This is a genomic window from Aliiroseovarius sp., assembly GCF_030148435.1.
GTDB lineage: Bacteria > Pseudomonadota > Alphaproteobacteria > Rhodobacterales > Rhodobacteraceae > JASBTN01.
Window position 1 is genome coordinate 1 of the sequence record NZ_JASBTN010000038.1, and the last position, 54,575, is coordinate 54,575.

Annotated in this window: 56 protein-coding genes and 1 pseudogene (1 of these 57 running past the window's edge); 29 read left to right on the forward strand and 28 right to left on the reverse strand. The window is 64.9% G+C overall.

Features of this window, described 5'->3' with window-relative positions:
* A pseudogene (locus Q1V43_RS06360) lies at window positions 1-486 on the forward strand (penicillin-binding protein 1C); the annotation flags it as partial.
* A gap of 207 nt (window positions 487-693) precedes the next feature.
* Here the strand turns inward: Q1V43_RS06360 and Q1V43_RS06365 are convergent.
* The gene (locus Q1V43_RS06365; protein WP_300515412.1) at window positions 694-1,446 is read right to left on the reverse strand and encodes a DUF1013 domain-containing protein; all 753 of its coding nucleotides are present in this window, start codon (window positions 1,444-1,446) and stop codon (window positions 694-696) included.
* 138 nt (window positions 1,447-1,584) lie between these two features.
* Here Q1V43_RS06365 and Q1V43_RS06370 point away from each other — a divergent pair, with 138 nt between their 5' ends.
* The 4 genes from Q1V43_RS06370 to Q1V43_RS06385 all read left to right on the forward strand — a co-directional run bounded on the left by Q1V43_RS06370 (window position 1,585) and on the right by Q1V43_RS06385 (window position 6,299).
* Window positions 1,585-2,214, forward strand: coding sequence for a ribonuclease T2 (locus tag Q1V43_RS06370; RefSeq protein WP_300515414.1), 630 nt, complete (start codon window positions 1,585-1,587; stop codon window positions 2,212-2,214).
* 77 nt (window positions 2,215-2,291) lie between these two features.
* A complete protein-coding gene (gene gpmI, locus Q1V43_RS06375) occupies window positions 2,292-3,812 on the forward strand; it encodes a 2,3-bisphosphoglycerate-independent phosphoglycerate mutase (protein WP_300515416.1) in 1,521 nt (506 codons plus the stop codon).
* A gap of 38 nt (window positions 3,813-3,850) precedes the next feature.
* Window positions 3,851-4,957, forward strand: a complete 1,107-nt coding sequence (locus tag Q1V43_RS06380; protein WP_300515419.1) for a peptidase M23 — start codon at window positions 3,851-3,853, stop codon at window positions 4,955-4,957.
* A 7-nt stretch (window positions 4,958-4,964) separates the two neighbouring features.
* Entirely contained in the window at window positions 4,965-6,299 is a 1,335-nt protein-coding gene (locus Q1V43_RS06385) for a S41 family peptidase (protein WP_300515422.1), read from the forward strand.
* 110 nt (window positions 6,300-6,409) lie between these two features.
* Here Q1V43_RS06385 and gph read toward each other — a convergent pair whose 3' ends face one another.
* The 6 genes from gph to Q1V43_RS06415 form a co-directional block, all read right to left on the reverse strand.
* Complete coding sequence (gene gph / locus Q1V43_RS06390) at window positions 6,410-7,048, reverse strand: phosphoglycolate phosphatase (RefSeq protein ID WP_300515641.1); 639 nt, start codon at window positions 7,046-7,048, stop codon at window positions 6,410-6,412.
* Complete coding sequence (locus Q1V43_RS06395) at window positions 7,045-7,599, reverse strand: thioredoxin family protein (protein WP_300515425.1); 555 nt, start codon at window positions 7,597-7,599, stop codon at window positions 7,045-7,047. The genes gph and Q1V43_RS06395 overlap by 4 nt, the downstream gene beginning before the upstream one ends.
* Entirely contained in the window at window positions 7,599-8,546 is a 948-nt protein-coding gene (locus Q1V43_RS06400) for an MBL fold metallo-hydrolase (protein WP_300515428.1), read from the reverse strand. Before Q1V43_RS06400 ends, Q1V43_RS06395 begins: the two co-directional genes overlap by 1 nt.
* Before the next feature lie 76 nt (window positions 8,547-8,622).
* Complete coding sequence (gene rpe, locus Q1V43_RS06405) at window positions 8,623-9,315, reverse strand: ribulose-phosphate 3-epimerase (RefSeq protein WP_300515431.1); 693 nt, start codon at window positions 9,313-9,315, stop codon at window positions 8,623-8,625.
* A 305-nt stretch (window positions 9,316-9,620) separates the two neighbouring features.
* The gene (locus Q1V43_RS06410; protein WP_300515434.1) at window positions 9,621-12,536 is read right to left on the reverse strand and encodes an error-prone DNA polymerase; all 2,916 of its coding nucleotides are present in this window, start codon (window positions 12,534-12,536) and stop codon (window positions 9,621-9,623) included.
* A 54-nt stretch (window positions 12,537-12,590) separates the two neighbouring features.
* The gene (locus tag Q1V43_RS06415; RefSeq protein WP_300515437.1) at window positions 12,591-13,085 is read right to left on the reverse strand and encodes an RNA pyrophosphohydrolase; all 495 of its coding nucleotides are present in this window, start codon (window positions 13,083-13,085) and stop codon (window positions 12,591-12,593) included.
* A gap of 222 nt (window positions 13,086-13,307) precedes the next feature.
* Here Q1V43_RS06415 and Q1V43_RS06420 point away from each other — a divergent pair, with 222 nt between their 5' ends.
* Window positions 13,308-13,715 carry a rhodanese-like domain-containing protein gene (locus Q1V43_RS06420; protein ID WP_300515439.1) on the forward strand — a complete coding sequence of 136 codons (408 nt, stop codon included), beginning with the start codon at window positions 13,308-13,310 and terminating at the stop codon, window positions 13,713-13,715.
* 19 nt (window positions 13,716-13,734) lie between these two features.
* On the opposite strand, the gene Q1V43_RS06425 is transcribed toward Q1V43_RS06420, so the two are convergent.
* Genes Q1V43_RS06425 through dapE form a run of 4 tightly spaced genes read right to left on the reverse strand, consistent with a single transcriptional unit; the run spans window position 13,735 to window position 18,934 of the window.
* Complete coding sequence (locus Q1V43_RS06425; protein WP_300515442.1) at window positions 13,735-14,874, reverse strand: lytic murein transglycosylase; 1,140 nt, start codon at window positions 14,872-14,874, stop codon at window positions 13,735-13,737.
* A 44-nt stretch (window positions 14,875-14,918) separates the two neighbouring features.
* Complete coding sequence (gene rnr / locus Q1V43_RS06430) at window positions 14,919-17,174, reverse strand: ribonuclease R (protein ID WP_300515445.1); 2,256 nt, start codon at window positions 17,172-17,174, stop codon at window positions 14,919-14,921.
* A gap of 31 nt (window positions 17,175-17,205) precedes the next feature.
* Entirely contained in the window at window positions 17,206-17,802 is a 597-nt protein-coding gene (locus tag Q1V43_RS06435; protein WP_300515448.1) for a TIGR04282 family arsenosugar biosynthesis glycosyltransferase, read from the reverse strand.
* Window positions 17,795-18,934 carry a succinyl-diaminopimelate desuccinylase gene (gene dapE, locus Q1V43_RS06440; RefSeq protein WP_300515451.1) on the reverse strand — a complete coding sequence of 380 codons (1,140 nt, stop codon included), beginning with the start codon at window positions 18,932-18,934 and terminating at the stop codon, window positions 17,795-17,797. The genes Q1V43_RS06435 and dapE overlap by 8 nt, the downstream gene beginning before the upstream one ends.
* A gap of 284 nt (window positions 18,935-19,218) precedes the next feature.
* On the opposite strand from dapE, the gene Q1V43_RS06445 reads away from it, so the two are divergent.
* The 3 genes from Q1V43_RS06445 (at window position 19,219) to Q1V43_RS06455 (ending at window position 22,716) form a co-directional block, all read left to right on the forward strand.
* Window positions 19,219-20,802, forward strand: coding sequence for a Hint domain-containing protein (locus Q1V43_RS06445; protein ID WP_300515454.1), 1,584 nt, complete (start codon window positions 19,219-19,221; stop codon window positions 20,800-20,802).
* A gap of 24 nt (window positions 20,803-20,826) precedes the next feature.
* A complete protein-coding gene (locus Q1V43_RS06450; protein WP_300515457.1) occupies window positions 20,827-21,924 on the forward strand; it encodes a Hint domain-containing protein in 1,098 nt (365 codons plus the stop codon).
* A 189-nt stretch (window positions 21,925-22,113) separates the two neighbouring features.
* Window positions 22,114-22,716: a hypothetical protein gene (locus Q1V43_RS06455; protein ID WP_300515460.1), complete on the forward strand. Its 603-nt coding sequence runs from the start codon at window positions 22,114-22,116 to the stop codon at window positions 22,714-22,716.
* Window positions 22,717-22,719: 3 nt separating this feature from the next.
* Here Q1V43_RS06455 and Q1V43_RS06460 read toward each other — a convergent pair whose 3' ends face one another.
* From Q1V43_RS06460 to dapB, 4 genes are all read right to left on the reverse strand, one after another.
* Window positions 22,720-23,352, reverse strand: coding sequence for an HAD hydrolase-like protein (locus Q1V43_RS06460; protein ID WP_300515462.1), 633 nt, complete (start codon window positions 23,350-23,352; stop codon window positions 22,720-22,722).
* Window positions 23,349-23,693, reverse strand: coding sequence for a hypothetical protein (locus tag Q1V43_RS06465; protein WP_300515465.1), 345 nt, complete (start codon window positions 23,691-23,693; stop codon window positions 23,349-23,351). Before Q1V43_RS06465 ends, Q1V43_RS06460 begins: the two co-directional genes overlap by 4 nt.
* Window positions 23,694-23,724: 31 nt before the next feature.
* Window positions 23,725-23,865: a hypothetical protein gene (locus Q1V43_RS06470; RefSeq protein WP_300515466.1), complete on the reverse strand. Its 141-nt coding sequence runs from the start codon at window positions 23,863-23,865 to the stop codon at window positions 23,725-23,727.
* A gap of 67 nt (window positions 23,866-23,932) precedes the next feature.
* Complete coding sequence (dapB, locus tag Q1V43_RS06475; protein WP_300515467.1) at window positions 23,933-24,742, reverse strand: 4-hydroxy-tetrahydrodipicolinate reductase; 810 nt, start codon at window positions 24,740-24,742, stop codon at window positions 23,933-23,935.
* Between the two features lie 95 nt (window positions 24,743-24,837).
* Between dapB and rbfA the strand changes: the two genes are divergently transcribed.
* The 3 genes from rbfA to truB all read left to right on the forward strand — a co-directional run bounded on the left by rbfA (window position 24,838) and on the right by truB (window position 26,946).
* A complete protein-coding gene (gene rbfA / locus Q1V43_RS06480) occupies window positions 24,838-25,266 on the forward strand; it encodes a 30S ribosome-binding factor RbfA (protein WP_300515468.1) in 429 nt (142 codons plus the stop codon).
* Window positions 25,263-25,976, forward strand: a complete 714-nt coding sequence (locus tag Q1V43_RS06485; protein WP_300515470.1) for a phosphodiester glycosidase family protein — start codon at window positions 25,263-25,265, stop codon at window positions 25,974-25,976. The genes rbfA and Q1V43_RS06485 overlap by 4 nt, the downstream gene beginning before the upstream one ends.
* 64 nt (window positions 25,977-26,040) lie before the next feature.
* Window positions 26,041-26,946 carry a tRNA pseudouridine(55) synthase TruB gene (gene truB / locus Q1V43_RS06490; protein WP_300515472.1) on the forward strand — a complete coding sequence of 302 codons (906 nt, stop codon included), beginning with the start codon at window positions 26,041-26,043 and terminating at the stop codon, window positions 26,944-26,946.
* Window positions 26,947-26,949: 3 nt separating this feature from the next.
* On the opposite strand, the gene deoA is transcribed toward truB, so the two are convergent.
* Entirely contained in the window at window positions 26,950-28,257 is a 1,308-nt protein-coding gene (deoA, locus tag Q1V43_RS06495; protein ID WP_300515473.1) for a thymidine phosphorylase, read from the reverse strand.
* Between the two features lie 92 nt (window positions 28,258-28,349).
* Between deoA and Q1V43_RS06500 the strand changes: the two genes are divergently transcribed.
* Window positions 28,350-28,856, forward strand: coding sequence for a DUF1643 domain-containing protein (locus Q1V43_RS06500; RefSeq protein WP_300515474.1), 507 nt, complete (start codon window positions 28,350-28,352; stop codon window positions 28,854-28,856).
* 108 nt (window positions 28,857-28,964) lie between these two features.
* Here Q1V43_RS06500 and Q1V43_RS06505 read toward each other — a convergent pair whose 3' ends face one another.
* The gene (locus Q1V43_RS06505) at window positions 28,965-30,401 is read right to left on the reverse strand and encodes a hypothetical protein (RefSeq protein WP_300515476.1); all 1,437 of its coding nucleotides are present in this window, start codon (window positions 30,399-30,401) and stop codon (window positions 28,965-28,967) included.
* Window positions 30,402-30,530: 129 nt separating this feature from the next.
* Here Q1V43_RS06505 and Q1V43_RS06510 point away from each other — a divergent pair, with 129 nt between their 5' ends.
* On the forward strand, window positions 30,531-30,830 hold the full coding sequence (locus tag Q1V43_RS06510; protein WP_300515479.1) for a DUF5665 domain-containing protein: 300 nt from the start codon (window positions 30,531-30,533) through the stop codon (window positions 30,828-30,830).
* On the opposite strand, the gene Q1V43_RS06515 is transcribed toward Q1V43_RS06510, so the two are convergent.
* Window positions 30,803-30,976 carry a hypothetical protein gene (locus Q1V43_RS06515; protein ID WP_300515482.1) on the reverse strand — a complete coding sequence of 58 codons (174 nt, stop codon included), beginning with the start codon at window positions 30,974-30,976 and terminating at the stop codon, window positions 30,803-30,805. The genes Q1V43_RS06510 and Q1V43_RS06515 overlap by 28 nt on opposite strands.
* Before the next feature lie 809 nt (window positions 30,977-31,785).
* On the opposite strand from Q1V43_RS06515, the gene rpsO reads away from it, so the two are divergent.
* Complete coding sequence (gene rpsO, locus Q1V43_RS06520; protein ID WP_300515485.1) at window positions 31,786-32,055, forward strand: 30S ribosomal protein S15; 270 nt, start codon at window positions 31,786-31,788, stop codon at window positions 32,053-32,055.
* A gap of 126 nt (window positions 32,056-32,181) precedes the next feature.
* On the opposite strand, the gene Q1V43_RS06525 is transcribed toward rpsO, so the two are convergent.
* Entirely contained in the window at window positions 32,182-32,733 is a 552-nt protein-coding gene (locus Q1V43_RS06525; RefSeq protein ID WP_300515488.1) for a YceI family protein, read from the reverse strand.
* 275 nt (window positions 32,734-33,008) lie between these two features.
* Between Q1V43_RS06525 and pnp the strand changes: the two genes are divergently transcribed.
* Window positions 33,009-35,156 carry a polyribonucleotide nucleotidyltransferase gene (pnp, locus tag Q1V43_RS06530; RefSeq protein WP_300515491.1) on the forward strand — a complete coding sequence of 716 codons (2,148 nt, stop codon included), beginning with the start codon at window positions 33,009-33,011 and terminating at the stop codon, window positions 35,154-35,156.
* A gap of 182 nt (window positions 35,157-35,338) precedes the next feature.
* Here pnp and Q1V43_RS06535 read toward each other — a convergent pair whose 3' ends face one another.
* Entirely contained in the window at window positions 35,339-36,076 is a 738-nt protein-coding gene (locus tag Q1V43_RS06535; protein WP_300515494.1) for a metallophosphoesterase, read from the reverse strand.
* 169 nt (window positions 36,077-36,245) lie between these two features.
* Window positions 36,246-37,196: an SDR family oxidoreductase gene (locus tag Q1V43_RS06540; RefSeq protein ID WP_300515497.1), complete on the reverse strand. Its 951-nt coding sequence runs from the start codon at window positions 37,194-37,196 to the stop codon at window positions 36,246-36,248.
* Window positions 37,197-37,355: 159 nt separating this feature from the next.
* Between Q1V43_RS06540 and Q1V43_RS06545 the strand changes: the two genes are divergently transcribed.
* Entirely contained in the window at window positions 37,356-38,246 is an 891-nt protein-coding gene (locus Q1V43_RS06545; protein ID WP_300515500.1) for an AraC family transcriptional regulator, read from the forward strand.
* A 190-nt stretch (window positions 38,247-38,436) separates the two neighbouring features.
* Here the strand turns inward: Q1V43_RS06545 and serA are convergent, their stop codons facing one another.
* From serA to Q1V43_RS06560, 3 genes are all read right to left on the reverse strand, one after another.
* Window positions 38,437-40,029 (reverse strand): phosphoglycerate dehydrogenase, encoded by a 1,593-nt coding sequence (gene serA, locus Q1V43_RS06550; RefSeq protein WP_300515503.1) that lies wholly within the window; start codon window positions 40,027-40,029, stop codon window positions 38,437-38,439.
* Window positions 40,030-40,127: 98 nt separating this feature from the next.
* Window positions 40,128-41,285, reverse strand: a complete 1,158-nt coding sequence (locus Q1V43_RS06555; protein WP_300515506.1) for a phosphoserine transaminase — start codon at window positions 41,283-41,285, stop codon at window positions 40,128-40,130.
* Between the two features lie 347 nt (window positions 41,286-41,632).
* Window positions 41,633-42,457: a hypothetical protein gene (locus Q1V43_RS06560; protein WP_300515509.1), complete on the reverse strand. Its 825-nt coding sequence runs from the start codon at window positions 42,455-42,457 to the stop codon at window positions 41,633-41,635.
* 142 nt (window positions 42,458-42,599) lie between these two features.
* Between Q1V43_RS06560 and serB the strand changes: the two genes are divergently transcribed.
* The 4 genes from serB (at window position 42,600) to Q1V43_RS06580 (ending at window position 44,951) form a co-directional block, all read left to right on the forward strand.
* Window positions 42,600-43,478 carry a phosphoserine phosphatase SerB gene (gene serB / locus Q1V43_RS06565; RefSeq protein WP_300515512.1) on the forward strand — a complete coding sequence of 293 codons (879 nt, stop codon included), beginning with the start codon at window positions 42,600-42,602 and terminating at the stop codon, window positions 43,476-43,478.
* Window positions 43,479-43,862: 384 nt separating this feature from the next.
* The gene (locus tag Q1V43_RS06570; RefSeq protein ID WP_300515515.1) at window positions 43,863-44,192 is read left to right on the forward strand and encodes a metalloregulator ArsR/SmtB family transcription factor; all 330 of its coding nucleotides are present in this window, start codon (window positions 43,863-43,865) and stop codon (window positions 44,190-44,192) included.
* Entirely contained in the window at window positions 44,185-44,616 is a 432-nt protein-coding gene (locus Q1V43_RS06575; protein ID WP_300515518.1) for an SRPBCC domain-containing protein, read from the forward strand. The genes Q1V43_RS06570 and Q1V43_RS06575 overlap by 8 nt, the downstream gene beginning before the upstream one ends.
* Window positions 44,617-44,639: 23 nt before the next feature.
* Window positions 44,640-44,951, forward strand: a complete 312-nt coding sequence (locus Q1V43_RS06580) for a hypothetical protein (protein ID WP_300515521.1) — start codon at window positions 44,640-44,642, stop codon at window positions 44,949-44,951.
* Window positions 44,952-44,960: 9 nt separating this feature from the next.
* Here the strand turns inward: Q1V43_RS06580 and Q1V43_RS06585 are convergent, their stop codons facing one another.
* Entirely contained in the window at window positions 44,961-45,959 is a 999-nt protein-coding gene (locus tag Q1V43_RS06585) for an asparaginase (protein WP_300515524.1), read from the reverse strand.
* Between the two features lie 183 nt (window positions 45,960-46,142).
* Between Q1V43_RS06585 and Q1V43_RS06590 the strand changes: the two genes are divergently transcribed.
* The 4 genes from Q1V43_RS06590 to Q1V43_RS06605 all read left to right on the forward strand — a co-directional run bounded on the left by Q1V43_RS06590 (window position 46,143) and on the right by Q1V43_RS06605 (window position 48,511).
* A complete protein-coding gene (locus tag Q1V43_RS06590; RefSeq protein ID WP_300515527.1) occupies window positions 46,143-46,661 on the forward strand; it encodes an invasion associated locus B family protein in 519 nt (172 codons plus the stop codon).
* 119 nt (window positions 46,662-46,780) lie between these two features.
* Entirely contained in the window at window positions 46,781-47,962 is a 1,182-nt protein-coding gene (gene rlmN / locus Q1V43_RS06595) for a 23S rRNA (adenine(2503)-C(2))-methyltransferase RlmN (RefSeq protein WP_300515530.1), read from the forward strand.
* Between the two features lie 66 nt (window positions 47,963-48,028).
* On the forward strand, window positions 48,029-48,181 hold the full coding sequence (locus Q1V43_RS06600; RefSeq protein WP_300515533.1) for a hypothetical protein: 153 nt from the start codon (window positions 48,029-48,031) through the stop codon (window positions 48,179-48,181).
* Between the two features lie 135 nt (window positions 48,182-48,316).
* A complete protein-coding gene (locus Q1V43_RS06605) occupies window positions 48,317-48,511 on the forward strand; it encodes a hypothetical protein (protein WP_300515535.1) in 195 nt (64 codons plus the stop codon).
* A 67-nt stretch (window positions 48,512-48,578) separates the two neighbouring features.
* Here the strand turns inward: Q1V43_RS06605 and Q1V43_RS06610 are convergent, their stop codons facing one another.
* On the reverse strand, window positions 48,579-49,424 hold the full coding sequence (locus tag Q1V43_RS06610; protein WP_300515537.1) for a TIGR00730 family Rossman fold protein: 846 nt from the start codon (window positions 49,422-49,424) through the stop codon (window positions 48,579-48,581).
* A gap of 164 nt (window positions 49,425-49,588) precedes the next feature.
* Here Q1V43_RS06610 and Q1V43_RS06615 point away from each other — a divergent pair, with 164 nt between their 5' ends.
* Window positions 49,589-50,188 carry a GntR family transcriptional regulator gene (locus Q1V43_RS06615; RefSeq protein WP_300515643.1) on the forward strand — a complete coding sequence of 200 codons (600 nt, stop codon included), beginning with the start codon at window positions 49,589-49,591 and terminating at the stop codon, window positions 50,186-50,188.
* Window positions 50,189-50,297: 109 nt separating this feature from the next.
* A complete protein-coding gene (gene dapD, locus Q1V43_RS06620; RefSeq protein ID WP_300515540.1) occupies window positions 50,298-51,125 on the forward strand; it encodes a 2,3,4,5-tetrahydropyridine-2,6-dicarboxylate N-succinyltransferase in 828 nt (275 codons plus the stop codon).
* A 65-nt stretch (window positions 51,126-51,190) separates the two neighbouring features.
* Here the strand turns inward: dapD and Q1V43_RS06625 are convergent, their stop codons facing one another.
* Both Q1V43_RS06625 and Q1V43_RS06630 read right to left on the reverse strand, forming a co-directional pair.
* Window positions 51,191-51,811, reverse strand: a complete 621-nt coding sequence (locus Q1V43_RS06625) for a hypothetical protein (protein WP_300515543.1) — start codon at window positions 51,809-51,811, stop codon at window positions 51,191-51,193.
* A gap of 104 nt (window positions 51,812-51,915) precedes the next feature.
* Window positions 51,916-52,104 carry a DUF1674 domain-containing protein gene (locus tag Q1V43_RS06630; protein ID WP_300515546.1) on the reverse strand — a complete coding sequence of 63 codons (189 nt, stop codon included), beginning with the start codon at window positions 52,102-52,104 and terminating at the stop codon, window positions 51,916-51,918.
* Between the two features lie 68 nt (window positions 52,105-52,172).
* Here Q1V43_RS06630 and Q1V43_RS06635 point away from each other — a divergent pair, with 68 nt between their 5' ends.
* Together Q1V43_RS06635 and Q1V43_RS06640 are read left to right on the forward strand one after the other, a co-directional pair.
* Window positions 52,173-53,417, forward strand: a complete 1,245-nt coding sequence (locus Q1V43_RS06635; RefSeq protein WP_300515549.1) for an RsmB/NOP family class I SAM-dependent RNA methyltransferase — start codon at window positions 52,173-52,175, stop codon at window positions 53,415-53,417.
* Between the two features lie 106 nt (window positions 53,418-53,523).
* A protein-coding gene (locus Q1V43_RS06640) for a heparinase II/III family protein (RefSeq protein ID WP_300515552.1) crosses the window boundary here: on the forward strand, window positions 53,524-54,575 show its 5' portion. 700 nt of this gene lie beyond the right edge of the window; only the first 1,052 of its 1,752 coding nucleotides appear in the window; its start codon is at window positions 53,524-53,526; its stop codon lies beyond the right edge, outside the window.

Genomic DNA, 54,575 nt, shown 5'->3' on the forward strand with positions numbered 1-54,575 from the left:
GCGGTGGGCTTTGACGGGCGCCATGTGGTTACGGTCTGGATGGGGCGCCCGGACGGTACACCGGTGCCCGGCGCCTTCGGGGCGGATGTGGCCGCGCCGGTGTTGTTCGAAGTTTTCTCGCGGGTAAAGCCGGAGCTGACACCGCTGCCTGCGCCGCCCGCTGCGGTGTTGCTGTTGTCCAATGCCGCCCTGCCCCTGCCTTTGCGTGAATTCCGCCCGCGTGGCGCGATTTTTGCCACCCCTGACGGCGGACCCGAACTGGTTTTCCCGCCCGACGGCGCGGTGGTGGCGACCGGCGGCGCCCCGCTCGTTGCCCGTGTGGCCGAGGGCGTGCCACCTTTTACCTGGTTGGCCAATGGCGAGCCGGTGCTGGTCAACTCGTCCAGCGGTCAGGCCGAGTTGGAGCTGCCGGGACCGGGATATGTGGAACTGACGGTCATCGACTCCGAAGGGCGCGCGGCGCGGGCGCAGGTGAAGCTGGAGTAGATTGCTTGCGGCTTGTGCCTGCTGCGGACCTGCGCCACGCGGATTTCTGAATCCGGACAATCCCGCCATCTCTTTTAAATTGCTTATATCTTGCTTTTGAAAGAATTAACTCTTTAAGAAAGATGAAAATCTCCGGCACCCCCTGTCAGAAAAAGAAAACCCCGGCACCAGGGCCGGGGTCGTCTTGGGGTCCAGGTGACGCGGAGATCAGTCCTCGTCGTCATCCCCATCGTCCGGCAGGTTGAAAAAGCTGTCGGCGTCGATGATCTCTTCTTTCTTGTCTTCCTCGGGACGCGGATCATCGGACAGGCTGAAGGTTTCCAGCCCTTCGATCGCAGTCGGCATCTTCGGCTCGGCGACCATGCCCAGCGAGGTTTCGGTCGATACGAGCTTGCGGCGCTCGTCATCCGACATGGCGCTGCCCTCGCGCGCGGCTTTCTCGTTCGCCTTCTGCACCGCCAGGTCCAGTTCGGTCTGTTTGCACAGGCCCAGGGCGACCGGGTCGATCGGCTCCATGTTCGAGATGTTCCAGTGGGTGCGCTCACGGATCGACTGGATCGTCGGCTTTGTGGTGCCTACCAGCTTGGCGATCTGAGCGTCCGACAGTTCCGGGTGGAACTTGACCAGCCAGAGAATCGAGTTCGGACGGTCCTGACGCTTGGACAGCGGGGTGTAGCGCGGGCCACGGCGTTTCTCTTCGCCAACGGCGGCCGCGTAGAACTTCAGCTTCAGCTTGTGCAGCGGGTTCGCCTCGGCCTTGTCGATCTCTTCCTGGGTCAGCTGGTTGTTGGCAACCGGGTCGAACCCCTTCACGCCGGCGGCCACGTCGCCATCGGCAATGCCCTGCACTTCCAGCTCGTGCAGCCCGCAGAAATCCGCCACCTGCTTGAAGGTAATGGTCGTATTGTCCACCAGCCAGACGGCGGTGGCTTTTGCCATGATCGGTTTGTTGTCAGCCATGGGCCCAACTCCTTAATGCATACATCTTCCCCACGCCCCGGCTGGGGCGGCCCCGGCCATCTGGCCTGTCGGGCGGGTTTCCGTTGTCGGGGAACTTGAGGTCTATATAGTGCCGGTCGGTAAAAAGGGGAAGAGCAAATGCGTTGGCTGCTTGTTCTGTTGATGAGTGCAACCTTGGCGCGGGCCGAAGGGGACCGCGCGGGGGAGTTCGACTACTACGTGCTCGCGCTCAGTTGGTCGCCCAACTGGTGTGCCATCGAAGGTGACGCGCGGGGGGCGGAGCAATGTGCGGGCGACAGGGACTTCGGCTGGGTGCTGCACGGGCTATGGCCACAGTACGAACGGGGTTGGCCCAGCTATTGCCGCTCCGGGTTCGGGGCCCCGTCACGGGCCCGGAGCGGCGCGATGGCCGACATCATGGGTTCGGGTGGCTCGGCCTGGTATCAGTGGAAGAAACACGGCACCTGTTCGGGCCTGTCGCCCGAGGATTACTATGCGCTCGCCCGGCTGGCTTACGAAGGTGTGACCCGCCCGCCGGTGCTGCGCAAGCTGACGGACCCTGTGCGCCTGCCGGCTTCGGTCATCGAAGAGGCCTTCCTTCAATCCAACCCCGGGCTTGCCCGCGACATGATCACCGTGACCTGCCGTGACGGGCGCATCCAGGAGGCGCGTCTCTGCCTGACACGCGACCTGGAGCCGCGTCGCTGCGGGGCGGATGTGATCCGCGATTGCACCATGGAGCGCGCTTTGCTGGACCCGGTGCGCTAGGCGACATGATGCCACCAAGGTTGCACCCCAGCGCTGCCGCCAATAGATAAAGACCCAAGCATTGCAAGGATCCCCCGATGACCACTCCAAAACCCGTTGTTCTGTGCATTCTCGACGGCTGGGGCCTGCGTGAAGAAACCGCTTTCAACGCTCCCGCACTGGCCGACACGCCGAACTTCGACCGCCTGATGGAAACCTGCCCGAACGCGACCCTGATCACCCATGGGCCTGACGTCGGGCTGCCGTCAGGGCAGATGGGCAACTCCGAGGTCGGGCATACCAATATCGGTGCCGGTCGCGTGGTGGCGATGGACCTGGGGCAGATCGACCTGGCGATCGAGGACGGTTCCTTTGCGGCAAACGAAGCGCTGGGGGAGTTCATCACGAAGATGAAAGCCTCGGGCGGTACGGCGCACCTGGCGGGCTTGACCAGCCCGGGCGGGGTGCACAGCCACCAGAACCACATCGTCGCGGCGGCCAGGGTCATCGCGGGGGCAGGCATCCCGGTCGCCATCCATGCCATCACCGACGGGCGCGATGTGCCGCCGCAATCGGCGCGTGAGCAAGTGGCGGAGTTCACCGGCGCCCTGCCGGAGGGCGCACAGCTCGTCTCAGTCTCGGGTCGCTATTTCGCGATGGACCGCGACAACAGGTGGGAGCGCGTCTCGCTGGCCTATGAGGCCATCGTGCATGGCATTGGCACCGCCTTCACCTCGGCCGACGCGGCCATCTCGGCGGCCTACAACAACGGGACGACGGATGAGTTCCTCCGCCCCGCCACGGTGGGTGATTATGCGGGGATGCAGGATGGCGACGGGCTGTTCTTCATCAACTTCCGAGCCGACCGTGCCCGCGAGATCCTGCGCGCCATCGGCGAACCGGGTTTTGCCGAGTTCGACACCGGCGATCGGCCCAATTTCGCCGCTCTCCTGGGCATGGTCGAGTATTCGGACGCCCACAACGGCTACATGACCACCTGTTTTCCGAAACAGGACATCGTCAACACCCTGGCCGAATGGGTGTCCAAGCAGGGCAGAACCCAGTTCCATACCGCCGAGACCGAGAAATACCCCCATGTCACCTTCTTCCTGAACGGCGGCAAGGAAGACCCGGTGGAGGGCGAGACACGCTATATGGCGGCTTCGCCCAAGGTGGCGACCTATGACCTGCAGCCGGAAATGTCCGCGCCAGACGTGACCGCGCATTTCGTCGGTGCCATCAAGGACGGGTTCGACCTGATCGTTACCAACTATGCCAACCCGGACATGGTCGGCCATACCGGTGATCTGGAGGCTGCCAAGGCCGCTTGCGCCGCCGTGGACGAGGGCCTGGGCAAGGTGCTTGCCGCTTTGGAAGAGGCCGGGGGTGCGATGATCGTCACCGCCGACCACGGCAATTGCGAAACCATGTGGGACGAGACGACCAACGGCCCGCACACGGCCCATACCACCAATCTTGTGCCGGTGATCCTGTATGGCGGGCCGGAGGGGGCAGGCCTTGGCGACGGACGACTGGCCGACCTTGCGCCCACGCTTCTGGAGCTGATGGACCTGCCCAAACCCGCCGAGATGACCGGCGAAAGCCTGATCCGCCGGTGAGGGTTGCGGCGCTCTTTCTGGCCGGGGTTTTCTGGGCTTTGCAAGCTTCCGCCCCGGCGGTGGCGCAAAGCGATCCGGCCCTGAACGCGCGCCTGGCGATGGAGGCGCTGGACGCGGCTGCCATCAAGCTGCGCGAGGCCGAGAGATCCCGGGACCGTGTGGCCGCCCTGACCGAGACCGTGCAGGCCTACGAGGTCGGCCTGGCTGCCATGCGCGAGGGGCTGCGCCGCGCCACCATCCGCGAGGCCAGCATTCGCGGGGTGTTTGAAGCCGAAAGCGATCGGTTGGCGCAACTGTTGGCGGTCCTGCAACGGATCGAGGCCGCCCCGGAGCCGTCCCTGCTTTTGCATCCCGATGGCCCGACCGGCACTGCGCGGTCAGGCATGATACTCTCGGAAGTGGCCCCTGTGCTGCAGAAAGAGGCCCTTGCGCTGAAATCCGCCCTGCAGGAGGTCGCCGTGCTGCGGGCGCTGCAGGAAAGTGCGGTGGACGTGCTGGAGGACGGGCTGAAGGGTGCGCAGGAGGCACGTACCCGGCTGTCCCAGGCAATTTCCGACCGTTCCGACCTGCCGCGCCGCTTTACCGCCAACCCCGAAGCGATGCAGACGCTGATCACGTCGTCCGAGACACTGGAAGCCTTCGCCAGCGGCCTCATGACGGTCGAACTCGACGGGGTGGAGGGGGGTGTCACCGCGCTCGATTTCACCACCGCACGCGGCAGTCTGGAAATGCCGGTTCTGGGCACGGTGCTGCGCCGCTTTGGCCAATCGGATGCAGCAGGCATTCGCCGCCCCGGCTGGGTCATTGCGACCGGTCCCAAGGCGATCGTCACCACGCCGTGGCCCGCCACAATCCGCTACCTCGGTCCGCTCCTGGACTATGGCAATGTCGTGGTGCTGGAACCCGGTGAGGGCTATTTGATGGTTCTGGCCGGGCTGGATCAGCTTTATGGCCGGCTGGGCGAAGTCCTGCCGAAAGGGGCCGCAGTGGGGCTTATGGGCGGTGCTGAACTGGATTCTCAAGCGATTTTGATATCTTCTGCGCAAGCATCTGGCGCAGAACGGTCGGAAACGCTTTATATGGAACTGAGATGGAACTCGGAGGCCGTGGACCCGAAGGGCTGGTTCGCGGCAGGCAAGGAATGAGATCGAGATGAAGAAATTCGTGATGGCCGCCCTGGGCGGCACCCTGGCTGGCGCTGTTCTGACCACGCAGGTGGCCGGGCCGCTGGTGGCACAGAGCGCCGAGCGCAACACCTCGGTCTATGAACAACTGGACCTGTTCGGCGACGTGTTCGAACGTGTCCGTGCGCAATATGTGTCGGAGGTGGACGAAGCCGACCTGATCGAAGCGGCTATCAACGGCATGCTGTCCTCGCTGGATCCGCATTCCAGCTACCTGGCGCCGGACGATGCCGCCGACATGCGCGTACAGACCCGAGGCAGTTTCGGCGGGTTGGGGATCGAGGTCACTCAGGAAGAAGGTTTCGTCAAGGTGGTCTCGCCGATGGATGGCACGCCTGCGGACGAGGCCGGGGTCGAGGCCGGTGACTTCATCACCCATGTGGATGGCGAAAGCCTGCTGGGCATGACCCTGGACCAGGCGGTGGACCTGATGCGCGGTCCGGTCGGGTCGGAAATCATCATCACCGTGGTGCGCGAGGGCGAAGAAGAGCCCTTCGACATCTCGATCATCCGCGACACGATCAAGCTGACGGCCGCCACCGCGCGTGCGGTGGGCAACACCGTGGTGCTGCGCGTGACCACTTTCAACGATCAGACCTACCCGAACATGTCCGAGGGCCTGGCCCGCGTGGTCGAGGAACTGGGCGGCATGGAAAACGTCGAAGGTTTCGTGCTGGACCTGCGCAACAACCCCGGCGGGCTGTTGAACCAGGCCATTTCGGTGTCGGATGCCTTCCTGGAAGAGGGCGAGATCGTTTCGACCCGTGGTCGCAACCCTGCCGAAAGCGACCGGGCCAACGCGCGCCCGGGCGATCTGGCCGAGGGCAAGCCGATGGTGGTGCTGATCAATGGCGGCTCGGCCTCGGCCTCGGAGATCGTCGCCGGTGCCTTGCAGGATCACCGCCGCGCCATCGTCGTGGGCACCAAGAGCTTTGGCAAGGGATCGGTCCAGACCGTGATGCCGCTGCGAGGGGACGGGGCCATGCGCCTGACCACCGCGCGGTACTACACGCCTTCGGGGCGCTCGATCCAGGCCCTGGGTGTCAGCCCGGATATCGTCGTGGAACAACCCCGCCGCGCGCCGGATGCCGAAGACGAGAATGCCGAGGCGCCCCGCCGCCGCACCGAGGCCGATCTGCGCGGCAGCCTGAACAATGACAGCCTGACCGAGGACGAGATCCGTCAGATCGAAGAGGAGCGCGAGGCCGCCGCAGAGGCCGCCCAACTGCGTGAGGACGACTTCCAGCTCTCCTATGCCGTCGATCTGCTGAAGGGCCTGTCCACTATCGCCTCGGCCGAATAGGCTCATCGCCTGCGGGGTGGACCGCCGCCCCGCAGGTTTTCATTTTCAGGGATTGCCCCTGACCGGAACGGCTTCGCCCGGCCAGCGCCGCAAGAGGCAGGCGAACAGCCCTAGCCGATCAAACCACGCAACTCGCGGAAGTGCGAGAAGGTGTGCTTGTGCGGCAGGGCCTCGATCGGGCTCTTGCGGTAGCCTTCGGTAAAGAGCACGAAATCCACCCCCGCGCGCAGGGCGGTTTCCGCGTCCACCTCGCTGTCGCCCACGTACAGTGCAGGACCGTCGCCCAGAGCCACCAGCGTGTGCAGCAGGGGTTCGGGGTCCGGCTTCTTCACCGGTAGGCTGTCGCCGCCGATCACCACATTGAAGTATTGGCCGAGGCCGAAATGGTCCAACACCTCCACCGTCGGATCATAGGGCTTGTTGGTGCAGAGCCCCAGCCGGTGTCCACCGGCCTTGAGCCGCGCCAGTGCCTCCTCGACCCCGGGATAGACCCGTGTGCGGGCGGTGGGTTCGGCCTTGTAGGCGTCCAATGTGACCTGAGTCAGCCGCGCGTGGTCATTCGGGTGGAGCCCCACATGGGCCATGGCCCGCTCCACCAGTTTTGGCAGCCCGTTGCCCACGAATCCGGTCACGGTGGCGGAGTCCAGCGGGCCCAGGCCTTCGCCCGCCAGCATCACGTTCACCGCGGACGACAGATCCGGAACGCTGTCCACCAGCGTGCCATCCAGATCGAAAACGATACGCATCAGGGTTTCCATTTGATCGAGCAGCCGATAGAGGCGACCTGCTCACGCGGGCCCGTGCCGGTCTCGGCCACCTGTTTCATCGCTTCGAACAGGTCGCGGCGCAGGTCCGAAGGGCCGGCGGCATTGCGCGAGGCATCCAGCCGCCCCCGATACTGCAACCCCCCATCGGCGTTGTAGCCGAAGAAATCCGGTGTGCAGACGGCGCCATAGGCCCGCGCCACCTTCTGGCTTTCGTCGTAAAGATAGGGGAACGGGAAGCCGCGCGCCTCGGCCATTTCCGCCATCTTGCCGGGCCCGTCCTGCGGATAGGCCACGGCATCATTCGCGCTGATCGCCACCACGCCGATGCCCAACGCTTGCAGGTCGCGCGCGTCCCGGATGATCCGGTCCAGCACAGCCAGCACGTAGGGGCAGTGGTTGCAGATGAACATGACCAGGGTGCCCCTGTCGCCGCGTACATCCGCCAAAGTATAACGGCGCCCATCCGTGCCCGGCAGATCAAAATCCACTATCGGCGTATCGAAGTCACAGACAGGGGGCACCAGGGCGGGCATTATTCGAACTCCATCTCCGCATAGACCTGGCCCGCGTTCTTTGTGGCCAGTTCGTCAAAGGTATCCAGGTAGCGATAGCGCTCCTGATCGACATAGTAAGCGTCGTCCAGAGTGCCGCCATTGTCCAGATGTTCCCCCACGACGCTGCGCAGATGTTTCAGATACCCGATCGTGTCCTTTTCCACCTGTGCCATGTTGGTCGGGTTGCCATGCCCGGGAATGACATAGGTGGCATTCAGCGGGGCAAAGGCGGTTTCCCAGGTTTCGATCCAGCAGGAGGTGCAGGTCTCGACGAAAATCGGCGTCATGCGGTTGTTGAAGGCGATGTCGCCGGCGATCACCATGCCCAGTTCCGGTAGCCAGACCTGGGTGTCGCCGGGACCGTGGGCGGGACCGGAGTGCAGCACTTCGACATGCATGTCGCCCATTTCGATCACCTCCTTGTCGGTGAAGGTGCGGCTGGGCTGAACCAGGGTGGTGCCTTCCCAGTTCTCCCGGGCGTAGCGTTTCATGCCTTCCAGAATCTGGGGGCCGTATTCCTCGAATTCATGCGCGGCGTCCTCGTGGGCAAGGATTTCGACCCCCTGTTCGGCCCAGTAGGAGTTGCCCAGCATGGCGTGGCCCTGGCCGTTTTCGTTGATCACCAGTTTCACCGGCTGATCGGTGATCGCCCTGATCTCGCCATGCAGGGCTTCGGCCAGCTTGTAGTTGGCACCGCCGTTGATGACGATCACCCCGTCGCCGGTGATCAGGAAGCTGAGGTTGTTATTGTGCCCCGCGTTCTCATATGTCGGCGGCGCGGTGGCGCCGATCGCCGACCAGACATTCGGGATTACTTCGTAGGGTTTCGAATAGAGCACCGACTGAGGGTACATGTCGGCGATTTCTTCGAAGGCCAAAGCCGGGGTGGCCAGCAGGGTTGCAGCCAGCAGGGTGGTGCGGATCATGGGGTCCTCCTCAGGTCATCTGGCAATACATAAACGCATTCGCATATGTATTGCCAGTGAGTCGTGAGGCGGAGGATTACGCCTGTGAGGTGGCGGCTGCGTCGCGCAGGGCGCGGATGTTTTCGCCGTAGACCTCGGGCGTGTCGACCGAGCCGCCCCTGAACACGGCCGAGCCCGCGACGAAACAGTCGGCGCCTGCCGCAACCAGCGGGCCGATGGTGGCCGGGTCCACCCCGCCATCCACCTGGATGTGGATGTCACGATCGCCGATCATCTCGCGCACCTGGCGTACCTTATCGACACTGGAGGGGATGAACTTCTGCCCGCCGAAGCCGGGGTTCACACTCATCACCAGCACCATGTCGCAGAGGTCCAGCAGGTGTTCGATCACGCTGGCAGGCGTGCCGGGGTTCAGGCTGATACCCGCCTTGGCGCCGGTTGCCCTAATCGCCTGCAGCGTGCGGTGCGGGTGCGGGCCGGCTTCGTAATGGGCGACGATCATGTCGGCGCCGGCATCGGCATAGGCCTGGATGTACGGGTCCACCGGCGCGATCATCAGGTGCACGTCCATGAAGGTTTTGACATGCGGGCGGAAGGCTTTCACGGCGGGCGGGCCGAAGGTCAGGTTCGGCACGAAATGGCCGTCCATCACGTCCACGTGGACCCAGTCGGCGCCCTGGTCCTCGATGGCGCGGATTTCCTGGCCGAAGTTGGCGAAGTCGGCGGAAAGGATCGACGGGGCGATCTTGATAGAACGATCGAAGGTCATGTCAGGGCTCCGGGAGTGGCTGTTCGCGCGCCTCTTATCACGGGGCGGCAGGGATGCGAAGGGGCGGGTTCATCCTGCTTTTTGTTTTCGGCTCATTCGCCAGGCGGGTGGGGTTGAGGGGCCAGCCCCTCAAACTCCCCGGGATATTTATGGAAGATGAAAGGGTCAGGGGGTGGCCAGGGTGCCGAGGTTGGCCCAGGTGATGTGGCGGGAGAGGGCTTTCCGGACCAAGATATTGTCGTCATATGCCGGGCGATGGCCGGGTTGTCTTCGGGGGAGGCGGCGCGGATCTTCATGTCCCCGGCCTAGCCTGCCCGTTTGTGCGGGGCAAGCGGGGTGAGCCTGGGACGCAGGAGCGCCATCGGGTGGGCGCGCAGGGAAAGACGCAGGGCGATGTAATCCTCGACCACCTCTTCGCCCAGGCTCATCCCGGGCAGGGTGACGGGGGCTTCGTATATGGCCTCGCCATCCATGTCGCCAGCAAAGAGCGGCAGGGGCTTGTCCGCGGTGATCGCCTTGGCCGCCCAGAGCGCCTGGCGGCGGGGAAGGCCGAGGGCGGCAAAAGCATCCGCCTCGGCCAGTTTCACGATCAGCTTGGGCGGTGTGCCCGCGCGGCGCCAGATGTCCTCGACCGCGCGGTAGCCATTGCCGCGCGCGGCGGTGAGCCAGCCGGCCTCCTCCTCGCCGAAGCCCTTGATCTGGCGAAAACCCAGGCGCAGGGCCAGCCCGCCCTGGCCGTCGGGTTCCATCGTATTGTCCCAGAAGCTCGCGTTCACGCAGACCGGGCGCACCTCGACCCCATGTTCACGCGCATCGCGCACGATCTGGGCGGGGGCGTAGAAGCCCATCGGCTGTGAGTTCAGAAGCGCACAGGCGAAGATGCCCGGGTGGTGGCGTTTCAGCCAGGAGGAGGCATAGACCAGAAGCGCGAAAGACGCCGCGTGGCTTTCGGGAAAGCCGTAGCTGCCGAAGCCTTCGATCTGCGAGAAGCAACGCTCGGCAAAATCGCGGTCGTAGCCATTGTCCAGCATGCCCTTGACAAAACGGCTGTGAAAATCGCTGACGGACCCATGTTTCTTGAAGGTGGCCAGAGAGCGGCGCAGGCGATCCGCCTCGTCGGGCGTAAAGCCCGCGCCGATGATGGCAATCTGCATCGCCTGTTCCTGAAACAGCGGCACGCCCAGGGTCTTGCCCAGCACTTCGCCCAGCGCGTCCGAGGGGAAGGTGACGGCCTCTTCGCCGTTTCGCCGCCGGATGAAGGGATGCACCATGTCGCCCTGGATCGGGCCGGGGCGGATGATCGCAACCTGAATCACCAGGTCATAGAAGCTGCGCGGTTTCATGCGCGGCAGGAAGTTCATCTGCGCGCGGCTTTCGACCTGGAAGACCCCCAGGCTGTCGGCGCGGCAGAGCATGTCATAGACGCGGGGGTCTTCGGCGGGAATGGACGCCAGCGTATGGTCAATCTGCAGGTGTTGGTCCAGAAGCCCCAGCGCCTTGCGGATACAGGTCAGCATGCCCAGGGCCAGCACATCGACCTTGAGGATGCCGAGCGCGTCAATGTCATCCTTGTCCCAGCAGATGACCGTGCGGTCCTCCATCGTGGCGTTCTCGACCGGCACCAGTTCATCGAGCCGCCCCTCGGTCATGATGAAGCCGCCGACATGTTGGGACAGGTGGCGGGGGAAGCCCTGAATCTCGTCGCAGAGTTCCAGCACCTGGGCCAGGCGGCGGTCGCGCGGGTCGAGCCCGATCTCGCGCAGCCGCTCGTCGCGCAACCCGCCACCACCCCAGCCCCAGACCTGGCTGGACATGGCGGATATGGTATCCTCGGACAGACCCATGGCGTGGCCGACCTCGCGGATGGCGCGTTTGCCGCGATAATGGATCACCGTGGCGCAGAGGCCCGCGCGGTGGCGGCCGTAGCGATCATAGATATGCTGGATCACCTCCTCGCGTCGCTCATGTTCGAAATCGACGTCGATGTCGGGCGGTTCATCGCGCGCCTCGGATACGAAACGTTCAAAGACCATCGTGCCGATCTCCGGGCTGACCGAGGTCACGCCAAGCGCGTAGCAGGTCACTGAATTGGCCGCCGAGCCGCGCCCCTGGCAGAGGATGCCCTGGTCCCGCGCGAAGGCGACCACATCGCGCACGGTCAGGAAATAGGGCTCGTATTTCAGCTTGGCGATGAGGGTGAGTTCGTGCGCCATGAGGCGGGAGACGCGGGGCGGGATGCCCTCGGGGTAACGGTCCGCCAGCCCTTCGTGGGCGAGGCGTGACAGCCGGTCGGTGGGGCTTTCGCCCTCGGCGATCTCGGACGGGTATTCATAGCGCAGTTCGTCGAGGGAGAAGGCGCAGCGCGTAGCGATCTCTCCGGTGCGGTCGAGCGCCCCTTCGTGCCCGGTAAAAAGGCGGCGCATCTCGGGTTCCGAGCGCAGGCGCTGTTCGGCATTGGGTTGGGCGCGACGGCCAAGGGCATCGACGCGCACGCCCTCGCGGATGGCGGTCAGCACATCCAGCATACGGCGGCGTCTGGAGTGGTGCATGAGCGGTGCGGCGCTGGCCACGGTAGGGAGGTTCAGGCGACGGGCCAGCGCTGTGAGTGTGTCGAAGCGCGCACCGTCCTGGCCGTCGTAGCGCGGGGCAAGGACAAGGTGGACCTGCGAGGGGAAGCGGCGCGTCAGCCGCCCCGCCTGCGTCACCCACCCCTCCGCGCCGCCATCCGGCCCTGGCGTTCCGGGCGCCGGGTGCAGGAGCAGTTCGCAGCCCGTGCCCCATTCCAGCAGATCTTCCATGCGCAACAGGCAGTCACCCTTGGGCGCGCGCCGCCGCCCCAACGTCAGCAGGCGACAAAGCCGCCCCCAGGCTGCCCGGTCGCGGGGCAGCAGGGTCACGGAAAACCCGTCCGCCAGCACGATGCGCGCACCGGGGACCAGGCGCGGCACGGTAAAGATATCGGCCGAGGGCGGGGGGGGAATATGCGCGGGGCGGGGCGGGCCGATCAGCCCGTGTTCGGCGTCGAACGCCTGCCGCAGCCGCACCTGCCGCGCCACCTCGCGGCATTCCACATGGGCGCGCACGATGCCCGCGACCGAGTTCACATCGGCGATCGCCAGCGCCTGCATGCCCATGGTGGCGGCCCGGCGCACGTAGTCTTCCGGGTGGGAGCCGCCGGTGAGAAAGGTAAAGTTCGATGTGATCGACAGTTCGGCAAACATTCCCCAGTATATTCACGTTTTGTTCTTGTTGTGGAGTCTCGCGAACCGATCCGATCACAGCCGGTCGCGGAAGGCCTCGACCACCTGGGCATAGATCTCGCGTTTGAAGGGCACGATATTGGCGACCAGCCGGTCGGGTTCCAGCCAGCGCCACTCGGAGAATTCCGGGTGGTGGGTGGCGATGTTCACATCCGCATCCGTGCCCTTGAAGCGCAGCAGGAACCAAAGCTGTTTCTGACCGCGAAATCGCCCCTTCCAGATCTTCGGCACGATGTCATGGGGCAGGTCATAGGGCAGCCAGTCCTCGGTCTGTGCCTCGACCTCGACAAGGTCGGCGGGTACGCCGGTTTCTTCCCAGAGCTCGCGCAGGGCCGCCTCGCGCGGGTCTTCACCCTCGTCCACCCCGCCCTGGGGCATCTGCCAGGCCGCCGCCGTGCCCAGTTTCGGCGCGTCGATGCGCTGGCCGACAAAGACCCGCCCGTCCGCATGGGCCAGCATGATGCCCACGCAGGGGCGATAGGGGAGCTTGGCAATCTCGTCAGGTGTCATTTGGGCCTCCGTCATGTCGCCAATTTACGGATTCTGCGCGGCAGCACCAGAGGCGAGTTCGGCTGAATGACCACCCTGCGCCGGACATCCGCGCCTTCAGGATCAGCGCCGTGGCGGTCGCGCTCTGCCTGCTCCCCGCACCGGGGGGGTCATTTGCCGCATGCCGGGGCTTGCAGGTGGCTTCCGAATGACCGACCCTGCCGCTGCAGAGGGAGGAGCATCATGCAAAAACTGAAAACATCCGCCGCCGATCTGGTTGCCGCCTCGCGCGGGCGCATCGAAGAGATCGAGACCCGCGACCTGATCAACATGATGCATGACCCCGACGTGGTCATCGTCGACCTGCGGGACATTCGCGAGCGTCAGCGCTCCGGCTTCATCCCGGGGGCCTTTCACTGTCCGCGCGGCATGGTCGAGTTCTGGATCGACCCGGAAAGCCCCTATTTCAAGGAGGTCTTCGGCCAGGAGGGCAAGCGCTATGTCTTTCACTGTGCGTCCGGCTGGCGTTCGGCCATCACCGTGGCGCAGCTCAACGACATGGGCTTTCCCTGTGCCCACCTGCGCGAGGGGTTCTCGACCTGGGAGGCCCAGGGGGGACCGGTGGAGCGTTCGGACCTGGACTGGGAGTAAATCCTAGGCCTGCCGGCGTTCAGCCCCCCTGTGCGATCTCCCGCAGGCGGTCCAGTACGCAGATGCCGGGGAAGCCGTCGGCAAAGGCGCCCTGGGACTTCTGAAAGGCCCGGATGGCGCTGGCCGTGTTCGGCCCCATCAGCCCGTCGATGCCCCGGGTGTCCAGACCCATGTTGGTCAGGCGCATCTGCACCTCGCGCAGCTCCTCGCGGCTCAGCACGCGCTGGCCTTCCGGAAAGCCGCGCAGGAAAGGTTTCCCACCGGCAAACCGGTCCGCAAGGTGGCCTATTGCCATGGCGTAGGTCTCGGCCCGGTTGTAGCGCAGGATGACGTGGAAATTGCGGAACACCATCAGCGCCGCGCCGCGCGCGCCGGCGGGCAGCAGGATCGAGGCCGCGCCATATTCCGCGATCGGCATCTGGCGCGCATGGGTCACTCCCAACGCGGTCCACTCCGCCACGCTCTTGTTGCGCCCCAGTCCGGTCAGGGAATGATCGAACCCGTCGGGCAGGGTGACTTCGACCCCCCAGGGCTGGCCCAGACGCCAACCGTGCTTCGAGACATAATGCGCGATCGAGGCCAGCGCGTCGCTGGGATCCTCGCCCCAGATGTCGCGCCGCCCGTCGCCATCGAAATCCACGGCGAAATCCTGGAAACTCGTTGGCAGGAACTGCCCGTGCCCCATCGCACCCGCCCAGGAGCCGACCATATGATCGGGCTGCGCCTCGCCCATCTGCACGATACGCAACGCGGCAATCAGCTCTTCCTCGAAGAAGGCGCGCCGCCGCCCGCCATGGGCCAGCGTGGCCAGGGCAGGGATCACCGCGAAAGCGCCCAGATTGGCACCAAACCCGGTTTCGAGCCCCCAAAAGGACATGACCACCACGGCCTCGACGCCAAATTCGGCCTCTATCCCATTCAGCAGCGTACGGTTCTGACGCATCTTCAGGCGGCCGTTGCGAATGCGTTCCTCGGATACGGTGATGTCCAGGTAGTCGCGTACCGATAGCCGGAACTCCGGCTGCCGCACCTGCTTCTCGATCACGTCGGGCAGCGGCTGCACCGCGCTCATCACCCTGTCAAACACGCTTCCACGAATCTGACGCTCCAGCGCGCGTTCCCGCAGCCCTGTCAGCCAGGTATCGAAATCGTCATTCACCTTTGTCCCCGTTGGCCTGTTTTCGACGTTTGGGCAAACTTACCCTAACGGCGGGTGCGGGACACCTTTTTCTTTACCTTGGCCGCCTTGTGCCGGGCGCGCTGGGCTTTTCGCTGGGCGGATCGTCCCGGTTTTCCGCGCCCCGGCTGGGGTAGGGCGCGCCCCTCAACCTCCAGCAATTCCAACATCAATCCGCCTGTCACGGGGATCGCTTCGGACAGGCGAACAGTCACCCGCTGGCCGATCCCCAGAACCAGGCGGGACTTTTCCCCGGTCAGGGTCTGTTCGTCGCGATCATAGAGATAATACTCTGCGCCGATGGAACTGACGGGAATCAGACCATCCGCGCCCGTATCGTCCAGCTTGACGAAAGCGCCAAAGCGCTGGATGCCGTTGATCCGTCCGGTGAACTCGTTGCCGACCCGTTCGGACAGGTAGGCGGCCAGGTAGCGGTCCGTGGTGTCGCGTTCGGCCATCATCGAGCGACGCTCGGTGTCCGAGATATGCTGCGCCGTTGCCTCCAGCCGGTCGATATCGGCGGGGGACAGGCCATCGTCGCCCCAGCCGTGGCCAGAGATCAGTGCGCGGTGCACGACAAGGTCCGAATAGCGCCGGATCGGGCTGGTGAAATGGGCGTAGTTCCTCAGCGCCAGACCGAAGTGGCCGAAGTTTTTCGGCGTGTAATAGGCCTGGGTCATGGACCTGAGCGTGGTGATATTCATCAGTTCGTCGAACTCGGTGCCTTCGGCCTGGCCCAGCAGGCTGTTCAGGTGGCGGGTCTGCAGCACCTGCCCCTTGGCCAGCGTGAACCCCGAGGCCTGTGCCACCTCGCGCAGCGCGTCCAGCTTCTCGGGGCTGGGTTCCTCGTGCACGCGGTACAGAAGCGGGCGGCCAAGGCGGTTCAGCTCCTCGGCGGCGGCGACATTGGCGATGATCATGAATTCCTCGATTACCTTGTGGGCGTCGTGGCGCTCATAGAAGTTCACCGATGCGACCTTGCCGTCCTCGCCCAGCACGATCTTGCGTTCCGGCAGGTCCAGTTCCAGCGGCTGGCGCTGCCTGCGGGCAAACTGAGTCGCTTCCCAGGCGGCAAACAGCGGTTTGATCACCTCGTCGAGCAGCGGCGCACATTTGGCATTGGGCTTGCCGTCCTGCGCCTCCTGCACCTCGGTGTAGTTCAGCGAGGCATGGGATTTCATCAGTCCGCGGGTAAAGCGGTGGCCGATCTTCTCGCCACGTGCATTCAAGACCAGCCGTACCGCCATACAGGCACGCGGCACGCCCTCGTGCAGCGAACACAGGTCGCCCGACAGCCGGTCGGGCAGCATCGGCACAACCCGGTCGGGGAAATAGCTCGAATTGCCCCGGTTGCGCGCCTCGCGGTCCAGCGCCGAGTCCGGCGTGACATAGTGCGCCACATCGGCAATCGCCACCCAGACGACGAAGCCGCCGGGGTTCTTCGGGTTGTCGTCCGGCCGGGCATGGACCGCGTCGTCATGGTCGCGCGCATCCGCCGGGTCGATCGTGACCAGGGGCAGGTGGCGCAGATCCTCGCGCGCGCCCAGGGGGGCGGGTTTGGCGGCGTCGGCCTCGGCGATGACCTCGTCGGGGAAGGCGTCGGGAATGCCGTGCTGGTGGATCGCGATCAGGCTTACCGCCCTGGGCGCGGCCGGGTCTCCCAGTCGCGCGACAATCCGGGCGCGGGGCAGGCCCATGCGGCCTTTCGGCCCGGCGCGCTGCGCCTCGACCAACTCGCCATCCTTGGCGCCGTTCACATCCGCCGTGCCGACGATCCATTCCTTGTCCGCGCCCTTGTCCACGGGCACGATGCGCCCGCCTTCCGCCCCCTTGCGGAACACGCCCAGTACGCGCTGGGGATTGGTGCCGATGCGGCGGATCAGGCGGCCTTCGTACTGGTGATCCTCATCCTTCACTTCGGTCAGGCGGGCAAGGATGCGGTCATCCTGTTTCAGCGCCGGGTCGCCGGATTTCTGGACCAGGAGGATGCGGGGTTCCTCGCCCTCCCCCTGCCATTCCAGCGGGCGGGCAAACAGGTCGCCGTCCGCGTCCGGAGCCAGCACCTGAGCCACCGCGACAGGGGGCAGCTTGTCCGGGTCGCGATAGGTTTTCTTGCGCTTCTGCAGGTGGCCATCGGCCTCCAGCTCGCGCAGGACGCGTTTCAGGTCGATGCGATCGCCGCCTCTGATTCCGAAGGCGCGCGCGATGTCGCGTTTCGAGGTCTGGGTCGGGTTGTCGGAAATCCACTGCAGGATTTCGTCCTTGGAAGGAATGCGTGTCATGGATGTTGCCTAGCATGTGAAACCGGAGGGGTCACGGGCGAAGCCTGTTCAGGTCTTCGGCGGTGTCCACATCCTCCAGCGTGTCGATGAATGCGTGGTTGAGGCCCGGAATGCCGGCGATCGTATCGGCCAGTGCATGTTCGCTGGACCAGCGCACGTTGTCGAACAGGGACTTGGGTACGGCGTGGGTGCGTTTCAAGCCGATCAGCCAATATCCTCCGTCCGGGGCCGGGCCGAACACCGCGTCATGGTCGCCGAGCGCGTTGAACGCCCGCGCAACATGGGCCCGGGTCACGCCCGGGATATCCGCACCGATGATGACGACCGGTCCCGGCGGCAGAGTGCGAAACAGCCGCCCCATCCGGTCTCCCAGGTCCCCCGGCCCCTGCGCCGCGCGGGGCAGGTCTTCGGGCCAGACGCGTGAGGCCAGACCCTCGTGATCCGGCGCGACCGCCAGCACAACGTCCCAGCGCGGATCACGGATGCGGCGCAGCAGGGCGCGGGTCTGGTGGCGAAACCACCATGCCGCGCGCACAATGCCGATCCCCCCAGAGCTTTCCCGGCCCAGCCGCGACTTGACACGGCCCGGGCGGGGCTCTTTCACCATGACGACAAGCTGTTTACGCAAAGAAGTCTCGCATGATCCGGGTATAGATCGCCTTGAGCTGCGGGATCTGTGCGACCTCCACCCTTTCGTCCACCGAATGCATCGTCTTGCCGACCAGGCCAAACTCGACCACCGGGCAGTGGTGCTTCACGAACCGCGCATCCGAGGTGCCGCCGGTGGTGGAGAGCTCGGGGCTGACACCGGTTTCGGCCTCGACGGATTTTGCAACCAGTGCCGAAAGCTCCCCCGGGGGGGTGATGAAGCTTTCGCCCGAGACCTTGACCGTCATCTCGAACTTGATCCCCGTATCCGCTTGCACCCGGGCCATCTCGGCCTTCAGCCAGTTGGTCAGACCCGCCGAATCATGCGCATCGTTGAAGCGGATGTTCACCGTGGCGCGGCAGTCTGCGGGGATCACATTGGTCGCCGCGTTGCCGGTGTCGATCGTGGTGACGGCCAGGGTGGAGGCATCGAAATGCTCCGTGCCTTCGTCAAGCACATGGGCGTCCAGATCGGCCATGAGCCGCGCCAGGGCGGGCACCGGGTTTCTGGCGCGGTGCGGATAGGCGGAATGCCCCTGCACGCCGCGCGCGGTAATGAAGGCGGTCATCGAGCCGCGCCGGCCGATCTTCATCATCTCGCCCATGGTGTCGGGACAGGTTGGCTCGCCGACCACGCAGGCGGTCATCGCCTCGCCGTTCCCGGCCATCCAGTCGAGGATCGCCGTGGTCCCGTCCACCGCATCGCCTTCCTCGTCCCCGGTAATGGTAATGACCAGCGAGGCGTCCTCGGGCGCATCCTGCACGAAATCCACCGCTGCTGCGACCCAGGCGGCGACACCGGATTTCATGTCGGTCGCACCGCGTCCATACATGAACCCGTCCTTCACCTCGGCGCCGAAGGGCGGCATGGTCCAGGCGGCCTCGTCGCCCAGGGGCACCACATCCGTATGGCCGTTGAAGCCCAGCGTTCGCGCGTTCTTCGATCCCCAGCGGGCAAAGAGGTTCGACACTTCGCCCCGGTCCACGCGGGTGCAGACAAAACCGGCCCCGGTCAGGATTTCCTCCAGCAGCTCCAGTGCGCCACCCTCGGCGGGCGTGACAGAGGGGCACTGGATCAGGCGGCGGGTCAGATCGACGGGATCGGTGGTCATGAGGCTCTCCTTTCGCCCCTGTTAGCGCAGAGCGCGCGGGCCCGCAAATGTGTCGCCCATGGCACAGACGAGGGCCGCCCCGGCAAATGCGTTATCAACGGGTTAACAATGCGGCAGTTCTACGGCATAGTCGGGCTCAATGAACGACCCGAGGCAGGGCAACGGACCATCAAAAGGCGCAAGAAGCGCAGGTCCGACGAGCAGTTGACCATGAACAGGCGGCCACCGGCCGTCGCGTATGTCGCTGTGTTCTGTCTCACCATGGGGCAGGAGGCAGGCAAAACATGGTTCAGGCAAGCGAGCTGAACATCGATACCGGTGCGTCCGCCACGGAAATGGCGGAAGAGATCTTTGGTGAAGGCGTGCAGGTCGTGGGTGCGACCTACACGGGCGACAACAGAAGCTCCGGCATCTACACTGGCGGCGAGACGACCTCTCCGGGGGTCACGCCGTCCGATACCGGGGTGATGTTTTCGACCGGGCGGCTGAGCGGGTTTACCAACAGCTCGGGCAACGCAAACCAGGACAACAACCAGACCACCAGTTCCCGCGGCGAGAACGGCAACGACTGGTTCGACGATCTGGCCGGAATACGCACCTATGACGCATCCTACCTGGATGTGGACATCATTCCCGATGGCGACGTCCTAACACTGCAATTCACCTTCGCGTCCGAAGAATACCCGGAATATGCCGGCTCGATCTACAACGACATTGTCGGCATCTGGGTAGACGGCGAATATGTCGAACTGTCCATCGGCGGCGATACGTCGGTCGGCAATGTGAGCGATGCGTCGAACGAAAACCTCTACGTGTCCAATACCGGGTCGGAGTACAACACCGAAATGGATGGCTTTACCGCGACCATGACGGTGAACATCCCGGTGACGTCGGGCGAGGTGAACTCGATCCGGATCGGCATCGCCGACGTGGCGGATTCGCAGTACGATTCCACCCTGATCATCGCGGGCGATTCCGGGCAGACCGCTCTGATTGCGGGCAATGACGTTGTCAACGTCCACCCGGACCAGAGCGCAACCCTTGATGTGACAGCCAATGATATCGGGCCGATCGGCGGCACGGTCGTCGTGACCCACATCAACGGTATAGCAGTCAGTTCCGGCGACAGCGTGACCCTGACCACCGGGCAGGTGATCACGTTGAATGCGGATGGCACGCTGACCGTGACCGGGGACGGGGACGAGGAAACCGTCAACTTCAGCTACACGGTCGAAACCTCAGGCAGCACCGGTCCGATCACCGACACCGCCTTTGTCACGATCAACTCGATCCCCTGTTTTGTCGCGGGCACCCTGATTGCCACGCCGCACGGCGACAAGCGGGTCGAAACCCTCTCGCCCGGGGACATGGTGCTGACCCATGACAATGGCCCGCAACCCCTGCGCTGGATCGGGCGGCGGGTGGTGCCCGCCCTGGAAAGCTTCGCCCCGATCCGCATTGTGGCGGACACTTTCGGGCAGCACGGCGAGCTGCTTCTGTCCCCGCAACATCGCGTTCTGATCCGCGACGCGCTGGCCGAGCTGCTGTTCGGCGAAACCGAAGTTCTGGTCGCCGCCAAGGATCTGGTGAACGACCGCTCGGTGCGGCGCAACGAAGGGGGCGAGGTGGAATATGTGCACCTGCTGTTCGACCGGCACGAGGTGATCTATTCCGAAGGGCTGGCGACCGAAAGCTACCTGCCTGGCCCGCAGACCACGCGCAGTTTCGAAGCGGATCTGGTGCGCGAGATCTGCACTCTGTTCCCGGAAATCGATCCCGACACGGGCCTGGGATATTCATCTGCCGCACGCCGGACGCTACGGACCCACGAGGCCCGGGTGCTTATGGCGTCGGGGCAGGCGGCCTGACGCCGGGCGAAGAAGGAGGCACGCATGGCTTGGATCGGCATGGGCACGCTGGACCGCGCAGAGTTCGACCTGCGCGGGTTGAGCACGCAGGGTTTCCCGCCCGGGCCGCCGCCGGCGCTTTGCCCCGATGCGATCCTGCCGGTGGGCAGCCTTGTCTTCGAGGCACAGGTCGCGGCCCGGTCGGGCGGGGTCCAGCGCCTGATCCGTCTGCATCGGGACCGGGGCTGGACGCGCCAGTTTCTGGTCACTCTCGGGGATGACGGTCGGGTGTGCGTGAGCCTGCGTCAGGGAAACTCGCGCCGCGAAGCCAGCCTGACCCTCCCCGTGCCGGCCCGCGAAGCGCGTCTGCGTGTGACCTATGCCTGGAATGGTCCGGAACGCCATGCCGTGGTTTCGGTCGAGAATCTGGACCAGGAAACCCTGCATCAGGTCGAGATGCATGCACCGTTCCCGCTGCTGATGGACGATCTGGCACAGCTCATCCGGGGCGGACGTGGGGTGCAGCTGGATACCGGGGTGCGCTGGATCGCACTGTCTGACCGGGTCGAGCCGGTCGGGCTTCCGCTTGGTGTGGCCGAGGGCACACCGATCGATACGCCTGAGGGGCCGTGCCCGATCGACCAATTGCGACCAGGCGACCTGGTGACAACGCCGGAAGGGCCGCGTGCAATCCGTTGGATCACCCGCCGTGAGGTTCCGGCGCTGGGCGCCTACCGTCCGATCCAGCTGCGCGCGCCCTATCACGGGCTGACGAGCGACATCCTTGTGGCGCCGGATCACCGGTTGCTCGTCTCCGGGGGGGAAACCGAATACCTGTTTGCCGAGGATGCCGTTTTGGTCGAGGCCTGTCATCTCGTGGACGGACGCACCACCCACCGGGCCTTTGGCGGGGGGCTGATGCGCTACCATCACATCCTTCTGGACGAACACGCCTGCCTGTCCTTCGCCGGGCTGCAGGGGGAAAGCCTGTTTGTCGGGGCCATGGGGCGTGACGAGGCCTTGATTGCAACGACCGCGCTGGCGGCCATGCCGGCGCGGGCGATCCCGCGTCATCGCGCCTTTGCCCGCCTGCCCCTGTCCAGCTACGAAGCGCGCATCCTGGCGGCCTCGCTCGTGGCCTGAAGGCACCGGTTGCCCCCTGGATGGGCACTCCCCCGACCCTGCGGGACGGGGCAGGACAGATCCCCTGTACAAGCGCCAGCTTGGTGCTGTCCCTTGCCGGGTTTCGGTCGGGCAGGTCAGGTTTGCCGGGCTGGACGCGCATTGCTGGCGGGCGTACCCTCCCGCGAGAGCAACTCCGAGGACATGCCTATGCGCAAAATTCTAGCCACCCTTTTCCTGCTGCCCCTTGCGGCCTGTTTCGATGCCGACATTTCCATCAGTTTCCTGGACAATGAAAACGCCGAGATGAACGCGGTCATGACCATGGGGCCCGAGTTTTACGCCATGATGGCCCAGTCCGGCGAAGACCCCTGCGAGGAAGGCGTGGGCGAAGCGCAGGCCGATGGATCCTTCGTCTGCACGATTTCCGAACAGGACACGATCGACAACCTGATTGCCCAGGTGAACGCCCCCGCGGACCCCACGGATGCAGACTCGCCCACCACCGGCATGGTCCAGGGCTATGCGATCGAACGCATCGACGCCGACACCGTGCGCGTATCCTTCGACCTGTCCGAGATGTTCAGCGATACCAAGCCCGAGGAAGGCCTCGGCGAGATGGAAGAAATGCTGCGCGCCTCGTTCCAGGGGCATGCGATCACCATGAATGTCTCGGGGGCCGAAATCGTCGAGACCAACGGCACCGTTTCCGGCGATGGCAAGACCGCCAGCTTCGTGATCCCGCTGGAGACGTTGCTGGATGACGACCCGGGCCTGCCTTCAAGCTTCGACGTCACCGTCAATACGCAGTAGGCCTTACCCGAGAAGATCCCGCACGACGCCCGGCAGTTCGCCGGGCGTTTCGCATGTCACGGTGGCGCGGGCATGTTCTCCGGGCGTGCCATACCCCCAGGTCACGGCGATCGACCGCATGCCGACCCTGGCGGCGGCCGTGAAGTCATGGTGCCGGTCGCCGACCATGACGCAAGCCGCCGGGTCGTCGCCGGTCTGCTCCAATGCAAAGGCCAGCAGGTCGCCCTTGTCATTGCGCGTGCCGTCCATTTCCGGTCCGAACTCATGCGTCAGAAAGCACGCCAGGTTGAAATGCCGGGTGATGCGGCGGGCGTAGACATGGGGCTTGGCGGTGGCCAGGTGCAGGGCATGGCCCGCGTCGCGCAGCCCTGTCAGTGCCTCGGGAATGCCGTCATAGACCCTGTTGTCGAACAGCCCTCCGGTGGAATAGACCGCGCGATAGGCGTCCAGTGCGGCCTTGGGATCAGGGGCGCCGAGCTTGGCAAACGTGTCGATCAGCGCCGGGCCGATTGCCCATGTCAGGTCGTCTGCCGGCGGGCAATCGAGCCCCAGCGAGGTCATCGCGTGCACGATCGAACCGGTGATCCCCGGCGCGGGATCGGTGAGGGTTCCGTCGAGGTCCAGAAAGACCGTCACGCATCCTCGCCGTCATAGAGCGGGTCCATCTGCGCCACCACGACCGAATTCTCGATCAGCGCGCGGGTCATCAGCTCGCGTTCGTCCTGGCCGATTTCGTGGCCCATTTCCTCGCGTTCCGGCAGGGTGCCATAGCCGGTCACGTCCAGTGGCGCCAGGTCCGCCTGTTTCAGGATCGCCACGGTCTCGCGCACCGCTTCGGCTTCGTCCACGCCGCTGGCATAGCACAGCATTGCCGCGCCGGTGGCGTCCGGCGGTAGCCCGTCGCCATCCTTGCGGCCCACCTGAACCAGCAGCGTATAGACCTGCTGTTCGCGTTTCTTCTTGGTTTTCTCGCTCATGCCCCGCCCATACGCGGGCGCGGCGCAGGGATCAAGGGGGGCGGTGCCCCAGTGACCCGATCGCCTGGCCGCAGGGGTGGTCGCCCGGCACGGTCATGCCGCTTTGGTCGTGGGCCGCCCGGGCGGCGAAACCTGCCAGGATCAGCGCGCTCAGGATGACGATACGCACCATGGAAACCTCCTCGTGTCGTGAGGGGTTTTACGCAGGTGTTGCGAACTTCCGCCGCGGCAAGCCGGTCTCAGAGCCCCAGAACGTCCAGCATGTCATATTCCCCCGGCTTTCTTCCCTGACCCCAGAGCGCCGCCTTCAGCGCGCCACGGGCAAAGATCGACCGGTCCGTGGCCAGGTGGCGCAGCACGATGCGTTCGCCATCGGCGGCAAACAGCACGTCATGTTCGCCGACGATGTCGCCCCCGCGCACGGCGGTAAAGCCGATGTCGCCCCGCTTGCGCGCGCCGGTGATACCATCGCGGCCCCGGTCGGCCACGCGATCGAGCTTTACCCCGCGCCCCTCGGCAGCCGCCTCGCCCAGCATCAGCGCCGTGCCCGACGGCGCGTCGACCTTGTGGCGGTGATGCGCTTCGATCACTTCGATATCGAAATCCTCGTCCAGCGCGGCGGCGACCTTCCTGGTCAGCTGCACCAGCAGGTTCACCCCCAGCGACATGTTGCCCGCCCGCACAATGGTCGCATGACGCGCGGAAATCGAAAGCTTCGCCAGATCCTCGTCGGTCATGCCGGTGGTGCCGATCACATGCACGGCGCGGGCCTGGGCGGCGATCTCGGCCATTGCCAGGGTGGCTGCCGGTGCGGTGAAGTCGATCACCGCCTGAGCCTTCGACATCACCTGCAGCGCGTCATCCGATACGACCACGCCAATCGCCTGGCCGCCCATGCATTCGCCCACGTCGCGGCCGACCCAATCGTGGCCCGGACGTTCCAGCGCGCCCGCCAGTTTGCAGGCCGGGCTGTCCGAAACGGTCTTGATCAGCATCTGGCCCATCCGCCCCGATGCGCCCATCACCACGATGCCTGGCAGGTCACTCATGTCGCTCTCCATTCTTGCTAGGGGTTTCCTAGCCTGCCAGAGCGTCCAAGCAAACCCCTGTTGCGCGCGCGCGGATTCAGGCATACATGGCGATCATGGCCAAGAACCGTTTCACCACCGATACCGGCCCCACCCAGCGCCAGCTGCGGGTGGGGGAACTGATCCGTCGCACGCTCTCTGACCTGCTGATGCGGGGCGAGATCCATGATGACGAGGTCAACCGGCTCAACATCACCGTGTCAGAGGCGCGCATCACCTCGGACATGCGGGTCGCCACGATCTATGTCCTGCCGCTGGGCGGCAAGGGCAAGGATCAGGCGGTCAAGGCGCTTGCCCGCAACGCGCATGAAATCCGCCGCACACTGGGCAAGGTCGCCAAGCTGAAGCACACGCCGGAGCTCAGGTTCATGGCGGACGAGACCTTCGACCGCATGGACGAGACCCGCGCTCTGCTGGACCGCGACGAGGTCAAACGCGATCTACAGACCCCGGTCCCGGACAGTCCGGAGGAGGGCGCCGAATGAGGCTTCTCGCAGCGCTTGTCCTGACGCTCCTGACAAGCACCCCGGCGGGGGCGGTGGCTTGCGAAGACGTCACATTCGACGGTGCCAGCTTTACCATCTGCGAGGTCGGCGCCGACGAAGATCTGCGCCTTTTCCTGAATGGCCCCGACGGGGCCCCTCTGGGCAATTTCTCCGCCGTGGCCAAACAGGTTGAGGGCAACCTGGCCTTCGCCATGAACGCCGGCATGTTCAACGACGATAAACGGCCGGTCGGGCTTTTCATTCAGGACAACACGCAGCTGGTGGCAGCCAGTGACGGTGGCGGCTATGGCAATTTCGGCCTGCTGCCCAACGGGATTTTCTGCATCAACGACAGGCTGCGTGTCTGGGAGAGCGACGCCTATGCCGCCGCCGACCCCGCCTGCACCTATGCCACCCAATCCGGTCCCATGCTGGTGATAGACGGGGCGCTGCATCCGAAATTCCTGCCTGACAGCCGCTCGTTCAAACTGCGCAACGGGGTGGGGACAAGTGCGGATGGCAGCCGTGCGGTTTTCGCGATCTCGAACGGTTATGTCACGTTTCATCACTTCGCCCGGCTGTTCCGCGACTACCTCGGGCTGCCCAATGCGCTGTTCCTCGACGGTTCCGTGTCCCGCTTGCACGCCCCTTCCATTGGTCGCTCCGATGGCGGATTTCGGATGGGGCCCATTCTGGGTGTTGTCGACTGAGGAGGTTGACTGAACGCCCAAGCCCCGTTAGGTCCGCGCCTTCAATGTGACAACGGATTTCGACATGGCACGCAAACGCAAAGGGCGCGATATTCACGGCTGGCTGGTGGTGGACAAACCGGTGGGGATCACCTCGAACGCGGTGGTGAACAAGGTGCGTTGGGCGATGGATGCCAAGAAGGCGGGCCATGCGGGAACCCTGGATCCCGAGGCGACCGGCGTGCTGGCCGTGGCGCTGGGCGAGGCGACCAAGACCGTGCCTTACATCACCGACGCGCTGAAAGCCTATGAATTCACCGTGCGCCTGGGTCAGGCGACCAACACGGATGATGCCGAGGGCGAAGTGATCGCCGAAAGCGATGCCCGCCCCACGGATGCGGATATCGACGCTGCGCTGGGCGGTTTCATCGGCGACATCATGCAAGTGCCGCCCAAGTTTTCGGCGGTAAAGATCGACGGCGAACGCGCCTATAAACTGGCCCGTGACGACGAGGATTTCGAGATCGCCGCACGCCCGCTCTGGGTCGAGGGCCTGGTGATGACCAACCGGCCCGACGCTGACCACGTCACGCTGGAAATGACCTGCGGCAAGGGCGGCTACGTGCGGTCCATCGCCCGCGATCTGGGCGCGGCGCTGGGCTGCCACGGCCATGTCAAATCCCTGCGTCGCATCTGGTCCGGGCCCTTCGACGCCGAAGACGGCGTGTCGATGGAAACCATCGAGGAACTGGCCAAGACCGGTGAGCTCGACCAGTACCTGTTCCCGCTCGAACAGGGTCTGCAAGACCTGCCTGAACTGAAAGCCACCGCCGAGGGTGCCACCCGCCTGCGCCATGGCAACCCCGGCATGGTGATTGCCTCGGACGTGGAATATGGCGACGAGGCCTGGGCGAGCTTCGAGGGAAAGGCGGTGGCCGTGGGCATCTACCGATCCGGCGAATTGCACCCGAGCCGGGTGTTCAATCAGTAACCGTCAGTCGATGATCCGCATCACCGGATTTGCCACCTCCGGCGCCTCGCCAATTTCATAGGCCGCCAGCACCTGTGCCTCTGCAGCCTCCGCCTGTGTCGCATCATCCGCGTGGATCACGGCCAGCGGGTCGCCCGCCTGCACCGTTACACCCAGGTCCACCAGATCGGTCAGCCCGACCGCGGGGTTCACCACGTCATCGGCGCGGCGGCGGCCGCCGCCGAGTTCGACAACGGCCAGCCCGATCTCGCGTGTGGCGATGCTGGCCACCTGGCCCGATCCGGGGGCGGCCACGGAGCGGATCAGCTTGGCTCTGGGCAGGTAGCGGTCGTGGTTCTCGACGAAATCCGCGGGGCCGCCCAACCCGGCGACCATCCGGCCAAAGACCTCCGCCGCGTGGCCGGTTTCAAGCGCCAGGGTCACGGCCTTCAGACCGGTTTCGCGGTCGGGCGCGATGCCGGAGGTCACGAGCATCTCGGCACAGAGCGCGAGCGTGACCTGCTGCAGCCGTGCGTCGCGCCGGGCACCGGTCAGAAATTCAACCGCGTTCATGACCTCGACCGCATTGCCCGCCGCCGAGGCCAGCGGCTGGTTCATGTCGGTGATCAGCGCGTGGCAGGGCAGGCCGGCGGCCCGGGCCACACCGGTGATGGAGCCCGCAAGTTCCGCCGCCCGGACGGGATTGTCCATGAAGGCGCCATTGCCGCATTTCACGTCCATCACCAGGCTGCCCAGCCCTGCGGCCAGTTTCTTCGACAGGATCGAGGCCGTGATCAGCGGCACGCTTTCCACCGTCGCGGTCACGTCGCGAATGCCATAAAACCGCTTGTCGGCCGGGGCCAGGTTGCCGGTCTGGCCGATCACCGCGCAGCCGACCTCGCGCACCACCTTGCGGAAGAGGGTGTTGTCGGGCTGGCTGGTATAACCCGGGATGCTGTCCATCTTGTCCAGCGTGCCGCCCGTGTGGCCCAGCCCCCGACCGGAAATCATCGGTACGTAGCCCCCGCAGGCCGCCACGATGGGCGCGAGCATCAGGCTGACATTGTCGCCAACCCCGCCTGTGGAATGCTTGTCCACTGCCGGGCCTGGCAGGTCGGACCAGTCGAAAACATCCCCTGAGTCGCGCATCGCCAGGGTCAAGGCGGCGGCCTCGTCCCGCGCCATGCCGCGCCAGAGCACCGCCATCGCAAAGGCAGCCACCTGACCCTCGCTTGCTTCGCCCGAGGAAATGCCTGCCACCATTTCGGCAATCTCGTCTTGTGACAGGCTTTCCCCGTCCCGTTTCCTGCGAATGATCTCGGCATAGAGCATGGCATGTCCTTTCGTGGAAGGAACACTTTTGACCTTTTGGACAAGGACTGCAACCCCTTGCCAATTCCGATCCACCCGGCGACAAACCGGGCATGATCACGCGCAGGTTTCAAAAGGACGATGCGGCGTCGCAGGCCCGGTACTCCGACTGCGAACGGTATCGCTATGACCTGACCCGGGTCTGGGATCCGGCCGGGCGGCGGCTGCTGTATGTGATGCTGAACCCGTCCAAGGCGACCGAGGTGGCGAATGATCCCACCATCGAACGCTGCGAGCGCCGGGCCCGCGCGCTGGGCTATGGCGGGTTTCGGGCGACCAATATCTTTGCCTGGCGCGAGACCGACCCGGCCCTGCTGAAACAGGCGGTCGCGCCGGTGGGGCCACAGAACGATGCGGTTATCCTGGAAGGGGCGGCCTGGGCGGATACGGTGCTCTGCGCCTGGGGCGCCCATGGCGACCACCTGGAGCGTGGCCGCGCGGTCGAGGCGCTGCTGCGTGGCACGGGTCAGCCGCTGGTGCAACTGGGGCTGACCAAGGCCGGCCACCCGCGCCATCCGCTCTATATCGGCTACGCGACACGACCAGAGCCATGGGGTTGAAAGTCCCCGGCCGGCGGGGCGCTCCCGCCCGCCGTGCCCCTGCCGGGGCGCCTTCGGTAGGGCGTGGCCCGCCCTGCGGGCGGGTCCGGGACCAGGTCTTACCCGATCCTACCGGAACACGTTTTCCTGCACCGAGACATAGACATCCGAGGCGCTGGCATCCGGCATGCCTTCGAGCATGGCGACCAGTTGGCCGTTCACCCAAACCTCGCCATGCGCACCATCCTCTGACGGGTGCACGTCGAGAATTATATCGCCATTGGTGGTGTCCGGATTAAGCTCGACGCGCAGGAAATCCTCGCCGGGAACGAAATCCGTGACCGCCGCGTATTCCGCAACCTCGTCATCGGCATAGAGCCAGAACGTGTCGTTCCCCGCACCGCCGGTGGCCGTGTCATGCCGGTCCATGACAAGCGTATCATTGCCGTCGCCGCCGTCCAGCAGATCCGCGTCGCCGTCCAGATGCCAGTCGAAAGCGTGGCGCTCCGCGCCGTTCTCCTCTGCGGCCAATCCGTTGTGGTCGATCACGTCATTACCCTGGCCACCCGACAGGGTGTCGGCCCCGTCGCCTCCGCTAATGTCGTCATCTCCGGCCCCGCCATCGATCACGTCATCGTCGCTTTCATCCGAATCGGCCACATGCACGCCGCCCTTGAGGATTTCATCCCCGTCGCCGCCCTGAATCACGTCATCCCCGGCGCCACCGTCCAGGTAGGAATCGCTCCCCCCGCCGGTCAGAATGTCCACGCCCGCCCCGCCAAAGGCCGCCGTGGTGCCGTCGCCCAGGGTGATCTGGTCGTTGCCCACGCCGCCGAAAGCATATCCCGCCGTGTCCCCGGTGGTGATCTGGTCATCGCCGGCACCGCCATCGACCACGTTCAACTCGCCCGGGGTTTCGATCAGCGGAGTGCCGTCCCACAGGTCCAGTTCGCCTTCGCCGGTGTCCGGGTCGCCGTCATCTTCGGCCGTGATCAGGTCATCGCGCTCGGTCCCCTCGGTATCCACCGTGTCGTCCAGCAAGCGTTCGAAATCATCCAGCCCCGCCACCGCATCGCCGTCGCGCTGGATCGCGTCCTCGACCAGGGTGCCATCCACCGGCAGCCCTTCATCGGGCTCGTCGATCGGGTCGAGCACCATTGCGGGCTCGACCGGGTCGGCCGGGTCGGGCTCCTCCTCGTCAGGGTCGGTCGGGGTCAGCACCTCGTCGGGATCTACAGGAGGATCACCCGGGCTGCCGGGGGCTGGCGGTTCCTCGTGCTGCCCGTCCGTCGGGGTCAGCACGGTGTTGTCCGGATCCCCGGGGGCATCCGATTGGCGTGCGCCCTCCGGGAATTCCGAGACCGGTGCGACCGGACCGCCGGGCCCGCCCGCACCCTCCAGAAGGTCGAGCATATTACCCGTGTCCTCAGTCGGTGGCGGATCGGCAGCATCATCGGCACCGGTATCTGCCCCGGCGTCGGGACCGGCGTCATCCGCGTCATCGCCAAACAGGTCCGTCATGAATAGCAGGGGCAACAGCCCCAGAAGAAGCAAGCCGTACAGCATGGCACCCACCTTGTAACACCCAAATCCACGGCTTAGGATGTTACCCGAGGCGGCAACCTTTCCCGAATGTATTCTGGGAAAAATTCAATGTTAACAAAGGGTTTTAAAATCCTTAACGGGGGGGGAGACATGCGCCGCGGCAGTGAACCGGAACGGGCCACCCCCGATCTGACCGCCGAGGTGCGCGCGCTGCGCGACGAGGTGGCGCAGATGAACGCGCATCGTTTCATCCGCCTGCATGACAGCCTGTGGAAGCTCGGGCTGTTCCAGCTCTATCGCGGTCTGGCCTTTGGGCTGGGTTCGGTGCTGGGCGCGACGCTGCTGGTGGCCATCGTGATCCGATTGCTGGGGTCGATCGACTTCATCCCGGTGCTGGGGGACTGGGCGCAGCAGATTATCGACTACCTGAACGCAGCCGCGACCCAATAGGACCACAACCCCGGCCGGGCGATTGCATCCCTGGCAATCGACGCGTCGTGCCTGCCCGCGACCTTGTCGCCATAGAGAAGCAGGCGGTGGCCAGCATCGTCCAGCACGGAAGATTTGGAGGCATCCGCACCGGGATCATGGATCATGGGCAGGGTCTCCTTCGCGGGGTTGAACGTGCTGATTTCAGGTGATAAATCCGATTTGGAGGCCGTAACAGCGGGGCCCGCGACCGTGAAATCCGGAGATGCGCGCAGCTTGCGGCGGGGTGCCGTCGGGCGTGACCGTCGGATCGTGAGATGCATGCGCCTGATCAGCCCGGGCGCGGGCGGCGGGGCTGCTCTGCCGAACTGCACCTTGCGTCCGGGCAGGTGTCGGGACGGGAGCGTCTGGAGTCGCCGCATCAAGGGGGATCCAGCCATCCGCCAGGTTCCTGTCGGCGCGCGCGGTTCCGGGTTCCGTTGCGGCGCCATCAGGGGCAGTTTTCGATCCGGGCCGGGTATCAGAGCCCCTTGCCGTCCGGCGGGTCTTGCACGACCGTTTTCAAGGCCACATCGACGCACATGGCGTTCAGCCCGAACCCAAGCGCCAACCTGCCGAACCGTGGCAACCGGCCTGCCATCAGCTGTTCCCCAAATCCCGGATGCGGGGCTTGCCAAACTGCTAACAACCGGAGGGTATCCGCCGAAACGTCCGGGAACGGATCGAGTTTTCGGCAAGACTGAATCAAATACGCGCAACAGGGAGGGTGGATGCCAGCCCGTTTTGCGCCGACCCCCCCCGTGGCCGGGCAGCCCCACAGGGACCGCGCACCACCTGTCGAATCCCTTTGCTTTCTTCCGAAAACTACCCTATACGCGCCCATCCGCCGGATTCCCCAGGGCTCCGGTGGCCTCCATGGACCTGGCTGGACGACATCCCGGCCTGCGCCCGAAACTCTAACCGTAAGGAGACCCCGATGTCGATCACTGTTGAAGAAAAAACCCGCCTGATCAAGGAATTCGGCGCCAAGGACGGCGACACCGGTTCGCCCGAAGTTCAGGTTGCCATCCTGTCGTCGCGCATCGCGACCCTGACCGAGCACTTCAAGACCCACAAGAAGGACAACCACGGCCGCCGTGGCCTTCTGAAGATGGTTGCCCAGCGCCGCAAGCTGCTGGACTACGTGAAGCGCAAGGACGAGGCCCGTTACCAGGACCTGATCAAGCGTCTGGGCCTGCGTCGCTAACCGGATCGAACCTGTTTCGATCATCGGTGGAGCGGGTTCACAGACCCGCGGACCGACGCATCCCATCCGACTGGAAAGGCCGCTGCCCCGCGCAGCGGCCTTTTTTTCTACCGTGGATGGGGCGGTTCAGTTGTCGGCACTGTCGAGTCGCACCAGGATGTTCAGACGGATTTCTTCCTGAAGCAGATTTCGCAGGCCGGTGATGCCGAAGTCACTGCGCTGCACCACGCCTGTCACATGCACGGACAGGCGAGACAGATCACCCGGGTCTGTGCCGCGCTGGCGGAAGATCTGCGCCTCCAGGCGCACGGGCCGTGTCACACCGCGGATCGTCAGGTCTCCGTTAAGGGGCGTCGACGTTCGGCTGATCCGCAATTCCCGGCTTTCGAATGACATTTCCGGAAACCGGTCGGTGTCCAGCATGTCCCGGCCGCGAATGACCTGTCCGGCAAGCGGCAGGCTGGTGCGGACCCTGGCGGCCCCCACCCGAACACGGATCTGGCTGTCGCTGCCGCGTTCGAAATCCAGCAGCACCTCGGCTTCGAGGATCGGGAAGCTGCCGGAAATCTCCTCTTTTGCGGTCTGCACCACGAACCCCGCCCGCGACCTGTCACGATCCAGCACATACCGGACCGGCTCTGCGCGGATGGGCGTGGGCCAGATCAATATGAGCAACATGAGGCTGAACAAGGGTCTCATGGGGCAAGCCTACGGTGAAACGGGCCCCCGACCAACACACGTCCGGTCGCGCCCGTGCGACGCCCGGTTCTGCGGCAGCCCCACGTTTTCGCTTTATAAGGGCGTGAAAATCCTGTATGGCCCGGCCATCTGAGACGTGGTGCCCGGACCCCGGCACCGTGAAAAGGATATAAGAGGGGTCGGCGGCAATGGGGCCGCCATGACAACGGGAGACGCGGGAGGGCCCGCGAGTGCTCCCAACTAGGATACGACACATGTTCAACGTGACTACGAAATCCATGCAGTGGGGCGAAGAGACGCTCACGCTGGAAACGGGCAAGGTTGCCCGCCAGGCCGACGGTTCGGTCATCGCCACCCTGGGCGAGACCTCCGTGATGGCCAACGTGACCTTCGCCAAGGAACAGAAGCCCGGTCAGGACTTCTTCCCGCTGACGGTTCACTACAACGAGAAATATTATGCCGCCGGCAAGATCCCCGGTGGTTTCGTCAAGCGCGAAGCGCGTCCGACCGAGAAAGAGACGCTGACCTCGCGCCTGATCGACCGTCCGATCCGCCCGCTGTTCGTGCCCGGCTTCAAGAATGAAGTGCTGGTGATCTGCACCGTTCTGTCGCACGACCTGGTCAACGACCCGGACATCGTCGCGATGATCGCCGCCTCGGCTGCGCTGACCCTGTCGGGTGCGCCGTTCATGGGCCCGATCGCCGGTGCCCGCGTGGGTTACGAGGATGGCGAATACATCCTGAACCCGACCTGCGACGACATGCACATGCTGCGCAACAACCCGGACCAGCGTCTGGACCTGGTCGTGGCCGGCACCAAAGACGCCGTGATGATGGTGGAATCGGAAGCCTACGAGCTGTCCGAGGCAGAAATGCTGGGCGCCGTGAACTTCGCGCATGAGCAGATCCAGCCGGTCATCGACCTGATCATCTCGCTGGCCGAAGAAGCCGCGAACGATCCGTTCGACTTCCAGCCTGCCGACTACAGCGAGCTGTACGCCGCCGTGAAAGCCGCTGGCGAGGACAAGATCCGTGCCGCCTATGGCAACACCGACAAGCAGGAACGTGTGGCTGCCATTGCCGCCGCGCGCGAGGAAATCGTGGCTGGCCTGAGCGAAGAGCAGCAGGGCGACGTGAACCTGGGTTCGGCGCTGAAGAAGCTGGAAAGCTCGGTTGTGCGCGGTGACGTGGTCAAGACCGGCAAGCGGATCGATGGCCGTGCGCTGGACACCGTGCGTCCGATCGTGTCCGAGGTCGGCATCCTGCCCCGTACCCACGGTTCGGCCTTGTTTACGCGTGGCGAGACACAGGGCATGGTCGTGACCACCCTGGGCACCGGCGACGACGAGCAGATGATCGACGCGCTGACCGGCACCTACAAGTCGAACTTCATGCTGCACTACAACTTCCCGCCCTACTCGGTCGGCGAAGTGGGTCGCTTCGGCTTTACCGGTCGTCGTGAAATCGGCCACGGCAAGCTGGCCTGGCGTGCGCTGCAGGCGGTTCTGCCCTCGGCCACCGATTTCCCCTATACCATCCGCGTCGTGTCCGAGATCACCGAATCGAACGGCTCGTCCTCGATGGCGTCGGTCTGTGGTGGCTCGCTGTCGATGATGGATGCCGCCGTGCCGCTGAAAGCCCCGGTGGCTGGCGTGGCCATGGGCCTGATCCTGGAAGATGACGGCTCCTACGCGGTTCTGACCGACATCCTGGGTGACGAAGACCACCTGGGCGACATGGACTTCAAGGTGGCGGGCACCGAAAACGGCATCACCTCGCTGCAGATGGACATCAAGGTTGCGGGCATCACCCCCGAGATCATGGAGAAAGCCCTGGCCCAGGCCAAGGACGGCCGGATGCACATCCTGGGTGAAATGAACAAGGCGCTGTCGGCTGGCCGCTCCGAGTTCTCGGCCCACGCTCCGCGCATCGAGACCATGACTGTGCCCACCGACAAGATCCGCGAAGTGATCGGCTCGGGTGGCAAGGTCATCCGCGAGATCGTGGAAGTCTCCGGCGCCAAGGTCGATATCAACGACGACGGCGTGATCAAGATCGCCTCGCCGAACAATGACTCGATCCAGAAGGCCTATGACATGATCCACGCGATCGTGGCCGAGCCGGAAGAAGGCGCGATCTACAACGGCAAGGTCGTGAAGATCGTCGACTTCGGCGCCTTCGTGAACTTCTTCGGCAAGCGCGACGGCCTCGTGCACGTCAGCCAGATCGAAAACCGCCGCCTGAACCATCCTTCGGACGTTCTGAAGGAAGGTCAGGACGTGAAGGTCAAGCTGCTGGGCTTCGACGATCGCGGCAAGGTTCGCCTGTCGATGAAGGTCGTCGACCAGGAGACCGGCGAAGAGATCGTTCCCGAGAAGAAGAAGAAAGACGAAGACGCATAAGGTTCGGCCTTGCCGAACCTGCACCCGGCCAAGGTCGGGTGCGTGTTTTCCGACTGAAGAAAGCCCCGGTGGAAACGCCGGGGCTTTTTCTTTGCGCGGCCAAACAGAGCGGCTGCGCCGCGCTTGATGTGTTGGATTGAGGGGCGCTGCCCCTCAAACGCCCCGGGATATTTGTGGAAGGGTCAGCCACGCAGGACCGGCTGGCGTCCTTCATGGGTCAGCAGCCACGCCTCGCGCTCTTCGATCACCACCGCCGACAGCGCCTTGCCATGGCCCGCACCGGTGTCGATGTTCAGGCGGTTTCCATAGTGGGTGACTTCCTTCACCGGCGTGTGGCCGTGGATGATCAGGGGGCCGTGGTCTGACCTATCCTGATGAAACTCCTTGCGGATCCAGGTGAGGTCGTCCTCGGTCTGGTCCTTGAGCGGCACGCCCGGGCGAATGCCCGCGTGCACGAAACACAGCTCGCCCATGCGGTGCATGGCGGGCAGGTCGTCCAGGTATCGGCGGTGGATCGGTGGCACTTTGGTGAGAGCTTCCGCGTGGAGCTGGTAGGTGCGGATGCCCTCTGGCACGGTGATACCGTAGCTGCCCAGGGTTTCCACCCCGCCAATACGTGGATGGCACCAGTAGTGGTCCATCAGAAGCTGCGGGTCGAGTTGCGGTGTGTCGCGCAGGAACAGGGCGGCCATGCGGTCGTGGTTGCCCTTCAGCACCACCCAGTTTTCGCCGCGCACCTGGCCGTCGAGCAGGTACTGGATCACCCCCCGCGAGTCCGGTCCGCGGTCGACCAGGTCGCCCACATGGACGATGGGCGCGTCCATGTCACCGCAGCGCGCACGATCCTCGGCGATCAGCGCGTGGGCCTGTTCCAGCTTGCCGAGATGTCCGTGAATGTCTCCGATCGCATAGGCGCGCATGGGCCCTCCTGTCCTGCGGGCACCCTAACCGGCTGGGGAAAAAAGGAAAGCCCCGGCGTTTCAGGGGCGCGTTTTGCGGGGTGGGGCACGGATTTCCCACGGCTTCGACCCGGACGGGCAAAATGGCGGGACGTCTGGCTGACCACCGGGGTCTTCAATGCCCTGTTGATCAAAAGCCCCATTCGAACCCGGTTTCCTTTTCGGACAGCGCCCAGAGCCGTTGCATGACAGCCTTGTCATGGGCGTGGGGGTTCAGCGTGCCCTTGCCGACCGGGCCGACGGATTCCATGCGGCCCGTGGGGCCGTAAAGAGCGCGCTGTTCCAGCCCGTCCTGCGTGGCGCACATGACTTCCGGCCACGAGCCCCTCTCGGCCGATTGCACAAGCGGCGACAGGGTCATGAGCCACCAGGTAAACCGCATCAGACGACTTGCGCTGGTGGTGATGAGAGAGGTCCGCGAGGCGCCCGGATGACAGACGTAGACTTCGACCTTCGTGTTGCCCGCAGCGGCCAGCTTGTCCTGCAGCTCGTAGGCGAACATCATCTGCGCCAGTTTGCTTTGGGAATAGGTACGGTTCGGGTGATAGTTCCTGTCCCAGTTCATGTCGTCGAACTGGATGGTCTTGATCCCCATGTTGTAGCCCAGGCTCGAGACGACCACGATACGGCCTGTGGAGTCCTCGATCCGTGGGAACAGAAGCCCGCAGAGCAGGAAGTGGCCATAGTGGTTCGTGCCCAGCATGCTCTCATGGCCGTCCACGGTCAGCGTCTGGGTCGGCACCTGCGCGATGGCGGCGTTGCAGATGAGGGCGTCGATCCGCGGGAGGGTTGTCAGAACCTCGGCCGCGGCATCGCGCACGCTGGCGAGCGAGGCCAGGTCCATGCGGATGAAGCTCACATCGGCGCCGATGCCAAACTCCTGCTTCAGCTCCGCGATGGCGGCTTGCGATTTTTCCGCCGAGCGGTTCAGCATCACCACCTTGGCGCCCCTGCCCAAAAGCGTCCGCGCGGCCTGAAAGCCGGTGCCCGCGTTGGCGCCGGTGATGAGGTAGGCCCTGCCTTCGAGCCGCCCGAGGCGTTCCGGGGTCCAGCCTTGTGGTCCGAATGTCGTGTCTGCCATCTTTCTTCTCCTGCCAGCTTCGACTGACGACTTGAGTGCGTGTCTTGATACAGCAGATAGCTCTCGTCGGTCGGTGAAAACAGGCGGAATTGTCGCTAATGCTTGCCTGATTGTCTCATCTTGGTTGTAAAGGCCCATATATCGTGCCAGCTTGGCACCATGAGCAAAGAACGGATCAAACACCTCATCGACCGGTGCCTCCCCGAGGCCGGTTTGCTGGAAACCGGGTTGAAGGGTGTGCAGCTGTTCAAGGTGAACGAGGCAATTCCCTGTGTTCCGGCAATCTATGAGCCCACGGTGGTGGCCATCGTCAGCGGGGTAAAGGAAGCCGTTCTCGACGGTCATCGGTACGCCTACGACAGCAGCCGATACATGCTTTGCCCGATGACGATGCCGGTAGAGGCAGGCACGCCGCAGGCCTCAAGGGAACACCCGCTTCTGGGTGTGATGATTGCGCTGGATCCGCGGGTGATGCGGGATCTCGCTCTCGAGATGGAGACCGCAGCCGGTGCCACCCGCAAACCCGACCAGGCGGCATCGCAAGGGCTGGCGCTGGCCCGCTGGGACACGGGCTTTTCGCAGGCGCTGCTTCGGCTGCTTGAGCTGCTCGACAGCCCGATGGACATGACGGTGCTCGGGCCGGGGCGGCTGCGCGAGCTCTCCTACGCCGTGCTGAAAGGCGAGGCCGGGGCGGTGGCAAAACGCGCCTTCGGTGTCGGCAACGAGATCGCGCGAACCATCGACTATCTGTCCAACCACCTGAGCGAACCTGTCACGATCGACGACATGGCTTCGCAGGTCGGCATGAGCCGTGCCGTGTTCCATCGCCGCTTCAAGCAAGCAACGACGATGTCGCCAATCCAGTTCGTGAAGTCGATGCGCCTGAACAGAGCCGCGATGAAGATCTCCGGGGGCATGAACGTGTCGGAGGCGGCCATGGGCGTGGGCTACACGAGCTCATCGCAATTCAGCCGGGAGTTCAAGCGCATGTATGGGCAGTCGCCCAGACAGTGGAGCCAGTCCAATCAGCCAACGGCAGGAGTGGCGTGACGGACTGTCTGGTGCCTTGATCGGCAGCAATGATTCGCGTCGAGGGGATGCCGCTTGAGAGCCGGAGGGCAGGAGAGCTGTGCCCCAGGTTTCCTCTGCCACGCAGAGGATCCCCGGGATTTTGCCCTGATACCACCCCTCCGGTCTTGGCGGGGTTACGTCCGGGCCGGTTCGGGCCCGGACCGTTCGGTTACACGTCGAATGCCATCGGGCTGACCGAGTGGAACAGGCCGGTGTCGCACAGCGCCTGCAGCACATCGGCCGGGATCGGGTTGTCGACGTAGAGCAGCGCGATCGCGTCGCCGCCGACCTCGTTGCGGCCCAGGGTGAAGTTGGCGATGTTCACGCCGTGGCTGCCCATGGTCGCACCCAGCGCACCGATGATGCCCGGGATGTCATCATTGGTGGTGTAGAGCATGTGGTTGCCGATCTCGGCGTCGATGTTGATACCCTTGATCTGGATGAAACGCGGCTTGCCGTCGCTGAACACCGTGCCGGCGATCGAACGCTCGCGCTTGTCGGTCACAACGGTCAGCTTGATATAGCCGTCGAAGGACCCCGATTTCGGCTGCGTGGTGGTCGAGATCTTGATGCCGCGATCGGCGGCGACGACCGGGGCCGAGACCATGTTCACGTCCGGGATCTGCGGCTTGATCAGCCCGGCGGTGGCGGCACAGTCCAGCGCCTTGAGGTTCATCTCGGCCACGACGCCGTCATAGGTGATGTTCACCGCCTTGATCGGCTCGTCGGTCAACTGGCCGACGAAGGCGCCCAGGTGCTCGGCCAGCTTGATCCAGGGGCCCATGACCTTGGCTTCCTCGGCGGTGACGGACGGCATGTTCAGCGCATTGGTCACGGCGCCGGTCAGAAGGTAGTCCGACATCTGTTCGGCCACTTGCAGGGCAACGTTCTCCTGCGCCTCGGTTGTGGCGGCGCCCAGGTGCGGGGTGCAGACCACGTTGGGCAGGTCGAACAGCGGGTTTTCCTTCGCCGGCTCTTCGGCGAACACGTCAAAGGCGGCACCGGCCACGTGGCCCGATTTCAGCATCTCGGCCAGGGCTTCCTCATCGACCAGACCACCGCGGGCACAGTTGATGATACGCACGCCCTTCCTGGTCTTGGCCAGGTTCTCGCGGCTCAGGATATTGCGGGTCGAATCAATCAGCGGCACGTGCAGGGTAATGAAATCAGCACGATGCAGGAGTTCTTCCAGCTCGACCTTTTCCACCCCCATCTTGGCCGCCTTTTCCTCCGACAGGAACGGGTCGAAGGCGACGACCTTCATTTTCAGACCGACGGCACGGTCGCAGACGATGCCACCGATGTTGCCGGCGCCGATCACGCCCAGGGTCTTGCCGGTCAGCTCGGTGCCCATGAACTTGGACTTTTCCCACTTGCCCGCATGCGTCGAAGCGCTGGCCTCGGGGATCTGGCGGGCCACGGCGAACATCATGGCAATGGCGTGTTCGGCGGTGGTGATCATGTTGCCGAAGGGGGTGTTCATGACGATCACGCCCTTTTTCGAGGCCGCGACCTTGTCCACGTTGTCGGTGCCGATTCCGGCGCGGCCGATCACCTTGAGGTTGGTCGCGGCGTTGATCAGGGTTTCGGTCGCCTTGGTGGCGGACCGGATGGCAAGGCCGTCATAGTTGCCGATGATTTCCATCAGGCGGTCCTTGTCCTTGCCGACGGTCGGGTCGAAGTCGACCTCGATGCCACGGTCGCGGAAGATCTGGACGGCGGTTTCGGACAGCTTGTCCGAGACGAGTACTTTGGGGGCCATGGTGCGGCTCCTGTCTTTAAAGATGTTAAGGCTGTCCGGACCCGGTGTTTAAGAACTTCAACGGGTCCGGTAGGGGTGTTTTAACGTTTGGGAGCCGTTCAGGCGGCCTGAGTCAGGGCTGCGATCTCGGTCTCGAAGGCCCAGTCGAGCCACGGCATCAGCGCTTCGACATCCGAGGTCTCGACCGTGCCGCCGCACCAGATGCGCAGACCGGCGGGCGCGTCGCGATAGGCGCCGATGTCCAGGGCCACGCCTTCGGCTTCCAGCCGCTTGGCGACGGATTTGGCGAAGGTGGCGCCATCGGTGATGCGATCATCGGTGAACTTCAGGCAGACCGAGGTGTTCGACAGCGTGGCCGGGTCATGGGCCAGAAAGTCGACCCAGTCCCGCATCTCGACGAAATCCGCGATTGCCTTGGTGTTGGCGTCGGCACGATGAATCAGCCCCTGCAGACCGCCAACCGAACGGGCCCAGTCGAGGGCGAACAGGTAATCCTCGACCGCCAGCATCGACGGTGTGTTGATCGTGGCACCGGTAAAGATGCCTTCGATCAGCTTGCCGCCCTTGGTCATGCGGAAGATTTTCGGAAGCGGCCAGGCGGGAGTGTAGCTTTCCAGACGCTCCACCGCGCGGGGGCTGAGGATCAGGATGCCGTGGGCCGCTTCGCCACCCAACACCTTCTGCCAGGAGAAGGTGGTCACATCCAGCTTGTCCCAGGGCAGGTCCATGGCAAAGGCCGCCGAGGTGGCGTCGCAGATGGTCAGACCCTCGCGGTCCGCCGGGATCCAGTCGCCGTTCGGCACGCGCACGCCCGAGGTGGTGCCGTTCCAGGTAAAGACCACGTCATTGCTGAAATCGACCGAGGCCAGGTCGGGCAGCTCGCCATACTCGGCCACTTTGGTCACGGCATCCAGTTTCAGCTGCTTGGTCACGTCCGTGACCCAACCGGCGCCGAAGCTTTCCCAGGCCAGCATTTCCACCCCGCGCGCGCCCAAAAGCGACCACAGCGCCATTTCGACGGCCCCGGTGTCCGAGGCGGGCACGATGCCGATCTTGTAATCGGCGGGGATGCCCAGCACCTCGCGGGTGCCTTCGATCGCGGCCTTCAGCTTGTCCTTGCCGACAGTGGCACGGTGCGAACGGCCAAGCGCGGCGTCCGACAGAGCATCAAGAGTCCAGGTGGGAGGTTTGGCACAGGGGCCAGAGGAAAAACGCGGGTTTCCCGGCCGCGTCGCCGGTTTTTGAATATCAGTCATGATACCCTTCCAGATATGTGCCCCTCGTTGGGGAGGGGTGTCCCACCGACGCAAATACGGGGCGCGCGGCGGTGGCACAAGCTGGAAAATGACAGAAAAGCGCACATCCATCGGTCGAAACCGTCGCTTTTGTGTCGGATCGGAAACCTTTGGACGCGGGTCGGCGCGGGTTCTTGCGGTGCCCGGCAGTGCAAGGCAGGTCCGTCGCGCCGGCGGTTTTTTGCCTGGGCATCGGTCTGGAAACTGCTTGTGACCACCTGCGGGACAGCGGTCAGGCATCCGGACGTCGCATGTTCGGTCGGCTGCGGGAGCCCGTCCGCTGGCGGGAGTGGCGCATAGCCCGGTGCCTACCCCGCAAAGATCCGTGCCATCCGGTCATCGAAATGCGCCCAGGTCATGGTGGCGCGGTTGCCCGCGTAGCCGTGGTAATACGACTTCCCGGTGGAGGTCGGCAGCCCGGCCCAGATTTTCGCAAGGTTGGTCATGAAGGCGTGGCGGGGCAGCTCGCCTGCCTGGAATTGCGCCAGCCCGGCCTCGGCCAGCAGTTGATCCGCCAGCCGGTCCTGCAGCGCCGGGCCGAACCGGTCGGTCGGCTGGGCACCGATGATCGCCACCAGACGTTTCAGGGTCGCGGGGATGAACTGATACCGGCCGATTGCGTGGGGCTGGCCGGGTGTGGCGGAGATCCAGTCCTGGATTTCCTGCAATGTCATCTGTGTGGGCCGTTTCACGGGCCGTATCCGGGCGCCGTACTGTACCGCATCATAGCCGGCGCGGCCCGCTTCGGCCTGAGCGATCAGGTCGAGCACCTGCCCGGCCTGCGTGGCCGCGCGGCGTGGGCCGATCCCCTCGGGACCTGCGGCGGGAGGCGTGACCGGGGCGCGGCGGGTGCGGGCCGGGTAGGGGGCCAGCAGACTGGGGCCCGTGCGCCCGATGAACAGGCTCGCCACGCTTTTGCCTGCACTGTCTTCGGGGTCTGCCGGGTGGGCGTCGAACAGGGGCTGGCCACTGCTGATCAACGGCCGGGCGGCGGCCTGCATCGGTTGCGCGCCGGGCAGAAGCGGCGCCCCGCCACCAAACAGGGACGCTTGCAGGATCGACACGCCCTGCGCCGTCGCCGTGACGGGCAGAAGGGTCAGGCAGAGAAGGGCAATCCTGTGGATCAGGGACATTCTATCCTCGTTTCCCAAGCCGGGCGCGATCCCATCCTGCGGTCTCAAGGTTGATATTCGGTTAGCCGAGACAGGCCGGGCTCTGGAAAAACGCAGCGCTTCGTGGTCTATGCGGGGCGAAATGACTTGCCCGGAGAGACCCATGTACACCGCCACGCTGCTGACCTCGCCCGAAAATCGCTGCCTTGACGGGGCTCTGGTCGAGAATCTGCGCAACGCCTGGGGCGGCGGCGAGGCCGTCTGGTTGAGCCCGGACGAGGCGGCGGAATTTTCTCTGGCGGCGATGCCGGACAATCGCTGGGATGTCTGGGGGGAGCTGCAGAAACTGGGGGTGGACCTGGTGGTGCAGCAGGCCGAAGGCCGCGTGAAGAAGATGCTGCTGGCGGATATGGATTCGACCATGATCCAGCAGGAATGTATCGACGAACTGGCCGATGAGGCGGGCGTGGGCGAGCGGGTAAAGGACATCACGGCGCGGGCGATGAACGGCGAGCTGGACTTCGAAGGGGCGCTGCGCGAACGGGTGGGCCTGCTGAAGGGGCTGGACGCGGCGGTGATCGACCGTGTGCTGGACACACGTATCACGCTCATGCCGGGCGGGCGCGCGCTGCTGGCGACCATGCGCGGGGCAGGAGCCTACGCGGCGCTGGTGTCGGGCGGGTTCACGGCGTTCACGTCGAAAGTGGCGGGCGAGCTGGGCTTCGACGAGAACCGCGCCAATACGCTGAACGTGGCGGGTGGGGAACTGGACGGTACGGTCGGTGAGCCGATCCTGGGGCGCGAGGCGAAAGTGGCCGCGCTGAAGGAGATCTCGGCGCGGCTGGGGTTGGTGCATGCGGAAGTAATGGCCGTGGGCGACGGGGCGAATGATCTGGGCATGCTGGGGCTGGCGGGGGCGGGCGTGGCCTTGCACGCGAAACCGTCGGTGGCCGCAGAATGCGACATTCGCATCAATCATGGCGACCTCTCGGCGCTGCTGTTCATCCAGGGCTACGCGCGGTCGGAATTCAAAGGGGCGTAGCGCTCCCGCCACCTGCCCGCGCCTTCGGCTGGTCAGGGGTTGGGCGTGGCCAGTTTTGCTTTGCAAAACTGGCGGAGAGCGGCAGCGGTGCTTGCACCACGAGAACTGCTGGGCCGCTTCGCGGCATTTTTCTTGCCTCCGGCGGGGATATTTGGGGCAAGATAAAAAGGGGAGCGTTGCCGCCCCCCTCAAAGAGTTCAGGCTCTTTACCTTGCACGGTCATCGGCGTCCCCGCCTGTACCGTGCCTTCATCATGGCCTGTCCTGGTTAACATTTTCTTTCTTTATCTTGCTGAAAATATCCTCGCCGAAGGCCCAAAAGTCGCTGCGACCTCACTACACGTGCTTCCTTGACTAATTAACGAAATAGTTAAATAGTGGTGTCATGAGGAATCTTGTCGATACATTCTCGGCCCTGGCCGATCCGACCCGCCTGTCGATGGTTGAGCGCCTGATGCGTGATGGGGCCTTGCCTGCGGGCGAACTCAGCGCGGGTTATGACATTTCGGCCCCGGCGATCTCGCGTCATTTGAAGGTGCTGCGGGCGGCCGGGCTGGTGCACCAGGAGGTGCGCGGCACGCAGCGGATCTATTCGGTGCGACCGGAGGCCCTGCGCGGCATCAGCGACTGGACGCAGAGCCACCGCGCCTTCTGGACCGCGTCGTTGGATCGGTTGGAGGAAGCGGTTTTATTGGAGGAGCATGACCATGACTGACCTGCGTCTGGAACGCCGGTTCCGCACCACGCCGGAGCGGCTCTTTGCCCTGATCAGCGAACGGGCCAACCTGTTGAGCTGGTGGGGGCCCGAGGGCATGCATGTGCCGGAAGAGGATCTGGACTTTTCCCGCACCGGTCCCTGGATGTCGGTGATGCAGAATGCCGAGGGCGGCCGGTACAAGGTCTCGGGACAAGTGACCCATGTGGACCCGCCGAACTCGGTCGGATTCACTTGGGGGTGGCATGACGACACGGACGCGCGTGGCGCGGAGAGCCATGTCACGCTGACCGTGCTGCCGGATGGTGATCACAGCCGGCTGGTGCTGGATCACCGCGAGCTGGGGGATGACGAGATCGCGCAGAACCACGAACAGGGGTGGAGCAGTTCGCTGAACAAGCTGGAAAGCCTGGCGGCGGGATGAAGCCAACCAAGGGAGGATTTGAAATGCCGAAATTCATGTTCATTTACCACGGCGGCAAGGCGCCGGAGAGCCCGGAAGCGGTCGAGAAGGTCATGGCGGCCTGGCAGGGCTGGCTGGGCGGCATCGGGGCCGGGCTGATCGACGGGGGCAACCCGGCGGGCATGTCCTCGACCGTCTTTGCCGATCGGGTCGAGGAAAACGGCGGGTCGAACCCGGTCTCGGGCTACACGCTGGTCGATGCGGCGGACAAGGCGGCAGCAGTGAAGATCGCGCAGGGCTGCCCGATCCTCGAAGACGGCGGCAGCGTCGAAGTGGCCGAAGCGATGGAGATGTAACGGGCGCGTTCAGCGTCGCAGCGTGGGCGCAGGGCGGATGACCCCCGTGTCGACACCGCGCCGGTTCTTCACCACCGCGTCCATGCGTTTCAGCGTGGCCGGGTGAGCGGCGTCCAGAACACCGTGGCGCACCAGCAGGGCGGCGATCACGCATTCCGCGGCGCGGGTGCCGCCATCGTCGATCTTGACCGCGATGCCCAGCCCCTGTGCGGGCAGCATGGCGACGAAATAGGCCTCGGCGCCGGTCTTGATGGCCGCTGCCCCGCCCATGGCCCGCATGAGCTCGGTGCAGGCGCGGCCTTCGCCCGCGACCAGATCAGGGTGCAGGGCCATGGCGTCGCGCAGCCGGGCGGCGGCGGACTCGCGGGCCGAGCCGCCCTCGCGCGCTGTGGCGAAGAAGGCCATCGCGCGGGCCATGCCATGCATCGTGGTGGCGAAATTCGGGGCCGAGCAGCCGTCGATGCCGAAGCCGGGGCTTGCCGCGCCGGTCACGTCCTCGAAGGCATCGCGCACGCCCTTTTGCACCGGGTGGTCCGGGTCGATGTATTCGGGGCCCGCGCCGAGGTGTTTCGACAGGGTCAGGAACCCCGCGTGTTTGCCGGAGCAGTTGTTGTGGACCTGGCAGGGTGTCGTATCGGAGCAGATCAGCGCTTTCCTCGCCGGGCGGTCGGCGGGCATCTGCGGGCCGCAGCGCAGATCGTCCTCGACCAGGCCCAGTTCGGCCAGCCAGCGACTGACCGGATCGGTGTGGATCGCAGCGCCATCGTGCGAGGCGCAGGCCAGCGCCAGATGGGCAGAGGTCAGCCCCATCGCATCGGCCGCGCCGCTTTCCACCAGCCCCAGCCCCTGGATCATCTTCGCCGAACTGCGCGGCAGAACCACCTTGCCCGGATCGCCCCAGGCCTCGATGATCTCGCCATCCCGTCCGCAGACCACCGCGTGGCCCAAATGGCGGCTTTCCATGAAGTCGCCACGCCAGATTTCGCACAGCAGCTCGGCTTTGCTCATGTTTTGCTCTCCTCGACAGGTCCTTACGCGCGAAATTCCGCCAACGGGTCTTTCACATATCGGCAATCTTAAGTTAAACTGTGGCCGCAGAGATGAAAACGGCCCGCTGCGGAAAATCGCCGCCAAGAACGGATGATGCAGGGGCCCCCTTTGAGGCAGAGGCAGCTGGAGGCTGTATTGACCATGAAATCCTTCCTAATCCCGGGTGTCCTGGCCTTGTCGCTGGCCGCAACCGGCGCGATGGCGCAGGACTCGGAGAGCCGCGTGGGCGCCAACACCGCCTGGAGCGTGTTCGAAGAAAGCGGCAGCGGCGAATGCTGGGCGGTTTCCGCGCCCACCGAAAGCACCGTGACCCAGGACGGCCGCCTGGTGTCGGCCCGTCGCGGCGCGATCCTGATGTTCGTCAGCTACTGGAAGGGCGAAGCCGGGGCCGGACAGGTCAGCTTTGCCGCGGGCTATCCGTTCCGCGATAGCTCGAAGGTGGCGATGACCATCGGCAACGCGAGTTTCGAACTGTTTACCGATGGCGAGACCGCCTGGTCGAGCGGCCCCGAGGATGACGCCAAGATCATCGCGGCCATGAAACGCGGCGCCAAGGCGGTGGTGGTCGGATTCTCGTCGCGCGGCAAGCGCACGGAAGACACGTTCTCGCTGCTGGGCTTTACCGCTTCGGTCGATGACGCGCAGAAACGCTGCAACTGACCGGTTGGCGTAGGTAGGGCGGGGGTGGACCCCTGGCTTTGGGTGACGCGGATTCTGGCCGCGTGACACGGGCTGGCGCTTGCGGTATAGACTGCGCCCCTGACCTCAGGAAATGCGCTATGACCTCTGATGCACCGATCACCCAGGATGTTCTGACCATCCCCCGCAAGGCCCCGGAAGGCGACAGGAAGAACCTTGTCGGCCTCACGCGCGAGCAATTGCGCGAGGCGCTGATCGCGGCGGGCACGCCGGAGAAACAGGCCAGGATGCGCAGCGGACAGGTCTGGCAATGGATTTATCACTGGGGCGTGCGCGACTTTGACGCGATGACCAACCTGGCGAAAGCCTACCGCGCGCTGCTGGCGGAAAACTTCGTGATCGAGATCCCCGAGGTCATCCGCCGTCTGGTGTCCGAGGATGGCACCCGCAAATACCTTGTGCGCATCGCCGGTGGACACGAGGTCGAGGTGGTCTACATTCCCGAGGAAGGGCGCGGCACCCTGTGCATTTCCAGCCAGGTGGGCTGCACCTTGACGTGCAGCTTCTGCCACACCGGCACCCAGAAACTTGTGCGCAACCTGACCTCTGCCGAGGTGGTCGGCCAGATCATGGTGGCGCGCGACGATCTGGAAGAATGGCCGGTGCCGGGCGCACCGAAGGACGAAACCCGGCTTCTTTCCAATATCGTGCTGATGGGCATGGGCGAGCCGCTCTACAACTTCGAGAATGTGCGCGACGCGATGAAGATCGCGATGGACCCGGAAGGGATCAGCCTCAGCCGCCGCCGCATTACCCTGTCGACCTCGGGCGTGGTGCCGGAAATCGCCCGCACCGCCGAGGAAATCGGCTGCCTCTTGGCGATCAGCTTCCACGCCACCACGGACGAGGTGCGCGACGTGCTGGTGCCGATCAACAAGCGCTTCAACATAGAAACGCTGGTTGCGGCTTTGCGCGACTACCCGCGGCTGACCAACTCGGAACGCATTACCTTCGAATATGTGATGCTGGACGGGGTGAACGATACCGACGAGGACGCGCGGCGTCTGCTGAAACTGATCGAGGGCATTCCGGCCAAGATCAACCTGATCCCGTTCAACGAATGGCCCGGGTCGCCCTACAGGCGGTCCTCGAACAACCGCATCCGTGCCTTTGCCAACATCATCTATCAGGCGGGCTATGCCAGCCCGATCCGCAAGACGCGGGGCGATGACATCATGGCGGCCTGTGGCCAGTTGAAGTCCGACACCGAACGTCAGCGCAAGTCCAAACGCCAGATCGAGGAAGAGGCCGGACTGCGCTGAGCATGGCTCTCATACTGGTGCGTTTTCCTTAACGGAGGATTCACCAAAGGGCGGGATCATGCGGGCATGGAATCGATCACGTTCAACCTCCCCGCCCCCACCCTTGACGCGCTGAAAGAGATTTCGGAGCGCGACAAGATTTCCGTCGCCCAGATCCTGCGTGCCGCTATCGTCAAGGAGGTACACAGGCGCAAACCCGAAGAGCTGGTCGCGACCTGACGCCCGCCGGGCGGGAAACAGTCCCGCCATCTGGCCGCACTGTTTCCAGATGCCCCACAAAGGCCCGATTTGCGCACATTTTCCGCCATTCTGCCGGGAGAAATTACCCTGGAGCAGACAAGAAGGAGAATTCCCATGCGTCGGAATGAACAAGCCAGCATCCTCGATTTCGTCATCAAGCAGCGCGCCCATGTGCTGAGCTTTCGCGAATGGAAACACCGCCTGGCCGGATTCGGCTTCTCGATCGAGGAAACGGAAGTCGGTCACGTGATCACCAAGCTGCCCAGCCACCGCCGCGTGTGCCGCCTGCCCGAGCAGTTCTGCGCCTGAAGCCTGGCGCCGGACGTCACGCTGGCGACCGGACCAACGGTCGGACCGACGGGGTATTGCCGGGGGCTCAGCGCCCGGGAATGGCCCCGCGCATTTCGCCCTTGCCATCCCAGTCCGCGATCGCGTCGACCGCCTCCTGCGCGGTTTCGACGTAGCGGAACAGCTCCAGGTCCTCGTCCGAGATCGTACCGGCGGCGGCCAGCGCCTTCCAGTTGATGATTCCCTGCCAGAAATCGCGTCCGAACAGAAGGATCGGCACCCGTTTCATGCGGCCGGTCTGGATCAGGGTCAGGCTTTCGAACAGCTCATCCATGGTGCCGAAGCCGCCGGGAAAGATCGCGATTGCTTCCGCACGCATCAGGAAGTGCATCTTGCGGATTGCGAAATAGTGGAAGTTGAAGCAGAGGTCGGGCGTGACATATTCGTTCGGCGCCTGTTCATGGGGCAGGACGATATTCAGCCCGATCGACACGCCACCCGCGTCCCGGGCGCCGCGGTTGCCGGCCTCCATCACGCCGGGACCGCCGCCTGTGACCACCACGTTCTTGCGATGGCCGTTATGCTTGGCGTCCAGGGTCATCAGGCGGGCGAATTCGCGTGCCTCATCATAATACTTCGACAGGTTCGCCAGGGTTTCGGTCCGCGCATCGCCCTTTTTCGCGGGTTCCGGGATGCGCGCGCCGCCGAACAGGACCACGGTCGATTCGACCCCATATTCCTGCATCAGCATCTCGGGTTTCAGCAGTTCCAGCTGCAGGCGAACGGGCCTGAGCTCGTCGCGGCACAGGAAATCCTGGTCGTCATAGGCCAGCCGGTAGGCCGGTGCCCGGGTCTGCGGAGTGTCGGGGGTCTTGTGGGCCTGTTCCCGATCCTGGTGGCTGTCACGCAACGGGTGTTTGCGATCGTCTTTCATATGCACGTTTCCTGTCTACTCGAACTCTCTCAAGACCTAGCGCGTGGGCGCTAACATGGCCAGACACCCCGTGTCACCTTCCCGCGATTTCCCTGTTGCCGTTGGCGTTTTGTGGTTTTATCTATTATCTCGGATTTTGAGGGATGCCGATGACCACCACGACGATGAGCGCCACCATGGCCGACAACATCTATGCCGCGCTGAGCGCGCGGATCGTGGCGGGGGAGCTGCCGGCGGGCGAGAAGCTGCGCCAGGACCATATCGCCCGGGAATTCGGCACCAGCCACGTGCCGGTGCGCGAGGCGTTTCTGCGGCTGGAGGCGCACGGGCTGGCGCAGAGCCAGCCGCGCCGGGGCATGCGCGTCACCGCGCTGGACCCGGAAGAGGTGCGCGAGGTGATCGCGATGCGCGTGGCGCTGGAGACCCTGGCCCTGACCCATGCTATTCCGCGTCTGACCGCGGCCGACCTGCGGGCGGCCGACACCGCGCGCATCGCCTGTGACGCGGCCGAGGACATGGCAGAATGGGAGGTGAAAAACCGCGCTTTCCATCGCACGATCCTGACCCCCTGCGCGATGCCGCGGCTGCTTTCGACACTTGACGACCTGCACATCGCCTCGGCCCGTCATTTCCACGCTCATTGGCGCCACAAATGGGTGCAGCGTGTCGACAAGGACCACGCCGCCATCCTTGGCGCGATGCAGCGGCGTGACGGCCAGGCGGCGGTCGAGCTGCTGCGCCGCCACCTGAAACGGGTGCGCTGAGCCCCCTCCTGACGCTTTCCCGCCCCGTCACGACGTTCGCGGTGATTGCGAAACGGGGCCGTGGCCCTTAGAAGCGGTGCGAATCCAAACAAGCGACAGGGAGCGAGACATGTCGAACGCCCAACTGGAAACCGCGATCGAGGCCGCCTGGGAGGCGCGCGACACGATCACCCCGTCGACCGGCGGCGAGACCCGCGAAGCGATCGAGGACACGCTGAACGCACTGGACTCGGGCCGCCTGCGAGTCGCCGAACGCCGGGAGAACGGTGACTGGCACGTGAACCAGTGGGCCAAGAAGGCGGTGCTGCTGGGCTTCCGCATCAAGGACATGGAAATCCACGATGGCGGCCCGCAGGGCGCCGGATGGTGGGACAAGGTCGATTCGAAGTTCAAGGGCTGGGGCGATCACGAGTGGACAGAGGCGGGCTTTCGTGCCGTACCCAACTGCGTCGTGCGCAAATCGGCCTATATCGCCCCGGGCGTGGTGCTGATGCCCAGCTTCGTGAATCTGGGTGCCCATGTGGACGAGGGCACCATGGTCGATACCTGGGCCACCGTCGGCAGCTGCGCGCAGATCGGCAAGAACGTGCACCTGTCGGGCGGCGTCGGCATTGGCGGCGTGCTGGAACCGATGCAGGCCGGTCCGACCATCATCGAGGACAACTGTTTCATCGGAGCCCGGTCCGAAGTCGTCGAAGGCTGCATCGTGCGTGAAGGCTCGGTCCTGGGCATGGGCGTGTTCATCGGCCAGTCGACCAAGATCGTCGATCGCGAGACCGGCGAAGTGATGTATGGCGAGGTGCCGCCCTATTCGGTGGTCGTCGCCGGTTCGATGCCGTCGAAGAACGGCATCAACCTCTACTGCGCGGTGATCGTGAAGCGGGTGGACGAGAGAACCCGTTCGAAAACCGGAATCAACGAGCTGCTGCGCGACTGATCGCAACTGCCGAAAAACTCAAGGGCCGGTGCGCGAGGCGTGCCGGCCTTTTTTGTGCGGGGGGGTTACAATTTGCTTTGTGGGACAAGCCGGTCGAACGGGTCATTTGCCAGGCGGTCGGGCAGGGGCTTGGGTTCCTCGAAATCCGGCAGGTAGAGCCCCTGGGTCCAGCGTTCCGGCAATCGCGCGAACATGCGTTCGAGGCGCCGGCTGAGCCGCGCCGCGCGGGCGCGGAGAGCCTCGGCGCCGTCCGGGTCACGCTCTTTCTTGCTCTGGTACCAGGCAAGGATCAGTTCCGCGACGCGATCCGGGCCCAGCGAGAAATAGGTAATCAGCCCGACCATCAGGACAAACAGCGCCATGCCCAGAACCGCCAGGGGGCGCAGGATGATGATCAGGACCAACATTGCCAGGGCCAGACGGCGCGGCGCCTCGGGTTGGGCAAGGAATGCCTTGACCTGCTCCAGCAGGCTGAGGGCGGCAGTGGCCAGGAGGCTGGCTTGTTTCGGGTGTGGGGCGGGCGTGGTTCGGACCGGCGCCGTGTCGGAACTGTCCTCGGCCGCGGGCATCACGCTGGCCGGTTCGGCGACCGCATCCGCCCTGCGGCGTGGCTGTATTTCGATCATTTTACGAATGGCATCGAGATCCGGATCGTCTCCGACCTCGGGTTTCGGCGTTCCGTCCATCTGTCACCTCTTGCGCGGTACGCAGGCGCCCCCAGGGTTGTAATCTACCGGGGATTGATGGCCAAATTGTGGCGACAGGCGCAGGTCGGGATCAGACGCCGGGATCAGAAATCGATCGCGATGCCCTTTTTTTCCCAATCGCCGAACCGGGCCGGGTCCGGCCCCTCGCGCCCGCCGTATTCCTTGGGCAGGTCCCGGGCCTCGGCTTCGGCCTTCTTGCGGCGTTCCTCGGCTTCCGCGAGTGCGCGGAGCGCGGCGGGGGGCAGGTCATTGCGTTCGGTGTCGGCAGACATGTGAGCTTCCTTGAGGCCGTAACGCCTTTGATATAGGCCGGTCGGCGAGAAAAGGCAAAGGACGGCAGATGGTATCGGACGCGGCAAGACCCCGCAAACTGGCGGTGGACCTGATGGGCGAGGTGATCGAGGGCGGGCGGCTGCTGTCCGAAGTCATGCCGCGCCGGTTGGAAAAGCTGCCGCCGGAGGAGCGCGCGCGGACCCAGCGGCTGGTGTTGGAGGCCTTTCGTGGCATGGACCGCGCCGACCGCCTGCTGGGCCCGTTCCTGAAGAAACGCCCCTCGGTGCGGGTGCTGAACATCCTGCGGCTGGGCGTGGTCGAGATCTGTTCCGGGGGCGCTGCCCATGGCGTGGTGAACGCCTGTGTCGAGATCGCCAAGGCCAATGTCGAGACCCAGCGCCAGGCCGGGCTGGTCAACGCGGTACTGCGCAAGGTGGATGTGGCGAAGTGGCAGGATTTGCCGGTGCCACGCCTGCCCAAGTGGCTGCGCAAGGTGCTCGTGGCCGATTTCGGCAAGGAGGCCGTTGCGGCGATCGAAGCCGCGCATTTCGCAGGCGCGCCCTTGGATGTGACGCCGAAGGGGGATGTGGCCTTTGGCGAGGCGCTGCCGACCGGGTCCAGGCGCCTGCGCGACTATGGTCAGGTCTCGGCGCTTCCCGGTTTTGACGCGGGGGACTGGTGGGTGCAGGACGCCGCCGCCGCGTTGCCTGCCAAGGTGTTGGCGCCGGCAAAAGGCGCGCGTGTGCTGGACCTCTGCGCGGCCCCCGGCGGCAAGACGATGCAGCTTGCGGCAATGGGGGCGGAGGTGACAGCCGTCGATATCTCCAGATCGCGCATGGCCCGGGTGGAGGAGAACCTGAACCGCTGTGGCCTGTCCGCCAATCTGGTGGTGTCGGATGCGCTGGAATACGAAGCCGAACCTTTCGACGCGGTGCTGCTGGATGCGCCCTGCACCGCCACCGGTACGATTCGCCGCCACCCGGACCTGCCCTATGCCAAGGATGGCAGCGATTTCCCGGCCCTGTTCGAACTGCAGGAATACCTGATCGACCGGGCGCTGGGCCTGCTCAAACCCGGCGGGCGGCTGGTGTTCTGCACCTGTAGCCTGCTGATCGACGAGGGCGAGGAACAGGTGCGCGATGCGATGCTTCGCCATCCGGAACTGGAACTGGACCTCGATGCGCTCGACCTGCCCGGGGTGGAGCCGGACTGGATCGGACCAGAAGGGCTGCGCCTGCGCCCGGATTTCTGGGCCGACAGGGGCGGCATGGACGGGTTCTTCATCACCGCCTTTCGCGCGACCGTTTCGTAACCCCGAGGATAGCGCATGACACCCGGCGCCAAGCGGCGTATGCTTGCCGTCAAACAGGCTCGCAAAGGGCGGTGACAGAGCAGACAGGTAGTCACGGGGCGCGCAGGTGTCGAAACATCAGGATGTCTTTTCGCGACGGCGGGTGCGCTGGGCGAATCGGTGGCACGCCCGCCGGGCCGCCCGGGCGCAACCGGCGACAGGTTTCGTGTCGCAGCCCGAACCGCGCACCATCGGCGCCTTTGCGCGGGGCAAGCAACTGGTGGCGGGAAACTTCCTGTTCGCCGGGCACCATGTCGCGGACCCAGATGCCTCGATCTGGCAGATTGCTGCGCCGACTCCTGAATTCGCCGAGGAATTGCAGGGTTTCGCCTGGCTCGATGACCTGGCTTCTCTGGGGGATTACGAGGCACGGATACGGGCCCAGGCCTGGCTGGCAGAGTGGATTGACCTCTATGGCGGCGGCAAGGGGCCGGGCTGGACGCCGGACCTGACCGGGCGTCGACTCATTCGCTGGATCAACCACGCGCTGTTTTTGATGCGCGGGCAGGAGCAGGGCGACAGTTTCGATCTTTTCCGTTCACTGGGGCAGCAGACGATCTTCCTGTCGAAACGCTGGCACGCCGCCTCGCCGGGGCTGCCCAGGTTCGAGGCGCTGACAGGGTTGATCTATGCGGGCCTGTCCCTCATCGGGATGGAGGAACATGTCGAACCCGCGATGCAGGCACTGGCGCGGGAATGCGCCGACCAGATCGACGAGCAGGGCGGTATTCCGACCCGCAACCCCGAGGAACTGCTGGAAGTCTTTACGCTGCTGAACTGGGCGGCGATGGCCCTGTCCGAGGGCGGGCGCATGGCGGCGTCGGACCATCTGGCAGCGATCGAGCGCATCGCCCCCACGCTGCGCGCCCTGCGGCATTCGGACGGGGGGCTCGCGCGGTTTCACGGTGGCGGACGCGGGTTGGAGGGGCGGTTGGACCATGCGCTGGCCATCTCCGGCGTGCGGGCCACGGCGAATCTGGGCCTGTCGATGGGATATGCGCGGCTGTCGGCCGGACGGACCTCGATCATCATGGATGCGGCCAGCCCGCCGACGGGCCCGGCGTCGGCCAATGCCCATGCCTCGACCCTGGCCATCGAAGTCACCTCGGGCCGCCGCCC

Coding starts and splice junctions, on each gene's coding strand:
- Q1V43_RS06365 (WP_300515412.1), bottom strand. CDS start 1,446: ATGGCTGACAACAAACCGATCATGGCAAAAGCCACCGCCGTCTGGCTG.
- Q1V43_RS06370 (WP_300515414.1), top strand. CDS start 1,585: ATGCGTTGGCTGCTTGTTCTGTTGATGAGTGCAACCTTGGCGCGGGCC.
- gpmI (WP_300515416.1), top strand. CDS start 2,292: ATGACCACTCCAAAACCCGTTGTTCTGTGCATTCTCGACGGCTGGGGC.
- Q1V43_RS06385 (WP_300515422.1), top strand. CDS start 4,965: ATGAAGAAATTCGTGATGGCCGCCCTGGGCGGCACCCTGGCTGGCGCT.
- Q1V43_RS06395 (WP_300515425.1), bottom strand. CDS start 7,599: ATGCCCGCCCTGGTGCCCCCTGTCTGTGACTTCGATACGCCGATAGTG.
- Q1V43_RS06400 (WP_300515428.1), bottom strand. CDS start 8,546: ATGATCCGCACCACCCTGCTGGCTGCAACCCTGCTGGCCACCCCGGCT.
- rpe (WP_300515431.1), bottom strand. CDS start 9,315: ATGACCTTCGATCGTTCTATCAAGATCGCCCCGTCGATCCTTTCCGCC.
- Q1V43_RS06410 (WP_300515434.1), bottom strand. CDS start 12,536: ATGTTTGCCGAACTGTCGATCACATCGAACTTTACCTTTCTCACCGGC.
- Q1V43_RS06415 (WP_300515437.1), bottom strand. CDS start 13,085: ATGACACCTGACGAGATTGCCAAGCTCCCCTATCGCCCCTGCGTGGGC.
- Q1V43_RS06420 (WP_300515439.1), top strand. CDS start 13,308: ATGCAAAAACTGAAAACATCCGCCGCCGATCTGGTTGCCGCCTCGCGC.
- rnr (WP_300515445.1), bottom strand. CDS start 17,174: ATGACACGCATTCCTTCCAAGGACGAAATCCTGCAGTGGATTTCCGAC.
- dapE (WP_300515451.1), bottom strand. CDS start 18,934: ATGACCACCGATCCCGTCGATCTGACCCGCCGCCTGATCCAGTGCCCC.
- Q1V43_RS06445 (WP_300515454.1), top strand. CDS start 19,219: ATGGTTCAGGCAAGCGAGCTGAACATCGATACCGGTGCGTCCGCCACG.
- Q1V43_RS06450 (WP_300515457.1), top strand. CDS start 20,827: ATGGCTTGGATCGGCATGGGCACGCTGGACCGCGCAGAGTTCGACCTG.
- Q1V43_RS06455 (WP_300515460.1), top strand. CDS start 22,114: ATGCGCAAAATTCTAGCCACCCTTTTCCTGCTGCCCCTTGCGGCCTGT.
- Q1V43_RS06465 (WP_300515465.1), bottom strand. CDS start 23,693: ATGAGCGAGAAAACCAAGAAGAAACGCGAACAGCAGGTCTATACGCTG.
- Q1V43_RS06470 (WP_300515466.1), bottom strand. CDS start 23,865: ATGGTGCGTATCGTCATCCTGAGCGCGCTGATCCTGGCAGGTTTCGCC.
- dapB (WP_300515467.1), bottom strand. CDS start 24,742: ATGAGTGACCTGCCAGGCATCGTGGTGATGGGCGCATCGGGGCGGATG.
- rbfA (WP_300515468.1), top strand. CDS start 24,838: ATGGCCAAGAACCGTTTCACCACCGATACCGGCCCCACCCAGCGCCAG.
- Q1V43_RS06485 (WP_300515470.1), top strand. CDS start 25,263: ATGAGGCTTCTCGCAGCGCTTGTCCTGACGCTCCTGACAAGCACCCCG.
- truB (WP_300515472.1), top strand. CDS start 26,041: ATGGCACGCAAACGCAAAGGGCGCGATATTCACGGCTGGCTGGTGGTG.
- deoA (WP_300515473.1), bottom strand. CDS start 28,257: ATGCTCTATGCCGAGATCATTCGCAGGAAACGGGACGGGGAAAGCCTG.
- Q1V43_RS06500 (WP_300515474.1), top strand. CDS start 28,350: ATGATCACGCGCAGGTTTCAAAAGGACGATGCGGCGTCGCAGGCCCGG.
- Q1V43_RS06505 (WP_300515476.1), bottom strand. CDS start 30,401: ATGCTGTACGGCTTGCTTCTTCTGGGGCTGTTGCCCCTGCTATTCATG.
- Q1V43_RS06510 (WP_300515479.1), top strand. CDS start 30,531: ATGCGCCGCGGCAGTGAACCGGAACGGGCCACCCCCGATCTGACCGCC.
- Q1V43_RS06515 (WP_300515482.1), bottom strand. CDS start 30,976: ATGATCCATGATCCCGGTGCGGATGCCTCCAAATCTTCCGTGCTGGAC.
- rpsO (WP_300515485.1), top strand. CDS start 31,786: ATGTCGATCACTGTTGAAGAAAAAACCCGCCTGATCAAGGAATTCGGC.
- Q1V43_RS06525 (WP_300515488.1), bottom strand. CDS start 32,733: ATGTTGCTCATATTGATCTGGCCCACGCCCATCCGCGCAGAGCCGGTC.
- pnp (WP_300515491.1), top strand. CDS start 33,009: ATGTTCAACGTGACTACGAAATCCATGCAGTGGGGCGAAGAGACGCTC.
- Q1V43_RS06535 (WP_300515494.1), bottom strand. CDS start 36,076: ATGCGCGCCTATGCGATCGGAGACATTCACGGACATCTCGGCAAGCTG.
- Q1V43_RS06540 (WP_300515497.1), bottom strand. CDS start 37,196: ATGGCAGACACGACATTCGGACCACAAGGCTGGACCCCGGAACGCCTC.
- Q1V43_RS06545 (WP_300515500.1), top strand. CDS start 37,356: ATGAGCAAAGAACGGATCAAACACCTCATCGACCGGTGCCTCCCCGAG.
- serA (WP_300515503.1), bottom strand. CDS start 40,029: ATGGCCCCCAAAGTACTCGTCTCGGACAAGCTGTCCGAAACCGCCGTC.
- Q1V43_RS06555 (WP_300515506.1), bottom strand. CDS start 41,285: ATGACTGATATTCAAAAACCGGCGACGCGGCCGGGAAACCCGCGTTTT.
- Q1V43_RS06560 (WP_300515509.1), bottom strand. CDS start 42,457: ATGTCCCTGATCCACAGGATTGCCCTTCTCTGCCTGACCCTTCTGCCC.
- serB (WP_300515512.1), top strand. CDS start 42,600: ATGTACACCGCCACGCTGCTGACCTCGCCCGAAAATCGCTGCCTTGAC.
- Q1V43_RS06570 (WP_300515515.1), top strand. CDS start 43,863: ATGAGGAATCTTGTCGATACATTCTCGGCCCTGGCCGATCCGACCCGC.
- Q1V43_RS06575 (WP_300515518.1), top strand. CDS start 44,185: ATGACTGACCTGCGTCTGGAACGCCGGTTCCGCACCACGCCGGAGCGG.
- Q1V43_RS06580 (WP_300515521.1), top strand. CDS start 44,640: ATGCCGAAATTCATGTTCATTTACCACGGCGGCAAGGCGCCGGAGAGC.
- Q1V43_RS06585 (WP_300515524.1), bottom strand. CDS start 45,959: ATGAGCAAAGCCGAGCTGCTGTGCGAAATCTGGCGTGGCGACTTCATG.
- Q1V43_RS06590 (WP_300515527.1), top strand. CDS start 46,143: ATGAAATCCTTCCTAATCCCGGGTGTCCTGGCCTTGTCGCTGGCCGCA.
- rlmN (WP_300515530.1), top strand. CDS start 46,781: ATGACCTCTGATGCACCGATCACCCAGGATGTTCTGACCATCCCCCGC.
- Q1V43_RS06600 (WP_300515533.1), top strand. CDS start 48,029: ATGGAATCGATCACGTTCAACCTCCCCGCCCCCACCCTTGACGCGCTG.
- Q1V43_RS06605 (WP_300515535.1), top strand. CDS start 48,317: ATGCGTCGGAATGAACAAGCCAGCATCCTCGATTTCGTCATCAAGCAG.
- Q1V43_RS06610 (WP_300515537.1), bottom strand. CDS start 49,424: ATGAAAGACGATCGCAAACACCCGTTGCGTGACAGCCACCAGGATCGG.
- Q1V43_RS06615 (WP_300515643.1), top strand. CDS start 49,589: ATGAGCGCCACCATGGCCGACAACATCTATGCCGCGCTGAGCGCGCGG.
- dapD (WP_300515540.1), top strand. CDS start 50,298: ATGTCGAACGCCCAACTGGAAACCGCGATCGAGGCCGCCTGGGAGGCG.
- Q1V43_RS06625 (WP_300515543.1), bottom strand. CDS start 51,811: ATGGACGGAACGCCGAAACCCGAGGTCGGAGACGATCCGGATCTCGAT.
- Q1V43_RS06630 (WP_300515546.1), bottom strand. CDS start 52,104: ATGTCTGCCGACACCGAACGCAATGACCTGCCCCCCGCCGCGCTCCGC.
- Q1V43_RS06635 (WP_300515549.1), top strand. CDS start 52,173: ATGGTATCGGACGCGGCAAGACCCCGCAAACTGGCGGTGGACCTGATG.